Raw genomic sequence first — 57529 nt, forward strand, 5'->3', positions numbered from 1 at the left:
TATGCTCGTCTGCCGTAATCAAAATCTTCGCTACATTCCGCTGTTCGAACCGTCCGCGCAGCGACTGGATCAGCTTTTTGCCGACGCCTTGACGCTGGTAATCCGGATGAACCGCGATGCGGTAGTAGTACCCTCTGTTGTTGTCGATCGTACCGATAATCATTCCGATAATCTCATCTTCTTCCACGGCTACGAGCACAAGCTCGCTATCCCAGGACAGTTGACGGGCAAAGGCTTCCATGGTCAGCTCATAACACTCTTCCGATAGAACGGTCTCGAGGAGCTGGGTTACAGGCCGGTAATCCGACAGTTGGAAGGAACGAACGCGCATCATTCAACCTCTCAATCGATAACATAGTTTTGGATAAAGTTAATAATACGACAAAATGAATTCAAATCCTGCTGTTTTCTTTAAAATCTCTTAAAAAAAGTGCAAAATCAGCAGAAATATGTTGAAAACGCTTACTATTAAGCGCTTTCAATCAGCTAAAGTTCGGATTTTTTCAATTAGCTCTTTTTTTCTTTCTGTATCGAGAAAATACGGCGTCGAAGCTCGCGTCCACAATGAGACCAGCGCAGTTTTTGACGTCTGTTTCCACATTAACTTAGCAATTATTCACAAACGTTTTTGTTAATCGTGTCAGCGGTATGTTACCTATTGTTCCGCAGCACGAGAAGCGACTGCTCCATCGCCTTCTAATGTCACTTATGTGGAATGTCATAGATCAGGAATTCGCATTTTTTGTCACATTCGCGTAAAGTATAAACTTTTTCGATGTTACCTAATCGCGTGACCGGATCGTCCTTCGCTTTGTACAGCCTTGTTGTTAAACCAATATGAGAGCAAAGACATAAATATGCTTGCGCGAGCGATCGCGGTGGCGCTTGGCGATGCGCTTGGCGGTGGGCTTGGCCGTGGAATGCACATGCATGGCGAAGAACCCGGCGCTTGCAAGCGCCGGGTTCTTCGCAAAGCTATTCGTCAGGTTTTCCCCTCCGAGGGATGATGCTCGTTCCATTCTTTGGCCTGCGAGGTCGCGATCGCGATCGCGCGGCCTTCGTCGTAACCGTCGCGCAGCAGGGCGTTCGCGATTTCGACCGCCTTGTTCCGCACGCGCGGCTCAAAGTTTTTGAGCGATGGCGGGTAATCTCCTTTTCGCCAAGGCATGGCGCCCACCTCCTCTATCGTCCCCCGCTTACAGCGGGCGGTTCGACAGCGGAGTCGTCACGTCGCGGGTGTCGTAGAGATCCGCATTCTCCGAGTTGTAGCGTCTGAACGTGTCGTACGCGTCGTGGTCGCGCGTGGCGTCGGCGTCGACCAGCACCAGAATGCGGCCGTTATCGATGTAGTCGTCGTAACGCTTCGCCTCGTCTTCCGGAATGCCCAAGCCGATCAGACCACCGACCAAGCCGCCGGCGCTTGCGCCGACCGCCGCGCCCGTCAGCGTCGCCGCGATCGGGCCGGCCGCGAGAATCGGACCGATGCCTGGGATCGCAAGCGCCCCGAGCCCGGCGAGCAGACCCGCCGTACCGCCGAGGATACCGCCAGTCGCAGCTCCCGTCGCCAACCCTTCCGGCGCCTTTGTGCCCGTCTCGTCCGTCACGTCCTCTACGTCGTCCCGGTCCTTGGCGATGACCGAGATCTCATCGGACCTGTATCCTTTGCGCTTCAGCTCGTCAATAGCGTCTACCGCTGCTTCGTACGAATTAAATACACCGACAATTTTACGATTGTTGCTCATCCTAATGACCTCCTTGGCCTCTCCCGGCAAGCGGGACAAGCGTGGTTGATTTGTCTCTCCTTACCACTCGCCCCGCCGCTTGAATCGCCAGTCTACCGCGTTTTTTCGCCGCTTCCCTACGGTGTTTGCGGGCACCGCCAGGCGGGTAATAAGCAGCGGTTCGTCCATCTTCTTGCATAAAACGACACTTCCTGGAGACGCTACTCTAGGGCTTCCACCCACCCGACTTTCGAAACATAAACGTTGATTTATTATCGTAAATCAGGGATAATGGGAAATGAATCCATACATATTTCAAGGAGGTTGTTCATCCATGGCACATCAACTGCCTGCACTGCCTTATGCAAACGACGCGCTCGAGCCGCATATCGACGCGCTGACGATGGAGATCCACCACGACCGTCACCATAACGCGTACGTGACGAACCTGAATGCCGCGCTGGAGTCCGCTCCTGAGCTGCAATCCAAATCCGTCGAGGAGCTGATCGCAGACCTGAACAGCGTTCCTGAAGCGATCCGCACGGCTGTCCGCAACAACGGCGGCGGCCATGCGAACCACACCCTCTTCTGGGAAACAATCGGCCCGAACGCGGGCGGCGCGCCTACCGGCGCACTGGCAGCGGCGATCGACGCCGAACTGGGCGGCTTCGACACATTCAAAGCCGATTTCGCGAAAGCGGCTGCGACTCGTTTCGGCAGCGGCTGGGCGTTCCTGGCGGTTACCAAAGACGGCAAGCTCAAAGTATACAGCCTGCCAAACCAAGACAGCCCGATCATGGAAGGCGAAACGCCAATCCTCGGCCTGGACGTTTGGGAGCACGCGTACTACCTGAAATACCAAAACAAACGCCCTGACTACATCGGCGCGTTCTGGAACGTCGTCAACTGGACTGAAGTTGGCAAACGTTACGAAGCAGCGGCGAAATAATTCGCGTTCCGCGCGAAACGAAACACCCCCGAAGCGGCTTAAGGCCGCTTGCGGGGGTGTTTTTGCTGTGCAGATTCAGCGCTGTTCATAGATGCGACTGGATTGCCGTGCGGATTTGCTCCAACGACCGGTTGAGCGCAACGTTCTCGATCACATGCTCGCATTGCTTGCGATAAACGACTTCCTCCGTGTACTGGCCCAAGTATCGGTCCATGACGTCAACGGACATCCCCTTCGCCTCGAGCCGTTCCTTGACCGTGCGCTTATCCACGTAAATGAACAGTCGAACGACCTGATCGCCGTACAGCTTCTTCAGCAGCGAGGCCGCTTCGCTGTCCACGATGACGTACGCGTGGCGTCCTTCCTCGAGCGGCTGCAGCAGCTCCCTCGTCCGAATGCCGTAGCGCTCCCTGCCGATCACCGCCGTCTGAATGAATTCGCCGCGTCGCTCCATCGCTTCGAACGTCTCTTTGCCGGTAAAATGATAATCCCGATCCGGGGGCTCAAGCGCGCGGGGCGGACGTGTCGTATAAGAAAGCACATGGTCGATGCCCAGCTCGCTGCCGATTCGGTGCGCGATCGTCTTGCGCCCGGACCCGCTCGTGCCCGTAAAGACGAATATAAACGGTCCTGCCATAGGAAACGCCTCCTTCGCCATACCCATAATGAACGATTGCAGCATTGTGAAATCGCAGCGTCAAGGACGGGAATTGTGCCGATAAAAACCGCCGTACAACAATTGTATTCCACATCGTGCCGCCATTTTCCTGTTGATTGCCTTCTGCAGGCAAGATAGCAATATTTCCACACCTTCCAAGATTGCCCCAACCCGATCACAGGCATTCGGTGCCTGCATCGCTGCTTTCTTCTCCAGCGCCCAATAATTCGCACACGGGATAGGCTCCTGCCGCATATATTGCGTTAAAGGCATTTGCCTATTCGCATGTGCAAAAGGAGACCGAACTATGTGGTATGATCCGTATGCTTCCGGCTATGCGCCGGACGGCAGCGCCGGCGCGCCCTTGGCGCGCGCGGGCGGCGATTGCGGCTGCGGAGGGCCTCGCGCGCTCACGCAGCATCCCGTGCCTCCCGGTCCGGGACCCGGCCTGATCGGACCAGGTCATGGTCCGGGCCTGTTCCCGCCGCATCATGGACCCGGACCATTCCCGCCCCCTCCGGGGCCAGGGCCGGGACCTTGGCCGCCTGGACCGGGACCGTTCCCGCCGCCTCCGCCGCCGGGGCCTGGACCTTGGCCGCCTGGACCGGGACCATTCCCGCCGCCTCCGCCGCCGGGGCCTGGACCTTGGCCGCCTGGACCGGGACCATTCCCGCCGCCTCCGCCGCCGGGGCCTGGACCTTGGCCGCCTGGACCGGGACCATTCCCGCCCCCTCCGCCGCCAGGGCCTGGACCTTGGCCGCCTGGACCGGGGCCTTGGCCGCCTGGACCAGGGCCTTGGCCGATCCCATTTCCGCTGCCGATTCCTACGCCGCTGCCGCCGTTCCCGGGTAATTTCGTCACCGTCGTGTTGAACGGCGGCACCGCCTTCCCGTGGGTGACGAACTCGTACCGCGTGCCGCACTTCCCGGGCCAGACGGTCTATCAGGCGCTGGCCGCGACCGGCGCGGTTCGATTCGGGCCTTCCGGCAGGATCGTGGCCGTCGGCGGAGTATCGACGGGCGAAGGCGTGCTCGTGCAGCTGCTGCTGAACGGCCGGCGCATCCCGCAATCACTGCTCAGCTTCCCGGTTCAAGCAGGCGACGCGGTAGCCGTCCAGCTCTACCTGGGCGGACCGGGTTCTCTGCCGCGCGAGGACTACGCGCAGCCCGTCAGCAACGAAGTGTACACGAATCCGCTGCTGCCCGGCGCATATGGCGAATACAGGACGGACAACGAAGAGGCTAACGAAGGCTAACGATTAGCCGACTGCAACGGGAAGAGGCTGCGCGGAAGAACAATCCGCGCAGCCTCTTTTTGCCTATTCGTCTTGTTAACACCCCGGTCTATCTAGCCCACTGCGTCTCCTCTGGCGCAAGTCGGCGAAGCCACTTCCTAAACCACGCCGCTCGGCGGCCGTTAACTTCCTCCGCATAGTCGTCTCCGGCCAAGGAGAGCACGTAGCCTTCATTCGTCACATAGAAAATCGAATACCGGGACACGTGGTATTTGCCCGCAAGTCTCCCCGCGTCCTCCCCGGCCTTCGCGATTCCGGCGATAATGCGCATGCCCGGACGGAGGATGGGACCGGCGCCTTCGACCATAACGGATGTAATCAAATCAAGACGCTCCTCCTCCAAAGTCCGCCCCCGGAGATGCCTGAGCACCTTTACCGTATACACATTGTAGGCTTGAATCTGGAACACGTTCGTCTCGAGAACCGGCGGAAGCGCGATCACCTCGGCTTCTACAAAGGTCTGCGCCCTCTTGACTACGTCGTCCTTGAACGCCGGCTCCCGAATCTCAATCAGCTCGGGCATGTAAGCACTCGCCGGATATTCGGACCGGAGCGCTCGCATCTCCTCCGGCGACAGCCTCGCTTCAGGCCGATTGCCATACAAAATGAGGCCGAGCGCGATGACGAGACAGACCGCTGCAATCGCATATATCGCGCTCCGTTTACGCCGCATCGCCCATCCCCCTCTCGTAAAATCAGACAACTGCTATATCCCGGGCGGTATCCGGCGAATTTCGTCCACGAGACGACCAGCCCTTCTCCCGTTCATCGCGGCCGAGAAGTCATCGTCTCCCGTCGAGAGAACATAGCCGTCTCCCGTGACGTAATACGCCAGGTGCCACACGATCGGATATTGCCCGACGAACCGCTTGGCGTTGGATTCGAGAAGAACGGTTATGATGCGCATGCCCGGCTTCAGCGGAGGTGCCCACCCATAATCGATCGAGAACAGCTCCACTCGTTCCGGAAGCCGCGGCCCGCGGATATGCCAGTGCACAACGGCATCATAACGATAAGCGGAAGGGGTACGGCGCGCGCTTACGATTTCGACTTCCGCGAAGGTCCCCGTATCGAGCGCGACGGCTTCCCGGAAAGGCATTTTGCCGACCAACGCGAGGGGCGGATCGTTCGAGTAAAAAGGATATGTCGCGCGCAGCGCCTGGATCTCGCCGGACGTTAACCGCGCCTCCGGCCTTGCCGCCCACATAAGAAACGCCGCCGCAAGCACGACGCCTAGGCCGCGAATGAGACATTGCCTATCGTTCGCCATCGCGCCCCTCCCTACGTGCCTGCCGCTTGCAAAGCTCCTCGCAAAGCATCCAAACCACTTATAATTAACCTAGATTCTACCATTAAATTCTTGAGCATGTAAATGCTTTCTTTCCTTTCCGAAGCCTCCATCCCCGCGAAGGCGAAACGGCTGCGCCATCTTTGCGGAGATGCGCGTTTCATTCCGCGGAGGCTGTTGGATATATGGGAAACGCACACGTTCCTAAATGCCAAAAAAAGCCCCCAGCCAATGTGGCTCGGGAGCTTCTCTCGATAAAACCTGTAACGAACGGATGGATCGTGCCGCGACGACCGCGCTCCGGCGCCAACGCGCTTACTTCTGCCCGTAGTACGCGTTCTTGCCGTGTTTGCGCAGGTAGTGGCGGTCCAGCAAATGCTGGTCCATCGGCTGAATGTTCGGGTTGAGCGCGAACGTATGAACGCCCATCTTCGCCACTTCCTCCACGACGACGGCATTATGAACCGCGTTGTGCGGGTCCTTGCCCCATACGAACGGCGCGTGGCTGTTCACCAGAACGGCCGGCACCTCGACCGGATCAATGCCGCGCTCGCGGAACGTCTCGATAATGACATTGCCGGTCTCGAGCTCGTAGGCGCCTTTGATCTCCGCCTCGGTCATCGCCCGGGTGCACGGAATTTCGCCGTAGAAATAATCGCCGTGCGTCGTGCCGAGCGCCGGAATCGCGCGTCCCGCCTGCGCCCAGCTCGTCGCCCAAGGCGAGTGCGTGTGCACGATCCCGCCGATCGAGTCGAACGCGCGGTACAGCGCGACGTGCGTCGGCGTGTCCGAGGACGGCCGCAGGCTGCCCTCGACGACGTTGCCTTCCAAATCCACGACGACCATCTGCTCCGCGCGCAGCTCCTCGTAAGGCACGCCGCTCGGCTTAATGACGACAAGACCGCTCTCGCGGTCGATGCCGCTGACGTTGCCCCAAGTAAACGTGACCAGCCCATATTTCGGCAGCTCCATATTCGCTTCCCATACGGCTTGCTTCAAAGATTCCAACATTGCAATGCCTCCTTCAATTTCCGTTAACTTGATCGGACATGCTTCTCGTTGACTGCTGGTCTCATTATAACTTGTACGTACAAGTGTGTCATTACTTATTTTACCGGCTCGTCCTCCCGAGCGGCTGCCGTCGACTCGCGCATAATCAGCTTCGGCTCATACACGACGTCGCCCGATGCGCCGCGCCCGTGCTTGCCGCCGATCAGCCGCATGAGTACCGCCACCGCGTCCTCGCCCATGCGCGTCTTCGGATGCTCGATTGTCGTCAGCTTCACTTCCGTCGCGGTCGCCAGGGTCGCGTCGTCGAAGCCGACGATCGAGAGGTCGCCCGGCACGGAGAGCCCGCTGCGGCGCACGATGTCGAGCAGACGTACCGCCAGCTCGTCATTGTAGCAGACGATCGCCGTCGGCCGTTCGCCAGGCCCCAGAGCAAGCAGCGACTCGAGCGACTCGGCCGGCTTCGTCGACTTCTCTTCGGTCGTATAGCGGAGCAGGCTTCCCGACGTGAGCGGCAGTCCCCGCTCGCGCAGGCAGCGCATGAAGCCGCGCATCCGGTGGACGCCTTGGAAATCGTCGGTCTTGAAGAAGCCGGCAATCCGCTTGTGGCCCAGCTCCGCGAGATGTTCGGCCGCGCGGTAGCCGCCCAGTTCGTCGTCCACCTTCAGGCAAGGCGCATCGACGTCGCTGTAGCGCTCGTTGAGCATGACGTACGGGATGCCTCTAGCCTCCAGAGACAGAAAATAATCAAAGTTCGGGTTGCCCTCGGCGCTCTTGGTCGGCTCAATGATCAGCCCGCCAAGCGGTTCGCGCAGCATGGACTCCAGGCTTTCGCGTTCCTTGTCCTTCTCGTTGTCGGTGCTGGCGAGCAGCAGCCGGGCTCCCTGCGCGCGCAGCGCGGACTCCACGCCGCGCACGATTGTGGGAAAGATATAGTCCGAGATATGAGTCGTCATCAGGCCGATGGTCAAACCGAGCGGCTCGGCGGCCTTCCGGCTGCTCTCGGGCATGGAATCGGCGACGAACGTCCCTTTCCCCTGCACCCGGTACAGCCAGCCCTCCGCCTCGAGGTCGCCAAGCGATTGGCGCACCGTCTGCCGGCTCATCCCGGATTGGGCGGCGATCTCGTGCTCGGACGGCAGCTTGTCATGCGGGCGGAATTGTCCCGCGGCGATCCACGAAATTATTTGTTCCTTTAACTGCCTATACTTAGGGGGAAGCTGTTCCTTCACGTCGCACCTCACAGTTTGCGTAATCCAACTTGTATGATTGAAGTATACCATGCCGCCAACTTGTACGTACATAATTGTACAAGCCGAAACAATACTTGCAAAATTTTAGCAGAATTAATGCGATTGATCTACACAACATCGATCGCGGTTAAGCGGTTAAATGGATGCAGGCTTGCATTTCGAGTCGTTCCGTCGTTTGCCCCAAACAGACCAAGAGCCGCGGCAATGCCCCGGCTCTCTTTACTCATCTTTTTTGTAAGTTCGCCGCCAAAAAATTCAAACGCCCCCTTACGAGGCGGCCGATGACGGCTAAACCTTCAGCCTCTCCAGCAAATACGCGCGGACGTCGTCTGCCAGATCATCGCGCTTCAGCGCCAGATCGATCGTCGCCTGCACGAAGCCCAGCTTGTCGCCGACGTCGTAACGCGTACCGTCGAACCGATAAGCGGCGAGCGGATTCGCCAAGCCCAGCTGCTGCAGGCTGTCCGTCAGCTGAATTTCTCCGCCCTTGCCCGGCCGTGCCTTCTCGAGCAGGTCGAAGATCGCCGGTTCGAGCACATAGCGGCCCACGACGGCGAGGTTCGACGGCGCTTCGCCCGGCGCCGGCTTCTCGATGAGCGAGCGGATGAGCTCCGGCGCATGCGGGTGCAGCTCAGCAATCCCGTATTTATGTGTTTGATCCCACGGCACTTCCATCAACGCCACGACCGATGTCTCCCGCTCGCGGTGCAGATCGATCATCGCCTTCAGGCAAGGCGGGTCGGATTGAAGAATATCGTCGCCGAGCAGGACGGCGAACGGCTCGTTCTCCACGAAGCTGCGGGCGCTGAGGACGGCATGTCCGAGTCCAAGCGGCTCCCGCTGGCGGATGTAGCAGACGTCAGCCAGATGCGAGATGCCGCGCACAAGCTCCAGCAGCTCGGCTTTGCCGTGCGCTTCCAGCTCGGCCTCCAGCTCGTACGATTTGTCGAAATGGTCCTCGATCGCTCGCTTGTTCCGTCCCGACACGATCAATATGCGATCGATGCCCGAGGCGACGGCTTCCTCGACGATATATTGGATGGCCGGCTTGTCGATTAGCGGCAGCATCTCTTTGGGCTGCGCCTTTGTCGCCGGCAGGAACCGGGTGCCGAGTCCCCCGGCCGGTATGATCGCTTTGCGTACGCGTTTGCTCAACTTCTTGTCCCCCCCATAAATGCTCTTGCACTTAAGCTCCATTCTACTCTTCTCCGAACTGAACATCCATAGCCGCTCAACCCGCCGCGGGCCGGTAACCGCCCCATTGTCAAAGTTTCATAGCTTACCTGGGCAGGCCCCTGCATTTGACTTCGGTTCCCAGATCGTGACAAACTTGTGGGAGCGCCCATACAAGATCAAGATGAAACGGCCAACGCCGTCTTTGCGGCGGAGCGCGTTATTCCGCTGACCGATTTGAACCAACTTAACCTGCGAAGGAGTGTCTTGCTATGCTGTTTACCCGTAACTTGCGAACATCCCGCCGCGATGAAATGATCGACATTACGCGCGAGGTCGCCTCGATCGTCGCCAAGGAGAACGTCCGGGAGGGCATCGCGGTCGTCTATTGCCCGCATACGACGGGCGGCATCACGATCCAAGAGAACGCAGATCCCGATGTCAAACACGACGTGCTAATGCGGCTGGACGAGGTCTATCCGTGGGAGCACCCCAAATATCGCCATGCCGAAGGCAATACAGCCTCTCATCTGAAGGCGATCACGACCGGTTCTTCGCAGACGATTATCGTACAAGACGGCAAGCTGCTGCTCGGCAGATGGCAGGGTATCTATTTCTGCGAATTCGACGGGCCGAGAACGCGCGAATACGTCGTCAAGCTGATCAAAGGCTAATCTTCTCCGGCGAGCAGCCGCAGCCGCTCATAACGCCTCCTCTTCCACCCCATTCGCCGCGCGCGCAGAGGGCAGAAGAACGGGGCGTTTTTTTATTGACATTTTTGCTTATTTATAATAATTTTAATTTAGGATTTATTTTAGTTAACCTGAAATGTGAATTGATGGCATCGTTATGCAGCATGATTGGAGGAGATACCTGATGGAAAACGTCGTCATACTCGGCACCGGCCCTGCCGGCCTGGCCGCCGCCATATATCTTGCCCAAGCTGGCTACAAGCCCCTTATATTCGAAAGCGCGCCAGTCTCGTCCGATTCCGACAAGCCCGTGCCGGTTGGCAGTACGCACGCCAGAATGCGCGCGCAGGCCATCCGGATTGGCGTTCGGTTTCGCGCCGGACGCGCGGCGTTGATGCCAGGCACGCCCTTTCGGATCAAGCTGGAGTCGGGCACGCCCCTAGCTTCGCGGGCGATCATCATAGCCGACGGCGAATTGGTGCACGATATGGATATCCTTGGCGGATATCCGCAGGAGGAGCCCGGGCAAGCCGCATTCGCGGGCGGCGACGGCTTTTTCATCCAGGGACATCAGCTGTTCGTCGGCGGTAGCGGCGATGACGACAGCCAGGATGCATTATTCCTGACGCGCTTCGCCTCCGAAGCCCGTCTCGTGCAGCGCCGCATGCAACAACGCGCTTACGCCAATCCGAGCACGCGATGGGCGATCGACATGACGCCGATCGAGGTGATTCCGGGCGAGCTGGGGCTGCACGGATTAAAAGTCCGCATGACGGCCGACAGCATGCATTTGCCGTCCACGTTAAGCGGCTCTTCGCCCCAATCCGGGCCCCTAAGTGGCGGTATGCCGGTTGAGATTCGGTCCGCATTCATCGAGAGCGGTATCCTCTCGAAGGCGACGGGAACGCCGGCGTGCAAGCCTGGCATTTTCGTTTGTCGCGGCAACCTGTCTTCCGGCGACATCCATCCGCTCCAGGCCGCGGCGGCGGGCTGCCTGGCCGCCATCCGCTGCGAGCATTTCCTCGACATAAAGGCGGCCGCCGTCTAACGATTCAAGGCCGCGGCACCGGTGTAAATGAAAAGTAGTCCAACCTATCGATAAAAGGAGTGTTGACTTATGGCAACCGCAACGGCGACGAAAAGCGTACAAGAAATTCTCAATAAACAGGTAGCAAATTGGAGCGTACTCTATGTGAAGCTGCACAACTTCCACTGGTATGTGAAGGGCTCGCAGTTCTTCACGCTGCACGTGAAATTCCAGGAGTTCTACGAGGAAGCGGCGCTCCACGTCGACGAGCTGGCCGAACGTCTGCTGGCGATCGGAGGCAAACCAGAAGCGACGATGAAGCAATACCTCGATACCTCCAGCATCAAGGAAGCCAAAGGCACCGAGAGCGCGGAGCAAATGGTCGATACGCTGATCGACGACTTCGGCACCGTCATCGGCGAGCTGAAGGAAGGCATGGAGAAAGCCGAGAAAGCCGGCGACGAGACGACGGCCGACATGCTGCTCGCGATCCACAGCACGCTGGAGAAGCACGTATGGATGCTGAAGGCGTTCAACGGCCGCTAATCGGCCGGCGCGAAGTCTCCATCCGACGCAGCAGCTGATATCAGGCATGCCTATAGCCCATTCGCGATCCGAGCGGTACGCGAGTGGGCTTTTTGACGCGCTTGCTTGGGATGAGCCCAGGATGTGATCGTAAAAGAAACAGCCCGTTCACCCCCAATGAGGATGAACGGGCTTGCCGCTCTTGTTGCATATCCGCGAAAGCGCGGCGATTACACCGTCTGCGGCGCCTGCTGGCTGAGCGCGATCGCCTGCTCCAGGTCGGCCAGAATATCTCGGACCGATTCCGTGCCGATCGACAGTCGGATCAGCCCCGGCGTGACGCCCGCCGCCAGCTGTTCGTCCGGCTTCAGCTGCGCGTGCGTCGTGCTCGCCGGATGGATGATCAGCGACTTCGAATCGCCGACGTTCGCCAAATGCGAGAACAGCTGCGTCGCATGGATCAGCTTCTTGCCCGCCTCGATGCCGCCTTTGATCTCGAAGGCGAGAATCGCGCCTTGGCCGTTCGGCAAATACTTCTGCGCCAGCGCGTGCGACGGATGGCTCGCGAGACCCGGATAGCTGACCCATGCCACGTCGGCATGGTTCTCCAGATACTTGGCAACCTCGAGCGCGTTCTGGCTGTGGCGCTCCAACCGCAGATGCAGCGTCTCCAGTCCCTGCAGCAGCAGGAAGGAATTGAACGGAGACAACGCGGAGCCGAGGTCGCGCAGCAGCTGCACGCGGGCTTTGATAATATACGCGAGCGGCCCTACCGCTTCGGTGTACACGACGCCGTTGTAGCTCGGGTCGGGCTCGGTCAGGCCCGGGAATTTGCCGCTTGCCGCCCAATCGAACGTGCCGCCGTCCACGATGACCCCGCCGATCGACGTGCCGTGGCCGCCGATGAATTTCGTCGCCGAGTGGACGACGACGTCCGCCCCGTGCTTGATCGGCTGCAGCAAATACGGGCTCGGGAACGTGTTGTCGACGATCAGCGGAATGCCGTTCTCGTGGGCGATGGCCGCCACGGCCTCGATGTCGAGCACGTCGCCTTTCGGATTACCGATCGTCTCGCCGTAGAGCGCCTTCGTTTTGTCCGTGATGGCGCTGCGGAAGTTCTCCGGGTCGCTCGAATCGACGAACGTCACTTTGATGCCGAGCTTCTTGAGGGTATGCGCGAATAGATTGTACGTGCCGCCGTATAGGCTCGAGGACGAGACGATCTCGTCCCCGGCTTCGGCGATATTGAGAATCGCGAACGTGATCGCGGCTTGCCCCGACGCGAGGCCGAGCGCGCCGACGCCCCCCTCGAGCGCAGCGATGCGCTGCTCGAACACGTCCGTCGTCGGATTCATGATACGGGAGTAGATGTTGCCGAATTCCTTCAGCGCGAATAGATTAGCCGCATGGTCCGTGTCGCGGAAGCCATACGAGGTCGTTTGGTAGATGGGTACGGCCCGTGACAACGTCGTCGGATCGAAATCCTGCCCTGCGTGCACAGCCAACGTTTCCAATGTGTAGTTCGGTTTGTCGCTCATCGTGTTTTCCCCTTTTCGTCTTGAAATTAGGAACGCGATTATGCCGATTCTTGGATGTGACTTCCATATTGATATTCTTCGACCTGCTGCAAATCCCTGCTTCGAATGAAAATCAAATAATTCACATTAAATTACTTGGTTTTAGCGTAGTTTAGCACTTTTTTCCTACAACCGTCAATTCTTTTCCACCTCTAATGACAAGGATCGCTCAGGCGCAGGTTCGAACGAGGCACCCGCATGCTTAAAGGCATCGTTCGCACGCGGTCTCCCGCTGCGGCGCACACGGAAAGAGCCGCCTCCCGTTGCCGGGCAGGCGGCTCTTTCCATTCGCTATCCATCGCGTTCGTTTGCCGCATGAATCGTTCAGGCGGTGAATATTTCGTGCTATAAACCGTTGCTTGTTAGCCACGTTACCGTTGCTTTTTAGCCACGCTACCGTTGCTTATTAGCCACGGTTACCGTTGCTTTTTAGCCACGGTTACCGTTGCTTTTTAACCGCGATTTGCTCGGCCAGCTCGTTCAAATACGTCCAGCGGTCCATGAGCTCCTCCAGTTTCGCTTCGAGCTGCTGCTGCTCCGTCACCAGCTGCTGCAGCAGCATCGAATCGCTGCCCGATTCGTCCATCCGCTTGGCGACCGCGGCGAGCGCCTCTTCGGTCTGCGCGATCGTCTCGTCGATCGTCTCGAACTCCTTCTGCTCCTTGTACGACATCTTCGTCGGTCCGGCATTCTCCGCCGCGCGTGCCGAAGATGCAGGCGCCGCAACCGCCGGTCGGCTCGCCGCCTCGGCTTGCGCCTTGCGTCCCGTCTCCGCCGCCGCCTGCTCCGCGAACTCCGTGTAGTTGCCGACATGATGCGTCACGACGCCCTCGCCCTCGAAGGCCAGTATTCGGTCCACCGTCCGGTCCAGGAAGTACCGGTCATGGGAGACAACGAAGACGACGCCCGGGAAGTCGTCCAGGTAGTCCTCGAGCACGGTCAGCGTCTGGATGTCCAGATCGTTCGTCGGCTCGTCGAGCAGCAGCACGTTCGGGGCGTCCATCAGGACGCGCAGCAGCTGCACCCGGCGTTTCTCGCCGCCGGACAGCTTGCCGATCGGCGACCACTGCATCGTAGACGAGAACAGGAAGCGCTCCAGCATTTGGCCCGCCGATACCGACGAGCCGTCTCCCGTCGTGATCCGTTCCGCACCTTCCTTGATGTAATCGATCACCCGCATGGTATCGTCCATCTCCTCGCGCTCCTGCGAGAAAATGCCTAGCCGCACGGTCGGACCAAGCTCTACCGTACCCGCGTCCGGCGACAGCTGACCCGCTATCAGCTTCAGCAGCGTCGACTTGCCGAGCCCGTTGCGACCGACGATGCCGACGCGATCCTCCGGCACCGCGATATAGCTGAAGTTACGAATGACCGGACGCCCTTCAAACGCCTTGGTTAGTCCGTCGATCTCGACGATCTTCTTGCCAAGCCGCGCGGACGCCACCGACAATTCCAGCTTGCCCGACGCCTTCTCCGGCGCCGCGTCCTTCAACGCCTCGAACCGCTCGATACGCGCCTTCTGCTTGGTTGTCCGCGCTTTCGCCCCGCGCCGCATCCAGGCCAGCTCGTTGCGGAACAGGTTCTGCCGCTTCGCCTCCGATGCCGCGTCCCGCTCCTCCCGCTCCAGCTTCAGCTCGAGGAATCGGCTGTAGTTCGCCGTATAGAAATACGCTTTGCCCCGGTCCAATTCGAGCGTCCGGTTCGTCACCCGGTCTAGAAAATACCGGTCATGCGTAATCATAAGCAAAGCGCCTTTGCGCTTGGCTAACATTTGCTCCAGCCAAGCGACCGATTCATTGTCGATATGGTTGGTCGGCTCGTCCAGCAGCAGCACGTCCGCCGGCTGAATCAGCGCCGTCGCCATCGCGACGCGTTTGCGCTGGCCGCCCGACAACGTGCCTAGCTTGGCGTCGAAGCGATGAATGCCGAGCTTCGTCAGCGCCGTCTTCGCTTCGCTCTCGATCGTCCACGCGTCCAGCTCGTCCATCCGCTGGTTGGCGCGGACAAGCTTCTCCTGCAGCGCCGCGTCGCCGCTGTTCAGTTCGAGCGCCGCCAGCGCTTCGGCATAAGCGCGCACTGCCTTCATCGGTTCGGAATCGCCCGCGAGCACGTGCGCCAGCACCGTCGCTTCGGGATCGAAAGGAGGATCCTGCGCGAGCAGCTGCACGGTGACGCCGCCGGCGGTCATGATCGATCCGGCATCCGGCTGCTCCAGCCCCGCCACGACTTTCATAAAGGTGGACTTGCCCGTTCCGTTGACGCCGATAATGCCGATTTTGTCGCCGGCCTCGATACCGAACGAGACGTCTTCGAACAGCATTTTCTCGCCATAGCTTTTCGTTATATGATCAACCGTTAATACGTGCATGCTTCTACCGCCTATCTTCTCAATGTAGAGAGGTCCGTCGCTTCTCCTGCAAACCCTTCGCTTTAACTTTATACGAAGAGGCTTGCGGGGGCAACCGGGTCGAACGCCGTATGCCGGCGGAATTCAGGGTGAACTCGCGGCACTGCGGGAACGGGACTACAAGGATGCGCGCGCCCCTGATCGGGCGCCGCTCGAATCAAAAACAGCGCCGCAGGGTGCCTTCTCGCACACCTGCAGCGCTGCTGCCTCGTTCTTATTGGATTAGCATGAACCTGTCGGCCGATTAAGCCAGCACCGCTTCGCGCTCGGCGCGCGCGTACCGGACTTCCTCGGCGCGTACAGCGATCGCCGCCATCGTGCGGACCGCTTCGAGCGGATACTTCCCGGCCGCCGTCTCGCCGGAGAGCATGACCGCGTCCGTGCCGTCCCAGATCGCGTTGGCGACGTCGCCCGCTTCGGCGCGCGTCGGGCGCGGCTGCTGCTGCATCGACTCGAGCATTTGGGTCGCCGTCACGACGAATTTGCCAGCCTTGTTGCAAGCGGCGATCATTTGCTTCTGCGCGATCGGCACGTCTTGGATCGGAATCTCGACGCCGAGATCCCCGCGCGCGACCATGATGGAATCGGATGCCGCGATGATCGCGTCCAGCTCGTCGAGGCCTTCCTGGTTCTCGATTTTGGACATGACCTTAATGTGGGAAGCGCCCGCGTCGGCCAGCATCTTCTTCACTTCGAGCACATCCTCCGCGCGGCGCACGAACGACATCGCGATGATCTCCACGTTGTTCTCGATGCCGAATTGGATATGCTGCTTGTCGCGCTCCGTGACGCCCGGCAGCGACGTGCGAATGCCCGGCAGGTTGACGCCTTTGCGCGATTTAATGACGCCGCCGTTCAAGATCGTGCAGACGACGTCCGTCCCTTCGATGCGCTCGACGGCCAGCTCGATCAGACCGTCGTCGATCATGATGCGGGAGCCGACTTTAACGTCCTTGGACAAATCGTAGGATACCGAAATCCGGTCGATCGTGCCTGCAATCTGCTCCGTCGTCAGCGTCAGCGCAGCGCCGCTTTGCAGCAGGTACGATGGTTCCGCCAAATTGCCCGTGCGAATTTCCGGTCCTTTGATATCCAGCATGATTTCAATTGTGGTATTCTTCTTGCGAGCGGCTTCGCGTACGAGTACGATCCGGTTCTGGTGATCGTCCAGTTCGCCGTGCGCCAGGTTCATGCGGGCGATGTTCATGCCTGCGTCGATCATGTTCTCCAGCATCTCCGGGCTCAGACAAGCTGGTCCCATCGTACAAACGATCTGTGTTTTTTTCATTGCGTTTGTCCACTCCTGTCAAATACTATCGTTCTTTGTCTATCGTTAGTTCTATTGTATAGGAGCGGCTGTTCAAGATCGATGAACTATAGTACAGTAGTTATACTATAGTCCGATAATAATTGAGGCGACGCTATTGTTCAGTATTTTTCATATCGGCGAAGAGCGCGGCATCCTACGTCAGGACCGGCGCCGGCTGGGTAATGACAGTTATCTCTTCTTGTGGGTCCGGTTCGGGCGCGTGACGCTGGAGATCGCCGGCAAATCCTACGTCTGCGGCAAGAACGAGCTGCTGCTCGTGCCGCCCGGCCGGACGCTGTACGAGCTCAGCGGCGAAGGCGGCATCCGCGACGCGATCGCCGTCCGATTCAGCCCCGCCACTGCCGAGGTCTCCAGCCAATTGCCGCTGCTCGGGGCGATTACGCCGCTTGTGTGGACAACCCGCATGCCCGAGCTCATCGACGAGAAGCTGCTGCAGCTGACCGGGCACTGGAACGAGCGCGCCCCTTACTATTCCGTGCTATGCAGCGCCTTGCTGGCGGAAGTGCTCGTCCTGATCAACCGGGAAGTCGATTCCGGAGCGAAGATGCCGTCGACCCTCCAGCATGCCGAGCGGATGAAGCGGTATATCGACGAGCATTACCGGGAGAAAATCACGAAGCTGGAGCTTGGCCGCTGCGTCGGCGTCAGCCCGAACTACGCCGCCGCGCTGTTCCGCAGCGTGACGGGGCTGACGATCAGCGATTTCGTCCACCGCAAGCGGATGAAGATTGCGCAATATTTGCTCCGCCACTCGCAGCTGACCGTCCAGGAGATCTCGGAGCATCTCGGCTACAACGACCCGTCCTACTTCAACCGGACGTTCAAGCGTACGGTCGGACGGCTGCCGTCGGAGCTGATCGCGGAGCGGAGCCAGCGGGAGTAAGACGGTTAGATTGGCCCGGGGACGGGCGCAATTATAATGAAATCGACGAATGAAGTTCATACTGGCCTTAAGAAGGCCCGACAATACGGAGAGGATGATGACGATGAACGTCTCGATTTTGAAGGCGGAATTGAAATACACCGGGAAAGAGGACGGCTATCTGGGCTTCGTCCATTTTGCGGTCGAGGGCCACAAGTCGGACTATGAGCTGACGCTCAAAAGCAAAAACTGCGAGGACTGGATGTACAGCCTGAATTTCCTGAGCGGCCCGGGCAAAGAAGTCCAGATCCACAAGGTGGAAGAGCAGATCGAGGAGAACGACGAGTTGTTCGACACGCTGATCGACGCGGCGCTGGACGCGCTGGAGAAGGAGAAGAACGAGGGCGGCGGCGAGCAAGCTTAGCTTCGAACGCGAGCGGGGAGACCGGCAATCAGCCAATGCTCCCCGCTATTTTTATTTTCATGTGGCGCGATAGCTGTACTTCCGCGGTTCCTCTATATAGCTGCTTAGCGGGATGCAGTCGTCGGTATCGAGCGAAATCACGCATCCCTCTGCGGCATGGAGTCGCATGCTGCCGCTCCAAGGGGGGCTTCATTTGGCAGAATAGCCAATCCATAAAAGCCGCGGGTCACATTTCTGTAACCATTCTTTAAGGTTATCATAAGCCCGACTTCAGCTTCGTTTAAGGTTCGGCGCCTATACTTAATTCCAACGACCCCCCTTTATAATAGAGTAAGACTTGGACCCGCAGCGATGCGGGTCATTTTTTTGTCTTATCATGCTTATAAGTCATCGAAAAACCGGCTCGCGCTCGCGGCCGGTTCGCCCTCGTTCAATATAGCCATGTCTTCAGCAGCGCCGATAGCTCGCGAATGTCGCGAATCTCCGCGTGCGGCGCATGGTCCGTGTCCGGCGCGGCGCCGCGGCGGTTCAGCCAGACCGAACGCCAGCCTGCTTCCATCGCCCCTGCGATGTCGTTGCGCCAGGAGTCGCCAATATATAGACATACCTCCGGCGCATGCCCCGTCACGTCGCTCACGTGCTCGAAAATCCGCGGGTCCGGCTTCGCGATCCCTACGCCGTCCGAGATGAAAATCCGGTCGGCCGCCACGATCCGGTCCAGCCCGAGCGCGCGGATTTTGGCCATCTGATGCTCGACCGGCCCGTTCGTGACCATGCCCAGCCCCAGCCCGGCTTCGCGCACGAGCGCGATGGCCTCAAGCACGCCGTCCGACAGCTCGATCCGCCCCTGCTCCTCGATATAACGGGCCTGTACCGCCGCCGACTGTTCGCGCGTCACCGCAAGGTCGAACTCCGCGAACGCCAGCATGACGCGCTGCACGCGCATCTCCTCCAGCTCCATGTGCCCCTCCGCGTAAATCTCCCAGAGCCGGTCGCTGTGATAGCGCACCCGCCGGTACGCCGTCTCCAGCGGAAAGTCCGCCGGCAGCGCCAGCACCGCCAAGGCCGCCTTGCGGAACGGGGAGAGCGAATCGTACATCGTATCGTCCAAATCAAAAAAGACCGCTTCGAACCGGCCCATATTACGGCTTGCTTCCTTGTTCATATCAGCTGCTGCCTTCCTTCCGTCGCCACCTTTATCGGCACCATCGTACCATGAAGCGGCGCGGGTTGGTAGCCGGGAGCAATAGCCAGCAGAGAAGGAGCCGCTGCTGGCGGCGGCTGAAGTCCACACTTCGCCCGGCCGAAGCGCGCAAAAAACCATCCCAAGGCACGTCCGCCCCGAGATGGCTTCTCCATGTCCGACCGCTAATTTCGATTAATGACCACGAGCTTCAGCTCGGTCATGTCCTCGATCGCGTATTTGATCCCTTCGCGCCCGAGACCGCTCTCCTTCACGCCGCCGTACGGCATGTGGTCGACGCGGAACGTCGGGATGTCGTTGATCATAACGCCGCCGACGTGCAGCGCGTCCGCCGCGTCGAGCGCGGTGCGCAGGTCGTTCGTGTAGATGCCCGCCTGCAGGCCGTACGTCGAATCGTTGACGAGCCCGATCGCTTCGTCGATCGAGCCGACTCGGCCGACCACCACGATCGGTGCGAATACTTCCTTGCATGACACCTGCGCGTCCGGAGGCACGTTCAGCAGCACGGTCGGCAGCAGGATGCCGCCTTCGGCCGATCCGCCGCACGCTACCGTCGCCCCGCGCTCGACCGCTTCCCCGATCCAGCCGAGCGTGCGCGTCACTTCGCGTCCGGCGATAAGCGCCGAGACGTCGGTCGCCTGATCGAGCGGGTCGCCGACCTTCAGTTGGCCGACCGCCGCGACGAGCTTCTCGACGAAAGCCTCATACAACGCCTCCACGACGTAAATCCGCTGCAACGAAATACACACTTGCCCCTGATTCGAAAATGCCCCCACCGCGCAGCGCGCGACGACCGCATCCAAGTTAGCATCCTTGTCGACGATGACGGCGGCGTTGGAGCCCAGCTCCAGCGTCACCTTCTTCAGCCCTGCCATGGCGCGAATGGACGCGCCGACCGCGGCGCTGCCGGTGAAGCTGATCGCACCGACGCGCGGGTCGGTCGTCATCTTCTCGCCGAGCAGTTTGCCATCGCCGGTAATGACGTTCAGCGCGCCTGCCGGCAGCCCCGCTTCGGCGAACAGCTCCGCGATATAGAACGCGGACAGCGGCGTCTGCGGCGCGGGCTTGAGCACGACCGCGTTGCCGGAGGCGAACGCCGGACCGAGCTTATGCGCGACGAGGTTCATCGGGAAGTTGAACGGCGTGATCGCGCCGACGACGCCGATCGGCTCGCGCGTCGTATACGCCAGGCGACCTTCCCCGCCCGGCGCAGCGTCGAGCGGGATCGTCTCGCCGTGCAGCCGCTTCGCTTCCTCGGCCGCGAACTGATACGTCTGCACCGTGCGATCGACCTCGGCATACGCCGCCTTCAGCGGCTTCGCCGCTTCGAGCGCGATCAGCCTCGCCGCTTCCTCCTTACGCTCGCCGAGCAATTGGGCCACCCGGTACAAGATCGACGCGCGCTGGTGCGCGGGCATCCGGCGCATGGCCGGGCGCGCCGCGACGGCCGCTTCGATCGCCAAGTCCGCCTCCGCCAATCCCGCATTCGCGATCTCGGCGATCGCTTCGCCGGAATAAGGCGCATGTAAGGTCGTATAGTCGGCCGTCTCCACCTGAGCGCCGCCGATGAGCAACTGTTTCTTCATATAGTTAGGTTCCTCCTTGCTTCTCCCGTTCGATTACCTTCTGCCAACGACAGCGGCCAGCCGGTCCCGAAGCGCCGCAACAAGGCTGTCGGGACCATGGCTGGCCAGCATCGCTTATTATAGGGCTTTCGCGTACATCTCCGATAAGGCCTCGCTAATGATATCCAGCCCCTCGTCCAGCTGCTCGTCGGTGATGACGAGCGGCGTGAGGAAACGAACGACGTTGCCGTGCACGCCCGCGCTGAGCAGGATAATCCCCTTCTCGTAGCAGGCGCGAAGCAAGCTCGCGACGAACGCCTTCGCCGGCTCGCCGGTCGCGGGCTCGACGAACTCCACCGCGCACATCGCGCCGAGACCGCGCACGTCCCCGATGATCGGATACCGCGTCTGCAGCGCTTCGAAATGCCCGCGAATCCGCTCGCCGATTACCTCGGAGCGATCGCTCAATCCGTCCCGCTCCATCTGCTCGATGACCGCGAGCGCCGCGACGCAGCCAAGCGGGCTGCCGCCGTACGTGCCGCCCAGTTCGCCCGGGCTCGCCGCGTCGAGCAGCTCCGCGCGTCCGACGACGCCGCTGATCGGCAGCCCGGCCGCGAGCGACTTCGACACCGTGATCAGATCCGGCTCGATGCCGAAATGGCTGCTCGCGAACATCCGCCCCGTCCGCCCGAAGCCGGTCTGAATTTCGTCGGCGATAAACAAGATGTTATTGCGTTTGCACACGTCGTAGACGCCCTTAACGAAAAGCTTCGGCGGCACGATGAAGCCGCCTTCGCCCTGCACCGGCTCCATGATGACCGCCGCGAGCTCTTCCGGGGCCGCCTCGGTCAGGAGGAAATCCTCGAACTGCTTCACGCAGAAGCTCGCGTATTCCTCTTCCGTCATCGACGCCGGACGGTGATACGGATAGGGATACATCGCCTTGTAGGTCGCGGGCGCGAAAGGTCCCATTTTGAACTTGTACGGCTTCACCTTGCTCGTCAGGCTCATCCCGAGCAGCGTCCGGCCGTGGAAGCCGCGCGTGAAGGAGACGATGCCGGGCTTGCCGGTATACTTGCGCGCGATCTTCACCGCGTTCTCGACCGCCTCCGCCCCGCTGTTCAGCAGGAGCGCCTTCTTGGGGAAATCGCCCGGCGTAATCGCCGCCAGCTTCTCGGCCAGCGCGACGTACGATTCGTACATGCCGACGTGGAAGCTCGTGTGCAGGAACTTCTCCGCCTGCTCCTGAACCGCCTTCACGACCTCCGGCGGACAGTGTCCGGCGTTGATCGTGCCGATCGCGCCGACGAAATCGAGGAACGTATTGCCATCGACGTCGGCCAGCAGCGCGCCGCTCGCCCGCTCCACGAACAGCGGGAAGTTATTGCCGACGCCGAGCGAGACGGCCGCCGCGCGGCGCTCGAGCAGCGCCGCCGTGCGCGGTCCCGGCAGGGGACCTTGAATGGACGCGAATTTGCGTTCTGTCGCCATATTATCTCATACTCCTTACCCGCGGTACCAGCCGAGCGGCTCGACCTGTAGGTTCGTATTGATCTGCTTTACTTCCGTATAGGCTTCATAGCCGAAGGTGCCGAGCTCGCGGCCGATGCCGCTCTGCTTGTAGCCGCCCCATGGCGCTTCGTTATAAGTCGGGTGATACGTATTGATCCACGTGATGCCGGCGCGGAGCTTGCGGGCGACCCGCTGCGCCTTCGCGCCATTGTTCGTGAACACCGCCCCCGCCAGACCGTAGATGGAGTCGTTCGCCAAACGGATCGCTTCCGCCTCGTCCTTGAACGTCTGCACGACGAGCACCGGTCCGAAAATCTCTTCCCGCACGATGCGCATATCCGGCGTCGTATCCGCGAATATCGTCGGCTCCATGAAAAAGCCGCCCGCGTACTTGCCTTCCGTCAGCCGGTTGCCGCCGCACACGAGACGCGCGCCTTCCGCCTTGCCGATCTCCACGTAGTCCAGCACCTTGCGAAGATGCGCCTCGGAGACGAGCGGGCCCATCTCGGTGTCGTCGGCAAGTCCCTCGCCGACGACGATCGCCTTCGTCCGCTCCGTCAGCCGTTCCATGAACCGGTCGTAGATGCTCTCCTCGAGCAGCAGTCGCGAGCCCGCCGCGCAGATCTGGCCTTGCCCCGCGAAAATCGCGAACATCGCGTATTCGACCGCCGTCTCGAAATCCGCGTCGGCGAACACGATGTTCGGCGATTTGCCGCCGAGCTCGAGCGAAATTTTCTTCATGTTGCCCGCGGCGGCCCGCATGATGCTGCGGCCGGTCGCCGTCCCGCCGGTGAAGGCGATTTTGTCGACCTGATCGCTCTCCGCCAGTTCATGGCCGACCGTCGCGCCCGCGCCCAGCACGAGATTCGCCACGCCCGCCGGGAAGCCCGCGCGCTCGATGAGACCGAACAGCTTCACGGCCGTCGCCGGAGTGATCTCCGCCGGCTTGAAGACGACGGTGTTGCCGGCCGCCAGCGCCGGCGCCAGCTTCCACGCGGCCATGAGCAGCGGATAGTTCCACGGCACGATCTGGCCGCAGACGCCGATCGGCTCGCGCACGACGATCGCCTGCATCGGATCGGCAACCTCGTACGTCTGGCCGTGCGGCTTCGTCGCATGTCCCGCGTAGTAACGGAAGCAGGCCACCGCGTCGTTCACGTCGCCCTGCGCTTCGCGCAGCGGCTTGCCGCTGTCGAGCACCTCGAGCCGCGCGAATTCGTCCTTCTCCGCTTCCAGCAGCCGGGCCAGCTCGAAGAGGAGACGCGCCCTTTCCGCCGCCGGCGTCGTGCTCCACTCGCCCTCGTCGAAGGCGGATCGCGCCGCCGCGATCGCGCGTCGCGCGTCGTCCGCGTTCCCTTCGGCCGCCGCGGCGATGACCGCGCCGCTGGCCGGATTGACGATCTCCCGGGTTTCGCCCGACAAGGCGTCCACCCACTGGCCGTCGATATACATTTGCAGTTGTTCGCTCATAGTTGGCTCCTCCTGCTCCCATGGTTTGGTGATGACCGCCCTCTTCTCGCGAAGGAAGCGGCTAGTAAGGCACGGCGCGCAACACGCTCGCCCTTCCTCCGGGCCGGCTACTTGCCGCCCATCGGCTGCTGCTGCGTAATGCAGTGGATATTGCCGCCCCCGAGGGCGATTTCGCGCGTATTCACCTGCACGACCTCGCGGTCCGGGAACAGCGCCCGGATTTGCGCGAGCGCCTCGCCGTCGCGCGGATCGTCGAACGCCGGGATCACGACGCCGCCGTTGCAAATATAGAAATTCACGTACGTCGCGGCGAAGCACGTCCCCGTCGCCCGGCTGTAGCTGCGGCGAGCCCGATCGATCCGGCGCGCCTCCTCGTCCGAGATCGTGAGCGGCGACGGAATGTGGATGCGGTGAATGTCCAGCTTTCGCCCGCGCGCGTCAACCGCTTCGCTCAGCGTCTTGTACGCCGCCTGCAGCACCTCGTACTGCGGATCGGCGGGATCGTCGGTCCAGCTCATCGCCACGACGCCCGGGCGGATGAACGCGGCGACCTCGTCGATATGGCCGTCCGTCTCGTCGAACAGCATGCCGTCCTTGATCCAGATGATCTTCTCGATGTTCAGGTATTCCCGCAGCAGCTCTTCCACCTGTTCCCTCGTCATGTCGGGGTTGCGGTTCGGGTTGAGCAGGCATTGCTCGGTCGTCAGCAGCGTCCCTTCCCCGTCGACGTGAATGGCGCCGCCTTCGAGAATGAAATGCTGGGCGTCGTAACGGTCCTTGTATTCCAGCTCCAATACCTTCTGTTTCACGAGCATATCTTGATCCCACGGGAAGTATAGGCCGCCCTGCAGGCCGCCCCAGGCGTTGAAGCCCCAGTCGACGCCCCGCACGTCGCCGGCGTCGTTCTTCACGAACGTCGGGCCGACGTCGCGCATCCATGCGTCGTTGGAGGACATCTCCACGACGCGGATCGGATCGGGGAAAATGGCCCGCACATGCTCATACTGCGAGGAGCCGACGCCGACCGTCACGGGCTCGAACTTGGAGATGGCCAGTGCCACCTCCACGAACGCGTCCTGCGCCGGCTTGGCGCCGAGGCGCCATGTATCGGTTCTCGTCGGCCACAGCATCCAAGTGCCGCGATGGGATTCATATTCGGCCGGCATCCGGTAGCCGTCCTGTCTGGGTGTGCTGTTGATCGTTCTTGGCATGCGGCTTCACCTCGGAGAAAATTAAGCTTGCGTTTGCGCGAGCACCTTGCGGAACGTCGCGATGACGCGGTCGACTTCGTCCATGGCGATCGTGAGCGGCGGCTCGATCCGGATCGTCTTGGAATTGATGAGCGTGCCCGCCACGAGAATGCCCTCGTCGAACATCCCCTTCGACACCTCGTAGCCGACCTCGTCGCGATGAAACTCGATGCCGATCATAAGGCCGATGCCGCGAATTTCCATCACCTTGTCTTCCTGACCCACGGCCGCTTCGCGCAGGCCGTTCAGGAAGTAGCGGCCGACTTCGTCCGCGCGCGCCGGCAGATTCTCTTCCAACAGCACGTCGATCGTCGCGATCGCCGCCGCGCAGGCGAGCGGGTTGCCGCCGAACGTCGTCGTGTGCATGAACGGGTTCGGGAAGAAGCTCTTGAACACGCGCTCGTTGGCGACGACCGCGCCGGCCGGCATGACGCCGCCGCCGAACGCTTTGGCCAGACAGAGAATGTCCGGCGTCACGCCGTACACTTCCGAAGCGAACATGCGGCCCGTGCGGCCCATGCCCGTCTGCACTTCATCGAACACAAGCAGCGCCCCGTACTCATCGCACAGCTCGCGCACCTCGCGAAGATAGTTCGGCGGGGGAAGAATAATGCCGCCTTCTCCTTGCACCGGCTCGAGCAGCACGGCCGCGACGTCTTCGCCGACCATGGCGCACGTCTCGAACGTCTTGCGCATCATCTCGATGTCGCCGAACGGGATGTGGCGGAAGCCCGGGATGAGCGGCAGGAACGGCTTGCGGAACATGCCTTTGGCCGTGCCGGAGAGCGAACCCAAGCTCTTGCCGTGGAAGGCGCGCGTCGTGGAGATGATCGTCGTGCGCTCGCTGTACATTTTGACCAGCTTCAATGCCGCCTCGACGCTCTCCGTGCCGCTGTTCGTGAAGAACGAATATTTCAGGTCGCCCGGCGTAATGCGCTCGAGAATCTTGGCGAGCATGGCGCGCAGCGGATCGAGCAGGTCCTGGCTGTGCAGCGCCTGGCGCTTCAGCTGGTTCTCGACCGCGGCCACGACCTTCGGATGCCGGTGGCCGACGTTATAGATGCCGAAACCGCCGAGACAATCGATGTACTCCTTGCCGCTGACGTCCTTGAAGCAGGAGCCTTCGTCCGACCACTCGACCGCCGCGAATTGTCCGCCTTGCGTCACCGTCTTGCGGTATTCGAGGAAGCCCGGGTTCACGTTCTCGCGGAAGCCGTCGACGGTCTCCTTCGTAATCCACGCCGCCTCTTCCGGGGTCACTTCCTTCTTCGCGATCAAGCCCAGCACTTTCTTGATATACGATTTCGTCTCTTCCTCGCCGCCGCGCTGTTCCGTTACTTTCGTATGATCGATAGCCATATGATTGCCTCCTTGAGTTTGTTATCCGGGGGAAAATGGTAAAATGCCTTAGCTCCGCGAATCGCGCGTCATCAGCATGCCGTACGTCTCCGGCCGGCGGTCGCGCATGAACTGCAGCAGGTTGCGGGCAAAATCGATTTCGCCGAGCTCGACCTTCTGGATGAGGATGCCTTCCTCGTCGTCCAGCGATTGCACGATATCGCCCATCGGGCTGCTGACGAACGAGCCGCCGTAGAACGTCATGTCGTCCTCGCGGCCGACGCGGTTGACCGCGGCGATGAACACGCCGTTGTGGATGCCGTGCGCAGAGATCGCCTTCTCCCATGTCCGCCGCGTCGACAGCTCGGGATGATCCGGCTCGGAGCCGATGGCCGAAGGAAAGAACAGAATCTCCGCGCCTTGCAGCGCCAGAATGCGGGCCGTCTCCGGGAACCATTCGTCCCAGCAGATGCCGATGCCGATCGTGCCGAACGCCGTCTTGTAGACCGGGTAGCCGGTGTTGCCGGGGATAAAATAATACTTTTCGTGGTACTGCGGCCCGTCGGGAATATGGTTTTTGCGCGTCGTCCCGAGGCAGGCGCCGTCCGCGTCGTAGACGGCGGCGCTGTTGTAATAGAGGCCCCGGCCGGCCTTCTCGTAATACGGCACGATGAGCACGACGCCGAGCTTGCCGGCCAGCTCGCCCATCGTTCGCAGCACGTCGCTGTCCGGCGATTCCGCCAGCTCGTAGCCGCGCGGGGTGACGCGCTGCGCGACGTAAGGATTCGCGAACAGCTCCTGGAGACAGATGATTTGCGCGCCTTTGGCCGCAGCCTCCTCGATATGCGCGATCGTGCGCCGGACGTTGAGGGCGGCGTCGGGGTCGCAGGAAAGTTGGATGAGGGCGAGGGTCACATCGGATTGATGCATCGGCAGCAGCTCCTTTTATATAAATTGAATGAACGTCAGTCATTTTGGAATAAATGACGGCCTTAAAGGCCGTTCATGCGGACAAATGGCGTAATCAATGGCTGCTGCGACAACGGTTCCACCACGCCGGAAGCTCCGCACCTTGCCTTCCGACACCGCGGTTACTTGGGCGCCCTCGGCGTCAATCGGATGTCCGGCGCGTGCTGCGACGGTCCGCCATGGCGGCCATGTCCGCCGAGGTACGCCGCGGCCATTCCGGGGAACGGGCAGCTCCCGCTACTTCGCCGGCGCCATCGAACGCTTCAGGAACTGGAATACCTCGTGCTGGGATTCCTCGCGCGTAATGTCCTGGTCGCGGCCGATGAAGAACCGCTCCGCGGCGTTCTCGACCATGTTGACGATCATTTTGGCCGTCCAGCCGACGTTGAGCTCGCCGATGATTTCGCCATTGCCGATCGCCCGCTTCAGCTCGTCCTCGAACCATTCGTAATACGGCTTGTAGATCGTCTCCCAAATTTCCATCGAGTGATCGATCGCAAGGCCCGAATACACCAGCACGATGACGTCCTTGTACTCGTCGGTGATGTTGTAGATCTCGTCGATGAACGTCTGCAGGAACTCCATGAAGTTCGCGCGGTCCTTCGTCTTCTCCTTGCTCTTCTCGAGCGTGATCGAGATCAGGTTCTGGGCGATGGCCGGGATGAGCGCGTTCTTGGACCGGAAATACAGATAGAACGTCCCCTGCGCGACGCCGGCTTTCTTGACGATATCCGAGATGGACGTGCTGTACAGTCCCTTCTCCGAAATAATCTCGATCGCCGCCTGCAAAATGGCATTATACTTGTCGTTTACGGTAGTCGCTGACACGAATCGCCCTCCAATGACTGACTATCATTCATTTTTGCTTGTGAGTTTTATCATAGCGCAGCCTCGAAAACGGCGCAACCCTTATTTTCGCCCTACATGTCACCTTATGTGACACCCAATCCTAAAATTCCGCTTGAAAGATGAAAAATGAGCGTTGTATACTAGGTCGCATAAAGCCAATATGTGGTTAGGGAGTGATTTCATCCTTCTTCGCGGAAGGAATTATGACGGGTACCGCTTACAAAATCATATTAACGTCTGCGCTCGGCAGACAAGGAGGCATGGTATGCACGGAGAGACAACGACACTCAAACGCTCGCTTAGCATGTGGCAGCTCATTCTTCTGGGCCTCGGTTTCATGACCCCGATGGTTGTATTCGACACGTTCGGCATCGCGTCGGAAGAGACGGGCGGACACGTCCCGGCCTCGTACGTCATCGCGCTGGTCGCGCTGCTGTTCACGGCTGGGAGCTACGCCTTCATGATCAAAGCCTTCCCGAACGCCGGATCGGCCTACACGTATACCCAGAAGGCGTTCCACCCGAACCTGGGCTTCATGGTCGGCTGGCTCGCGCTGATGGATTACATGTTCCTCCCGATGGTCAACGCGCTCATCGCCCAAATCTACATGACATCTTGGTTCCCGAACGCGCCATCCTGGATTTTCGTCGTCATCTTCGTCGTGCTCGTCACCGCCATTAATCTGCTCTCCGTCAAGGGGACCGCCAATATGAACAGCTATCTCGTGCTGTTCCAGATCGGCATGGTGATCGTGTTCGTCGGCATCTCCGTCTGGGCCTTGCTGAGCGGCAAAGGCGTCGGTTCGCTGTGGTATCCGGACGCGTTCGTCTCCGGCGATATCGAAACCTCGACGCTCATCTCCGGCGCGACGCTGCTGTGCTTCTCGTACTTAGGCTTCGACGCCGTCGCGGGCTTCGCCGAAGAGACGAGCAACCCGACGCGGACGATACCGCGCGCCCTCTTCCTGACCGCGCTCGTCGGCGGATTCATGTTCATCGTCGCCTCCTATTTCGCGCAGGCGTTGTTTCCGAACGTATCGGATTTCAACGATCCCGAGGCATCCACGCCGGAAATGGCGGTTTATTTGGGCGGCGTCGTCTTCAAAGCGATTTTCCTGACCGCCGGATTCGCCGGCACGATCGCATCGGCGATCTCCTCGCAGGCGAGCGTATCCCGTCTGATGTACGCCATGGGCCGCGACCGGATGCTGCCGACCCGCTGGTTCCGTCATCTCTCTCCACGCACCCACACGCCGGTATTCAACACGCTGTTCGTGGGCGCCGTGTCGCTAACCGCCGTCTTCTTCAGTCTGGATACGGCCACGTCGTTCATCAATTTCGGTGCGTTAACCGCGTTCACGTTCGTGAATCTGTCGGTCATCGCCCATTATGTCGTCCGCCGCCGAATGATCCGCGGCGCCAAGGAAGTGCTCTCCTATCTGATCATTCCGATTATCGGAGCCGCGTCCATGATCGTCCTGTGGGTCAACCTGGATATGCACTCCATCTATCTCGGCATCAGCTGGGCCGTCGTCGGGTTCATTTGCCTGATTTACTCGACCAAAGGATTCCGCATCCTGCCGGCCGACTTGAATTTGTCCGGTTCGGCGAAAATCGACGAATCCATGTAAAGCCCATTGTCATGACATGGGCGAAAGGCGTAACTTCCTCGTTTCCGTCGGTTCGGCGCAGCCGTCCATAGCACAGACTATGAATGATAGTCATTCATTATGTCGGTCGGCACGGAACAAAGTGAATGAACGTCATTCATTTTATTGCGCACGAACATGGCGTTTCCCCTGTTTGTCTCCCCCGCTGGTTGTTCGCCATCCATGTGTGCGCGGCTGCCAGGCCGTCGCTTGCCGGCACACGCCAACAACCTCCCGTTTGCTACGAAACGGGAGGGTTTTGCATGCAAGCGCTAGCGATCGGCGGCCCACGGCAATAGGCGAAGTATTACGGACGGAACGAGGAGAACAGCTGCCTCGCGGCACGTCCGATTGCCGTTGACTTCGTTCGCGCCTACACCATTTTCGGCCGCCGCAGCTCGAACGGGACTTTACCTTCGATCGTCGTCTCGATTTCGATCTCCGCCATCCGCAGCGCGTCCATCGGCTTGAGCATCGTATGCAGCTCGAACGGGTCGGCGAATTTGCCGGCCAGCCATTGTTCGATGTGTTCCTCTTCGAGAATCGCCGGCATCGTCCGTTGATAAGGGGATACGAGACCGTTCGCCTGCGTCGTCATCAGCGTGCATGTGCGCAGCTCCTCGCCGGAGTTCGAGCGGAAGACGTCATACAGACCGGCAATGGCGAAAGACCCGCTGCGCATCGTCATTTTGGCGCGAACGGTCTCCTTGCCCTCGGTCTTGGTCACATAGAAGCCGGTGCACGGCACGATGCAGCGCTGCTTCTTGAGGATGCGGTCGAAGATCGGCTTCCACAGCATCGTGCGCGTCTCCATCAGCACGGAATCCTTGGCCCAATACGGCAGCAGCCCCCAGCGGAAATCATCCAGCAGGCGCCCTTGATACGGGTGGTCGAAGATGGCGGATACCGTCTCGGTCGGACTAATTTGCAGACGGTTCGCATTATAGGTGAGTACCTTTTCAATCTGGTATCGCTGCTCGAGTTCCGCTCGTTCGGCCGTTATGGCAATCGCTTCGCACATCCTTAGTACTCCTCGCTTTGATGGTTTTGGTTGATTTGGTTATTATTTACCAAACAATTCTCATTCATGTGCGAATATGCCTAAATAACGGTATACTAGTAAAGGTACTTACTTTACATACCCATATTTGAAGGGAGCGCTTAATAATGGCTGTATCGGAACAAAACATGGCGAAGTACGCCGAGCTGATCGTCAGAACCGGCGTGAACGTGCAGCAAGGGCAGGACGTATTCGTCACGACGACGATCGAGATGGCGCCGCTGGCGCGTCTCGTGGCTGCTTCGGCATATGAGGCTGGCGCGCGCAACGTGCACATCGACTGGACGGACGATACGCTCTCGCGCCTGAAATACGAGAAAGCGGCGGACGACGTGTTCACCGTATTCCCCGACTGGGAGAAAGACAAGCGGATGTCGTTCGTCGAGAGCGGCGCGGCGTTCATCGCCATCGTCTCCTCCAACCCGGACCTGCTGAAGGGCATCGACCCGCAGCGCATCGCGAACTTCCAGAAGGCGTCCGGTACGGCGCTCGCGGGCTACCGTCAAGCGGTGCAATCGGACAAAGTGCCTTGGACGGTCGTCGCGGCCGCCAACAAAGACTGGGCGGTCAAAGTGTTCCCGAACGCCGGCTCGCCGGACGAAGCGGTCGACCAGCTGTGGGACGCGATCTTCTCCTCCGTGCGTCTGCACGCCGAAGATCCGGTGGCGGCTTGGGCGGCGCATAACGACAACCTGCATCAGAAAGCGGATTACCTGAATGCGAAACGCTACAAGAAGCTCCATTACCGCGCGCCGGGCACCGATCTGACGGTCGAGCTGCCGGAGAAGCATCTGTGGCTTGGGGCGAGCAGCACCGATCCAAAGGGCAACGCGTTCATGGCGAACATGCCGACCGAGGAAGTGTTCACGGTGCCGTTCAAGGACGGCACGGAGGGCTACGTCTCCAGCACGAAGCCGCTCAGCTACGCGGGCAACATTATCGACGGCTTCAAGCTGACGTTCGAGAAAGGCCGCATCGTGAAGGTCGAAGCCCGTCAAGGCCAAGAGATTCTGCAGCAGCTCGTCGATACGGACGAAGGCTCGCATTATCTTGGCGAAGTCGCGCTCGTGCCGCACCAGTCGCCGATCTCGCAATCGAACATCCTGTTCTACAACACGCTGTTCGACGAGAATGCCTCGAACCACTTCGCCATCGGCAGCGGCTACGCGTTCAACCTCCAGGGCGGCAAGCAAATGAGCCGCGAGGAGCTGGCCGAGTACGGCGTCAACAACAGCATCACGCACGTCGATTTCATGGTCGGTTCGGCCGAGATGGACATCGACGGCATTACCGAAGACGGCACGGTCGAGCCGATCTTCCGCAGCGGCAACTGGGCGTTCTAATCGCCGCAGCACGAATAGCGCCCCTGCCGAGCCTGGTTGGCTTGGCAGGGGCGCTATTTCATTTGAAGGCCGCTTCAAGTACGCCTGCGTTCCTTTAGGATACGATTTATAAATGTCGTTTATTGTTAATCACGCTAGATATCCCCGTGCTTGACCTTCGCCATCGACGCCAACCGGCCGAACCGCTCGATCATCGCGGCATAACAAGCCTGATCGATCTCGAAGCCGCCGGATAGCTTGACCTCAATCCGGTCGGCATTGGCCCCGTATTTCCCCGTCGACAGGAAATAACGGATCGCCAGCTGTTCTTTGCGTATGCGCAGCGTCTCGACGCTCATCTCGAAATCCTCGGGAAACCTCGATGTCAATTCGATTCGAGCCGCGACGTTCCCCTCCTTCAGCCTGCGGACGAACGAGTCGAACTCCCGCAGCGTGAACCACACGTTGCTGCCCCGCCCCGTGAATTTGTGATCCTTGATCTCGATCGCGCAGGATATGCTCGGCAGCTCGCCGGGAACGTACTTCTCCAGCAGAAAAGATATGGTCGATTCGCCGTCGGCGGAGACAATGCGAAAATCATATCCTTGGTTTACATCCGACACTAACTCATCCCCCGCTTTCAGGTCCGTTTCTTCCAGCTTAAAACAATCCGGCCAAATAAGAAACAGCCTCCGCGCAAAAAACGCCGCCGGCGGCGTAAATTCCTCTATTTTCGCTAATCCCGCGCGCGATTCAACGCAAGGGCGAACGCAAAATGCCCCGCTCGGTGCGTCAGCGCGATCTCCCCGCCGTGCAGCGCGGCGATTTGCCTCGCAATAGACAAGCCCAGGCCGGACCCCTCCCGGTTGGCCGCGCCCGAACGGGCTTCGTCCGCCTTGTAGAACCGTTCGAACAGCTTCCGTTCCTGCTCCTCGGTAATCGGCTCGCCCTCGTTCTCGACGACGATGCGCATCCGCTTCGGCTCGGCCGTCAGCATGACGCGCACCTCGCCCGGCACAACCGAGAACTTGAGCGCGTTCATGAGCAGATTATCGATCGCCCGCACGATTTTCTCCGGATCGACGTCCGCGGGCACGCTCTCGGCCGGCAAGCTTGTCTGAAGGGTCAGCCCCCGCTCGATCGCGAGCGGCTCGTATTCGGTCAGCAGCTGGCCGAGCAGCGCCTTCATATCCACGCGCCGGATATCGAGCCGAATATCGCCCGAAGACAGCCGCGTGTAGTCGAACAGGTCATCGATCAGCTTCTTCAGCTGGAGCGTCTTGTTATACGTATTTTGCACGAACCGGTCATGCTCGGCCTCGTCCCGGTAGGACCGGCTCCGCAGCAGATCCAGGTAGCCGATAATGCTCGTCAGCGGCGTGCGCAGATCGTGCGAGACGCCTGTGATCAGCTCCATCTTCGCCCGCTCCGTCTGCCGCTCCTGGCGAAGCTGGCGCTCCAGCTGCTCCGCCATCGCATTGATATTGCCGGCGATTAACCCCAGCTCGTCCTTGCCGCGCGTGTTCAGCCGCACGGACAGATTGCCTTTGGCCAGCTCGCCCAAGCTTGCGTTGATGAGCTGGAACCGCCGCATTTTGCGATAGTTCAGCAGATAGAAGGTGATGACGAAGAACAGGACGAACAGCACCATGTTGCGGCCGCTCTGCGGGACGTAGAAGTAGCCGTCCTTCCCGTGCAGCCGGCCTTGGATGACGAGGACGACCTCTTCCCCCTGCCACGTGGTCGGCTCGATCTGCACGTACGGCATGCCTTCGTACGGATCATGCGCGTTGCCCGCCCGCTCGTACAGCTGTTCCATGTTCAGACGATCCTTGTTGTTCGCTTCCTCCGAGCGGAAGCGAACCGTGCCGTCCGCATCCGCGACGTACACCGCGTATTGGCCGCCGCCGGCTTCCTCCACCGCCGCCCGCATCGAGAATTCGTTCACGCGCCCGGGCACCTCGTCCCGCAGCCAGGCCAGGCGGTTATCCATCTCCTCGATGCTCGCTTCGTAGCTCGTGTAGGGAACTTTGTGCGCCGCGCGGAACAGCACGTCGATCTGCATGACGGCCAGCGTGCTCACCAGCAGGCTGAGGGCGAAGGTGACGACAAGGTGGATGCGCAGCGAGAACGGACGTTTATTCAATGCGGTACCCCACTCCCCAGACCGTCTTGATGTAGAGCGGCTCTCTCGGATTACGCTCGAGCTTCTCGCGGAGATTGCGGATATGCACCATGACCGTGTTGTCCGAGTAGCCCGTCTGCTCCTTCCACACGCTCTGATAGATGCGGTCCGCGCTGAATACATGCCCCCGATGGCTGGCGAGCAGCTGCAGAATGCCGAACTCGATCGGCGTCAGCGCCACCTCCCGGTCGCCGGAGGTTACGCGGTGGCGGTCGACATCCACGATCAGATCGCCGATGATCAGGCGCGTCTCCTCCTGCTTCCGTGCACGCAGCCGCTCCATCCGGCGCAGCTGCGCCTTCACCCTGGCCAACAGCTCGAGCGGGTTGAACGGCTTCGTGACGTAATCGTCGGCGCCCGTCGTCAGCCCCGTGATTTTATCCAAGTCCTCGCCCTTCGCGGACAGCATGATGACCGGCACGTCCCATTGCTCGCGAATGCGCAGGCACGTCTTAATTCCGTCCAGCACCGGCATCATCACGTCCAGAATGACGAGGTCCACGGCCTCCTGCCGCAGCAGCTCCAGCGCCTGCAGTCCATCCGCCGCCTCCAGCACCCGATAGCCCTCGTTGCGCAAATAAATATGAATGACGTCCCGGATCTCCGGATCGTCGTCCGTCACCAGCACGGTGAAGCTTGTTTGACTCATCGCCTTCTCGCCGCCTTCAATCATTAAGTCTGTCAACGATTCATGCCGTTATACGTATACGACGCCCCTGCCCGTATTCCCTGCCCTGTGCCCGCCGCCTATGCGGCGCCGCTAACCGGCCAGGCCGGATTTCTCCTTCCGGCGGCGGACGATGATCCGCGTGGCGACGTACAGCAGCAGCGTGCTCGCCAAGAAGAAAATTTTACTCGCCATCCCCGTTCCCTCCATGAGCTCGAAGGCTTCGTCGCCCCAATGAAACCCGAGCATGAAATAAATGAAAATCCACGCCACCGCACCCGTGTACGCAAACAGTGCCAGCTTCCGGAACGGTACGCCCGTCGCGCCCGCGACGAACGGCATCAGATAGCGCACGCCCGGCAGGAAGCAGCTGACGAGCAGCGCTTTGGCCCCGTACCGGTCGATCAGCGCATCCACTTTGGCCAGCGGTCGCCGGAAGCGCTCGTTCGCCCGCAGCTTCCGCATCAGCAGACGACCGAACAGCCGGCCGACGAAGAATGCGACGGTGTACGCCGCCATGAGGCCCGCAAGGCTATAGAGATAGATCCGCCCGGGATCAAGCGTCCCCTGCCCGGCCAGCGAGCCGCCCAGCAGCATCGTCGCTTCGTTCGGGATCGGAATGCCGATCGGCCCCAAGCCGAACGCCACGAAGAAGATGCCATATCCATATTGCGCGACCAGCTGCGCAAGCATATCCAACATGAAGGATCATTCCCCTTTATCGCATGATCATAACGATTCTTAACGCCTGTTATAAGCATACGACGCAAATCTGAGCAGGGAGTCGTTGAAATTCTGAAGGTTTCCTGAAGAAAGAGGAAGGAAGCGAAAACATCGCGTAACGGTGGCAGCGGAAGAGACTTGGCATTGCGAACGGTAACGAAAAAAGCCGCCCCGCCAAAGCGGAGCAGCTTTTGTAAATCCTATTTCTTCGCCACGTATTTGCGGATGTCGAACGCAACCGCCGCGACGATGATGAGACCTTTGATGATGAGCTGGTAGTACGGGCTGATGCCGATGAACGTCAGACCGTAGTTGATGACGCCGAAGATGACGACGCCGGCCATAACGCCTGGTACGGTACCGATACCGCCAGCGGTGGATACGCCGCCGACGACGCACGCCGCGATGGCGTCAAGCTCGTACATGTTGCCGTAGTTGTTCGTCGCGCCGCCGGTGCGAGCTGCTTCGAGCACGCCTGCCAGACCGTAGAGGGCGCCGGCGATCATGTAGATGTACATGATGTTGCGGGAGACGCGGATACCGGATACGTTCGCCGCTTGGATGTTGCCGCCGATCGCGTACATGTTCTTGCCCAGCTGCGTTTTGTTAAAGATGACCCAGACGATGACCGCGACGATGATCGCGATAATAACGATGTACGGAACCGAGTACGTGCCGTCCACGCCGATGTAGCCCGTGCCGAGCTTCGTGAAGTCTTCGCGCAGACCGCCGATCGGCTGCGAGGAGTTCGGCGGCAAGTCGAAGTACAGGGAGTTCAGACCGTATACGCCGACCATGGTGCCGAGCGTCGCGATGAACGGCGGAACGTTCAGCTTCGCGACGATGAAGCCGTTGAGCAAGCCGACGAGCAGACCGGCGATGATCGCCAGAATGATCGGGATGAACATGTTCAGGTGGCCGAGATCCGGGAAGAACCGGTTCGCGTAAGTCTCCATCTGCAGCATGGAAGCCGAGATGACCGCCGTCAGACCGACGATGCGGCCGGCGGACAAGTCGGTGCCGCCCGTGATCAGAATGAACGCCATGCCCAGCGCGATAATGGCGCGGGTCGACGATTGGAGCAGGATGTCGCGAAGCGTCGTGATCGCGATGAAGCTCGGATCATAGACGGCGATGCCGACGATCAGTAAGACCAGTACGATGTAGATCGCGTTCTGCGATGTGAAATTTTTGATTCTAGCTGCGTTCATGCGCAAAAATCCTCCTTCGATCAGCCGCGTTGGGCGGCAAGCCGCATAATATCTTCTTCGGTGGCAGTCGCCCCGTTGACGATGCCCGTCATACGTCCTTCACACATAACCATGACCCGGTCGGACATGCCGAGCAGCTCGGGCATCTCGGATGAAATCATAATGATGCTTTTCCCTTGCTTCGCCAGTTCGGTCATGAACATGTAAATTTCGTATTTGGCGCCGACGTCGATGCCCCGGGTCGGTTCGTCCAGCATGAGAATGTCCGGGTTGGTCAGGAGCCAACGCGCGAGCAATACCTTCTGCTGGTTACCCCCGGAGAGGTTCTTGATCGGCGTATCGATCGTAGGCGTCTTCGTGCGGAAGCGCGTCACGTTGTCCGCGGCGTCCTTGCGCATTTTGCGGTCGCTCAGCAGCCCGAATTTGTTGCGGTACTGCTTGAGACTCGCGATGGCCGTGTTTTCCTTGATCGACAGCACCGGGAAAATCCCCGTTACGCGGCGTTCCTCGGTGAGCAGCGCGATTTTGTGGTCGATCGCTTCCACCGGCGACTTGATCTTGACTTGTTTGCCGTTGATCGAGATCGTGCCCGACGCAACGCCGCGAAGGCCGAAGAGCGCTTCGATCAACTCGGTCCGCTGGGAGCCGACCAGACCGCCGACGCCGAGAATTTCGCCTTTGCGAAGCTCGAAGGAGACGTCCTTGAACGACTTGTCTTGCGTGCTCGTCAACTTGTCGACCTTCAGAATCGTCTCGCCCGGCACATTCGTGCGCTCCGGGAAACGCTCCTTCAGTTCGCGGCCGACCATTCGGGAGATGATGAGGTCCATCGTCATTTCCGAGGACGGCCACGTGCCGATCAGCTTGCCGTCGCGCATGATCGTGATGTCGTCGGAGATGCGCAGAATTTCTTCCATTTTGTGCGAAATATAAATGATCGAGACGCCCCGCGCGCGGAGCTTGTTGATGATCTTGAACAGCTGCTCGACCTCGTTGCCCGTGAGCGAGGAAGTCGGCTCGTCCATGACGATGACTTTGGCGCGGTACGACACGGCTTTGGCGATTTCAATGGACTGCACGTTCGAGACGGATAAAGAGCCGACTTTGACGTGCGGGTCAAGGTTCATTTCAAGTTCGGCGAGCACCGCTTTCGTTTCTTGCAGCATTTTACGCTCGTCGATGAAGCGGAACGGGCCGAAGCCTTTCATTGGATACCGGCCGAGCCAGAGGTTATCCATGACGTTCCGGTGCGGAACGGGGTGAAGCTCCTGGTGGATCATGGAGATGCCGCGCTCTAGCGCGTCTTTCGAATTCGTGATCGTGACGGGCTGGCCGTCGAAAATGATTTCGCCGTCGTCCGGCGTGTAGATGCCAAACAAACACTTCATCAGCGTCGATTTGCCCGCGCCATTCTCGCCCATCAGCGCGTGGACGGTGCCGGGACGCACCTTCAGCGTCACATTGTCGAGCGCTTTTACGCCCGGGAACGATTTGGAAATGTGATTCATCTCTAGGATGAACGGGGTATTCGCCACTTTGATACGCCTCCTGTGCCTTGAAACCTATATACACAAGGCGAAACGGCATCGCCATGTTCTAGCGGCGACGCGCGTTTCGTTCCGGTGAAATAGAGGATGATTTATAACCGTGAAACTTATAAATTCCTATATTTAGATGAAACGGCTGCGCCCTGAGGCGCAGCACGCTTCACCCGCGTTGAATCTGCGTAAAACCTGGATTATTGAGCGTCGGCAATGTTGTCTTTCGTGATTTTCTTGTATGCGATCCAGACATATTTGCCGTCTGTCAGGTCATAGCCCGTGTTTTCTTTCGTTGGCGTTTCGCCTTTTGCCAGAACGGCAGCCAGCTCAAGCGTTGCTTTACCTTGGTTCTTCGCGTCGTTCAGAACCGTACCGAGCAGCGTGCCGTCTTGCAGCGCTTGGATGGCAGGCGCCGTTGCGTCTACGCCGACAACCGGCATGAATTTGTCGCCCGTGAAGTAGCCAGCCGCTTTGAGCGCTTCGACCGCGCCGAGCGCCATGTCGTCGTTGTTCGCGAAGACCGCTTCGATTTTGTCGCCGTGGGAAGCGAGGAATGCCGCCATTTTTTCTTGGCCTTTAACGCGATCCCACATCGCTGTATCTTCAGCAAGCTTCTCAACCGGGATGCCTGCGTCTTCTACGGCTTTAACCGAGAATTTCGTGCGGAGCTCGGCGTCTTGGTGTCCTGGCTCGCCTTTGAGCATGACGTATTGGAGCTTGCCGTCGCCGTTTTTGTCGGCTTTCGGATTTGCTTTCCAGTAGTCGACGACCAGTTGGCCGGAGATCGTGCCGGACTCTTCCGCTTTCGCGCCGACGTAGTACACTTTATCCCACTTGTTCATGTCGTCCGCCATTGGCTCGCGGTTCAGGAACACGATTGGTACGTCTTTTGCTTTCGCTTTGTCGATCAGAACGCCTGCTGCCGTACGGTCAACCGCGTTGATCGCAAGCGCTTTGTAGCCTTTGTTGAGGAACAGGTCTACTTTATCGTTCTGGGTTGGTTGGGAGTTCTGGCTGTCAACGATGTCGACTTCCGCTTTGCCCGCTGCCGCGTCCTTGAGCGAGTTGCGAACGCCCGTCATGAACGTATCGTCGAATTTGTAAATCGCTACGCCAACTTTCGGAAGCTCGCCGTTGTCGCCGCCCGCGTTGGTGCCTGCGTTCGTTCCCGCGTTCGTGCCGGTGTTGCCTGTGTTCGTGCCTTCGTTGTTGTTTCCACCGCAACCTGCCAGCGCGCCTACCGCGAGTACGCTAGCGAGCAAAACGGCTGTCATTTTTGTCTTTTTCAAGAAAAACAACCTCCCTTAAAATCGTTCATGGTTCGTTGGTTCATGTGCCTGCGTTGGTAGTGTTTCTCTCGCCTGCTGAATTTATTATGCGCGATCGAAAGAAGAAAACGAATTCAATATTCTCCTGTTTTCTATCGAAATTCTCATCTGTTTTAACAAGGCGAAACGGCTGCGCCGTCCTTTAGGGGCGATTCGAGTTTCGTTCCAGAGATATACAAGATGCGTTATAAACGTGAAACTTATAAATGCTTGTATATAAAAAAAGACATGTCGAAACATGTCGGAATTGGTGAAATATTCAATGATTTATTTGACGAACGGGAATAGGATCTTCTGATTGTCCATCCAGAACATATTCTCCCGGTCGATGATCTTCGTATGGATATCGACGCGCGGCGGGATCGTCTCGCCCTCCAGCGCCTGCATCGCGTGCTTGACGCCGAGGTAGCCCATGCTGAACGGGTTCTGGACGATCGTCGCCTCAAGCACCCCGTCCTGCAGCATCTCCAGCTCCTCGTGCGCGCTCTCGAACGCCACGACCTTCACCCGGTCCTGTTCCCCGCGGCGGATCAGCTCCCGTCCCGCGCCGATCGCGGCGTCGGCGTTCAGCGCGACGATGCCGTCCACGAGCGTCGCGTCCATCAAGGAGCGCGTCACGCTCTCGCAAGCCTCGATGCCCGCCATGCAATAGCGGTTGTCCAGCACCGTGATGAAGGACTCTTGCTTGAACGTATCCAGAATGCCGCGAATGCGCTGCTCCATGTTCCGGTCGTCCTTCACCGAGCTCAGGATGACGACATGCCCCTGCTGACCCAGCTGCTCGATGATGCGCTCGCCCGCCTTCTTGCCCGCGTCGTAGTTGTCGATGCCGATGTAGGAACGGACCGCCCCCGCGTTAATGTCGGTGTCGATCGCGATGACGGGAATTCGCACGCCGGTGATGGCGCCCGCCATCTCGCCGTCGTCGGCGGCCGCGACGACGAGCGCCCGCGTCTTGTCCGCCAGCGCCTGGCGGACAAGCTTGATCTGGCCCGCGGAGTCGTCGCTGTCGGGCATCGCCGTCACGGCCAGGTTCGCGCCGAACTCCTTGGCCGCCGCTTCCGCGCCCATCCGCACCGTCTCCCAGAAGTCGCTCTCCTGCTCGCGCAGGACGAGGGTGATGGTCGGCTGATCGAGCGCTTCGCCTTGCAGATCGACCCGATTCTCGGCCTCGTTCGTCGGAAGAAGAGAATAGAGAATGCCCGCGATGGCGAAGGCCGCGATGATCGCCAGCAGCGCGTAGCCGAATTTCTCGTTCCGGGTCATCCGGCCTCCTCCTCTCGCGCGGCGCGGTCCGCGCCGTCCGTTGCTCTCGGAATCTCGATCGTCACCGTCGTCCCCTCTTCCAGCTCGCTCTCGTACGTCAGTCCGTACTCTTCGCCGTAATACAGCCTGATGCGCTCGCGCACGTTATGCACGCCGACGCCCGATCCCGAGCTTACCGGCTGCGCGACGCCGGCCTGCGATGGCTCCGGCGCGATCTCCCGGCCCGCGTTCAGCGCGGCCAGCTTGGCCGGCGGAATGCCAAGGCCGTTGTCGCGAATCGTGAAGCGGACTCGCTCCCCCGCCGCCGTCGCCCGTACCTCGATCTCGCCTTCGTCGACCATCCGCTCGATGCCGTGCACGATCGCGTTCTCGATGATCGGCTGCAGAATGAGCTTCAGCGTCCGGTCGTGCAGCACGTCGTCGTCGGCTTCGACGGTGAAGCGGAATTTATTTTTGAAGCGAATCTCCTGAATCGTCAGGTAGTTGCGGGCGTGCTCCATCTCCTCCTGCACGGTGATGATCGCCTGCCCTTTGCTCAGGCTGATGCGGAACAGCTTGGAGAGCGACGTGATGGTGCGCACGATCTCCTCGTTCTTGCTCATGCCGACCATGCGGACGACGGAGTTGAGCGTGTTGTACAGAAAATGCGGGTTGATCTGGGCCTGCAGGACTTCGAGCTCATACTTGCGCTTGGCCTCCTGCTCCCGCACGATCTGGTTCATCAGTCCTTTGATCGTCCCCATCATCATGTTGTACCGCTGGGACAATCGTTCTACCTCCAGCGCTCCCTTCACCTGCACGGGCGTCCCGAATTCGCCCCGTTCGACCGACTTCATCGCCTTCTCGAGCTGCTTGATCGGACGGGAGATGCGCGCGGACATGAACGCCGAGATGATGAGGACGAGCAGCAGCACGAGCGCCAGAATGCGAAGCGTGTAATCCCCGACTTCCTGCTTGCTCGTCATCACTTCGTCCATGTAGGAGACGCCGACGACCTTCCACCCGATGTTGTTGACCGTCTTGATCGTGATGAGGCGGTCCTCGCCGGTCGAGTCGTCCATGTAGGAGCCGTACGCGTACTTCAGCGCTTGCTCGACGTTCTCGTACTTGAGACCGATATAGATCAATTGCTGCTGCGGATGGTACACGATATTGCCCGCCGAGTCGTCGATGATGTAGACGTAGCCCTTCTGGCCCAGGCTGACGCGTTGGCTCAATTCGTCGATTTGCTTGAAATTGACGTCGACGAGCAGCACGGCGTTCTGGGTGACGCCGCCCCGCTTGATCGTAATGCCTTTGCTCATCGAGACGACCCACCGGTACGAGCCGTGATAAATATTCTGGATGTGCGGCAGCGAGAAGCTGAGGTGATTCGGCGTGTCGACCGCCGAGCGGAACCAGCTTTGCTCGCTCAACGTGATGGAGTCCCGCACCGTCTGTCTCGGGTTGCTCTCAATCAGCTCCCCGCTCTCGGTGAACAGCGCCAGCGATACGATGTCTTCGCGCGTGCGGAGAATTGCGTTCAGCTCGCTGGCCACCGTCTCCCCCGGGCGTCCTTGGGCGTTGGCGACGGTCTGGTCAATAACCCGGAATACTTCCGTGATGCTGCCGACGTAATCCTCGAGATTGTAGCTGACCTGCTCGACGATCTGCTGCGTGCTGAGGATGGCGCTCTGCTCTTCCGTCTGCGAGAACTTATCGTAAAGAAGAAGTCCGAACAACGCGATAATCGCGACGGAGAGGAGCGAGAACGAGACCGTCAAGATAAATTGAATGCTCCTGCGCATGGGCGGCCTCACTCCTCCTGGGAGCGGCCCCGGTATTCTTTCGGCGAGATGCCGACCTGCTTCTTGAAGCAGAAACTGAAGTAATTCGGGTCGGAGAAGCCGACCCGCTCCGCGATCTCGAACGCCTTCAGATCGGTCGTGCGCAGCAGCTCCTTCGCCGCCTCCATCCGGATGTTCATCAGGTAGGCGACGAACGTCAGCTTCGTCTCCTTCTTGAACACGCTGCTAAAGTAGCCCGCGCTAATGTGCAAATGGCCGCACACTTGGTTGACGGAAATGTTGCTGTCCGCATAGTGGGCCCGCGTGTAATCGATCGCCTGCTGCACGAGCTGCTTGTACGAATGCTGGCGGCTGCTGGAGATCGTCTGCGCAAGCTTCACGCATAGATTGCCGAACCACTCCCGGGTCGCTTCGATGCTGCCTTGCTTCTCGATCTCGGCGAAAATTTTGCCGCTGCCCCCGAACAGCCCGTCGAGGTCGGCATCCGCGTCCTTGGCCGCCTTCAGCACGGCGGTCAGCAGCTCGATGACGTATACCTGATAGTCCTTGTACGATGTCTCCGTCCGCGCAATCTCCTCGAACAAGTCGTGCACGACCTGACGCACTTCGTCGCCGGTTCCCAGCTTCAGCGAGCGGACGAGTTCCTGCTCCTTCAGCTCGTCGAAGCGGAGCCGGTTCACGAACCGCCGCTCCACGTCGCCGATATAGATAATCCGGTTGCTGCCCTCCAGCACCCGGTAATCGAGCGCCTGCAGCGCCCCCTCGTAGCCGCGCTTCAGCTCGGCCAGACCGGAGACCGGCTCGCCGACGCCGACCGTGACGGGCAGCTTCAAGAACCGCTCGATCTGCGCGATCGTGTCCTGCAGCACCGCGAGCGTCGCGCGCAGCAGCGCTTCATGGTCTGCCTCGGCCGAGATGGAGAGCAGCACGATATGATCCTGGTGGATGAACGCGCGGCCCAGTCCCTGCTTGTTCCACAGTTCCTCCGCGATATTCAGCACCGCGAACAGCTGCAGGTCGAGGTCGTCCGACGCCAGCAGCGAGCTCATTCCCCCGCCGCCCGGCTTGGCCGATGCCGACTCCTGGCCCGTCTGCAGGCTGATGACCGACACGAGATAGCCGGAGCCGTCCAGCTGAAGGCCGTAGGTGCGCGCCTTCTCCGCGATCTGGCTGCCCGGCAGCTTCCGCGAGAGCAGCGAGGCGAGGAACGTCTCCCGCAGCACGGGCAGACTCGTCCGGTAATGTTCGCGCAGCAGCTCCATGTCCTCGCGCCGCGCGATCTCCGCGTCGATGCGGGCCTTCACCTTAGCCAGCGTCGCCGCGATCTGCGCGCCGTCGAACGGCTTAAGCACGTATTCGTCGACCTCCAGCTTGATGGCGCGCTGGGCGTATTCGAACTCGTCGAAGCCCGAGAGCAGGACGATGCGCGTATTCGGATGCTCGCGCCGAATCCACTCCGACAGCGCGAGCCCGTCCATGAACGGCATGCTGATATCGGTCAGCACGACGTCCGGGGTTAGGCGCTCGACGAGCTCGGACGCTTCCCGGCCGTTCTCGGCGGTAGCCACGACCTCGAAGCCGTGCGCCGCCCAGTCGATCTCCTGGAGCAGCCCCTCCCGAACGTCAATTTCATCATCGACAAGCAGCAGCTTGTACAACATCTATGGTTCCTCCTTGTATCGTTGGCGGCTATATGACGACCATGTCGGAAACGAGCGAAGAACGGCGCGCGGCCATCCTCCCCTCATTCGGTCATGCCCCATTATACCGAATGGCGGGCCTGTTACAAACCGCTTTATTCCCGGCCGCATCCGGCAATCGCCGAATGCGGCCGCACGCAATAAAAGTCCGCGCCCCCGTTGCCGGGCGCGCGGACGTCCGCTTTGCCTATTTGACCAGCCACACTTGGATGAGCGAGAGCAGCTGGGACATATCGATCGGCTTGCTGATGTAATCGGAGGCGCCGGCGGCCAGGCATTGTTCGCGGTCCTGCTTCATCGCCTTCGCCGTCAGCGCGATGATCGGCAGCCTCGCGTATTGCGTCTGCGAGCGTATGGCTCGCATCGCTTCGTAACCGTCCATGACCGGCATCATGATGTCCATGAGCACGAGATCGACGGTTGTTCCCTGACGCAGCAGCTCGAGACACTCCTGCCCGTCGTGGGCGGCGACGACCGCGAAGCCGGTCTTCTCCAAGGCGCTCGTCAGCGCGAAGACATTGCGCACGTCATCGTCGACAATGAGCACCCTTCGCCCGGCGAACTGACCGCGCGCCGCTTCTGCCGGCTGCAAGGCGGCCGCCGCTTCGCGCACGCTCGGCTCCGACTTCGCCGATCTCGTATATCCGACCGCGCCTCCGACGTGCCGGACCACGATATCGGCGGGACCCGCTCCTTGAAGAGCGCCCTCCGTCAACGACGGCAGATAGAGCGTGAACGTCGAACCGCTTCCCTCCGCGCTGTTCAGCGCGATATAGCCGCGCAGCAGCTTCGACAGCTCCCTAGAGATGGATAGCCCGAGCCCGGTGCCGCCGTATTTGCGGTTGGTCGTGCCGTCCCCCTGGCGGAACGGATCGAATACCGCTTCGTGCATGTGGGGCGGGATGCCGATCCCCGTGTCGGCGACGGAGACGACGAGCGAGACCGGCCCCGGGACGCGTGCGGCCGCGGCCGCATCCAGCGTCGGGTCGAATGCACGCAGCGTCAACCGCACTTCGCCCCGCTCCGTGAATTTGATCGCATTGGATAATAAGTTCTTGATGATCTGATGGACCCGCAGTCCATCGCTATAAATAAAGTCCGGTATGGCCGGGTCCCGCTCGACGGCGAAGGCTAGCCCCTTCTTCTCCGCCAGCGGGCGGAAATGATGCTCCATGACGAACGGCAGCTCCGTCGTGTCCATTTTGTCGACGTGAATATCCAGCTTGCCGGCTTCCACCTTCGAGAGGTCGAGAACGTCGTTGATCAGCAGCAGCAGATCGCCGCCAGCCCCATGGATGACACGGGCGTACTCCTGCTCCTCCGGCAGCAGCGTGCCGTGCCCGTTCTCCGCAAGCATCTGAGACAGGATGAGGATGCTGTTGAGCGGCGTGCGGAGCTCGTGCGACATGTTGGCGAGGAACTCGGATTTGTACTGCGAGCTCTGCCTCAGTTCGGACGCGTAGTTCTCCAGCTCGCTCTGGATCTGCTCCAGCTCCCGCGATTTCTCCTCCGCGAACCGGGTGCGGTCCTCCAGCTGCTCGTTCGTGGCGCGAAGCTCCTCCTGCTGCGTTTGCAGCTCCTCCATCATCGTCTGCGATTCGCGCAGCAGCCGCTCGATGCGGTCGCGGCTCTCCACGCTGTTCATCGTCGCGCCGAACATGCCGATCACCCTCTCGAGCAGCGCCCGCTCCGTCTCCGTGAACGGCCGGAAGGCGGCCAGCTCCAGCACGGCGAGCGTCTCGCCCTCGAAGACGACCGGCGCGACCAGCACATGCTGCGGATCGGCTCCTCCAAGCGCGGAGGCGATCCGCAAGTAGGCCGGCGGCGTTCCCTTCAGCTCCAAGATTCGCTGCTCAAGCGCGCATTGGCCGACCAATCCTTCGCCGAGCCGGTAAGACGGCGGCGCGTCCGCTTCCCCGCTGGCCGCGTATGTGGCCAGCCGCTCGAGCAGCCTTCGCTTGGGATCGTCGCTCCGGAAGTACAGCACCCCGCAATCGGCGCCGATCTGGCGGGCCATCATGCCGAGGAAGGAGCGCCCAAGCCGCTCCATATCCGTGATCCCCTGATGGATGCTGACGATCTCGGACTGGACGGTCTGTACCCAGGCTTCCCGTTCCTTGCTCTCCAGCAGCCGGTTCGTCGCTTCGCCGAGGTCTCGAATCTCGTCGTTGGCATGCACGACGATCCGGCGCCCGCCCGCGCTGTTCGAGACGGCGATCTCCTCAATCGCCTCCTTCACGTCCCGGATCGTCCGCGTGATCGAGCCGGCCGTAAACATGCCCAGCGCCACCGCGACGCATACGGTCAAGCCGATGGCCATCAGCAGCACCCAGCGGAGCATGCGACTCCGCTCCTCCAGCTCGGCGATCCGCGCTTCGGACTGCTGCTGCTGGACGAGACGGAAATCCTCGATCTTTTTGCGCGCCTCGTCGGATATGGTTTTGCCCGCATCCCGCTGGAAAAAGCCGTTTACCTGCTCGTCGCGGCCTTGCTTCTTCAGCGCGACGATCGGACCGCCCGCCGTCTCGATCCAGTTCCGGATGGACGCTTCGATCGAATCCAGCCGCCGCTGCTGCGACGGATTGTCCTTCAACAAGTCGTACAGCTGGTAGAAATCCTTCTCCCAGCTCGAGTGGCCGTTATCGTAAGGCACCAGGTAACTCGGATTGCCGGTAATGACGAACCCGCGCTGTCCGGTCTCCATGTCCAGCATCGCCTTCTCGATCCGGCTCGTCAGCTCCTGAATCGAAAAATCGTGCTCGGTGATGAACGCGACCTCCTGCTGCTGTTTATTCAACCGATCGCCCAACACGACGATCGATGCAAGCAAACAGAGGATGATAGCCAAATACCCTGTTAAGATTTTCGCACGAATGCCGAAACGTACACGACTTTGCATCTCCGCTCCCTGCCCGTCTTTTTAGTGATAAACCATTCCTCCCCGCATTATAAACGATGGCGGTACGAGGTGCCATGGCCGAAGCGAGAATATTCCCGTGCCGGGACTAGAGCAAGTCGGATGTTCACCGATTTATTCTGTCAAAATGACGGGCCCGCGTTCCGTGATTGCGATCGTATGCTCGTACTGGGCCGACCACTTGCCGTCGAAACTGCGCGCCGTCCAGCCATCCGGATCCAATCGAATATACGGCGTGCCCAGCGTCAGGATCGGCTCGACGGTCAGCACCATGCCGGCGCGAAGCTTCTTGCCCGTGCCCGGCCTCGCGCGGTGCGCCACCTGCGGCTGCTCGTGCATCTGCCGGCCGATGCCGTGGCCGACGAAGCTCTCGACCACCGCCAGACCGGCCCGCTCCGCCGCCGTTCCCGCCGCGAAGCCGATGTCGCCGACCCGATTCCCCGGGATCGCCGCGGCAATGCCTGCCATGAGCGCCTGCTTCGTCGCGCGCATCAGGCGCGCGGCTTCGGCCGACGGAACGCCGACCGCGTACGTCCAGGCCGAATCGGCCATCCAGCCGTCCAGCTCCGCCACCATGTCGATCGTCACGATGTCGCCGCCGCGAAGCGGCTTGTTCGTCGGCGCCCCATGGCAGCAGACGTCGTTGACCGATGCGCACGTGGCGTACCGGTAGCCTTTGTAGCCTTTCTGCGCGGGCCTTGCTCCGCGCCGGACCATATAGTGCTCGGCGAAGGCGTCGATCTCCGCCGTCGTGACACCGGGCGCCAGCCGCTTGGCGATTTCCTTGTGACACGAGGCGACAATCGCGCCCGCCTTGCGAATTTGAGCGATCTCCGCCGCCGTCTTCAATACCGCCATCCGCTCGCCTCCTCTATCCGAGGGCTCCGCCCCTTGACCCGAGTTTTGTTGTTGCCTCCCCCTTCCCCCTCCGCCGAGGGGAACCATAGGGCTTCGCCCTCTGGACTCCCGCCTTCGTGCTGCCACGATTGTTCGCGGTCGGCGGCTGGACTTGAGCGGGGCACGCTCTTGTCCTCGCGGACAAAGCTTCATGCGTGGACATCCTCCCCCCCCTTCCCATGCTGAGGTCGGAGAGAGTTGATGTGGTGCTGGAACATGCCAACGAGAAAATATCCATATCTTTAATCAAAAAAAGCCTCGTCCCAGAAGCGCGGACAAGGCTTTGCCTGTGCGTATTTAACTTACCGAAGATTTCAGACGGCCCATCTCGTGGTCGACCAGCATGGTCAGCTCGTCCTCATAGCCTCCGGTGATGCGGTATTTGCGGATGTAATCGCGTACGAATTTGCGTGAGTCCTTCGGTTGGAAAATTCTCGTCAGTTCCTTAAGGCTTTCTTTGACTTCATTATGGCTTCGTTTCGCCATGAAATCCCCTCCTAGCATCGGATGGCGGTCCTAACAATCCAAGTACGAGAGCTATCTGACGGAGTTAAGTATGCGCCGCTTAGGTACCTCTGAAGAAAGAACATGCCGACTGATATAGGCGACCTCATGCTGTTAACAAAAGAACGACTATTCGTATTAGTCAGTTAATTATAACATTTATAATTAGCGATTGAAAAGCGAACACGGCCTATATTTTCCTCAAAACTCACATTTTGTCGTTTCCCGTCGTGCCGGCGGCCTCCTCTTCCGGAGGAACCGCTTGGGCTGCGCGGCTGGCGGCTTGCTTGCCGCCAACAGGCGACCATGCGCTGTTCTTATACATGCGCAAATACGCGACGACGCCGATAATGGCTACCAGAACGCCGAATGCGATGACCATCGTCGTGACCCATGGATGAACCATTATCCTGCTCCCCCTTTTGCCAGCCCGTTTTTCCAGTTATAGGCTAAGTATAGGCGAAAGGGAGAACGCTTTCAATGCGGTGGCCAAGCCGCTACAAAATTGTAACATTGTAACGATTACGTTACTTTTCGGAACGATGCCCCTCCCCAAGCGAGGCGCTGCCCGTCTTCGGCGTACACATGGCCTTCGAGCGTCAGCGTCCGGCCCGCCCGGTGGATCAGCTCCGCCTGGCAGGTCAACACGCCGCCGGACGCGCTTTGCAAATAGTGAATGTTCAGCTGCGCCGTGACGACCTTCTCGCCCGGACAAGCCAGCATCGCCGCCATCCCCATCGTGTTGTCCATGAACGTCGCGAGCACGCCCCCGTGCACGATGCCGTACAGGTTCAGGTGCTCCGGGCCGATCGCCAGGCATAACCCGGCCTTGCCCGACTCCGCTCGGATCAGACCGCAGCGGAGGCCGCCGCCGAAGTCGACGCCTTCCGGCGCAACCAGGCGAAAAACGCTGTCGGACCGCATCCCGTGCTTGCCGGGCTTCTCGCGCTCGCTCATCCGCAATCCTCCTCGCGTACTCGTCGTCTCGGGTCGTATTAGGCGGCAGAGGAATAACGTCATGCGGGTTAGCCGGACGGTTGTCCGCCTCCCCCGTTCTCGGGACGCGTCCCGTTCTTCGCCTCCTCTTCCTCGTGCAGCTTGCGGTGCAGCACTTTGCCGATCATCGACATCGGCAGCGAGCCGCGAAACTCGTATTGATGCGGAACCTTGAAGGCGGCCAGCCGCTCCCTGCACCAGAGGTTCAGCTCCTCGGCCGTTACGGACGCATCCTGAACCGTGACGACGAACGCCTTGACGCTCTCGCCGCGGTACGGATCGTTGACGCCGATGACCGCCGCCTCCCTGACCGCGGGATGCTCGTGCAGCACCTCTTCGATCTCGCGGGGGTAAATATTAAATCCCCCGGCGATGATGACATCCTTCCGCCTGCCGACGATGGCGAAATACCCCTCCTCGTCCATCACCGCCAGATCGCCCGTATGAAGCCATCCGTCCTTCAGCGCGGCTGCGGTCGCCTGCGGGTTGTTCCAATAGCCGAGCATCACCTGCGGCCCCCGGACGAGCAGCTCGCCGACGGCGCCGATCGGTTGGTCTTCGCCGGTGTCCGGATCGACGATCCTCGCTTCCGTATTCGGAAGGGGCAGCCCGATCGAGCCGGTTTTGCGTTTGCCCCATAGCGGATTGGCATGGGTGACCGGCGAAGACTCGGTCATGCCGTAGCCCTCGGTGAGTTTGCCACCGGTGATCGCTTCGAACCGCTGCTGTACATCCAGCGGGAGCGCCGCCGCGCCGCTGACGCACGCTTCAATCGACGATAAATCATATTTATGCAGCTTCGCCGCGTTCATGATTGCGATGTACATCGTCGGTGCCCCGGGGAAGATCGTCGCCCGATTCTTGTGAATCGCTTTCAACACTGCCGTCGGTTCGAATCGCGGCAGCAAAATAAGCAGCCCGCCGCGCAGAATCGCCTGATTCATTAATACCGTCAATCCGAACACGTGAAACAGGGGCAGCGCGGCGAGGAAGCGTTCCTTCCCGTCTCGCATCCTGTAGCACCAGGCTGACGTCTGCAGCGCGTTGGCGATCAGATTGCGGTGCGTGAGCATGACGCCTTTGGGCAAGCCGGTCGTCCCGCCCGTATACTGCAGGAGCGCGATGTCCGCGCCGGAATTCACCGCGAGCGGGACCGGCCCCGCGGCCGAGCCGGCCAGAAAACGGCCGTAAGCCTGCACGCCATGGATGCCGTACGGAATCGGCGCGCGCTTCGCCCTGCGCTGCGTCAGCGGGAAGAGGACGTTCTTCGGGAAAGGAAGCGCCTCCTGCATCGTGGCGACGATCACGTGCCGGAGCCCGGGAAGCGGACCCTGCGCGGGGTCAGCTCCGCGGGCAGCCGCTACCCTCGGATATAACAGATCGAGCGTCAGTATCGCCTTAGCCCCGCTGTCCCGCAATTGATGGACGAGCTCCCGTTCGACGTACAGCGGATTCGTCATGACGACGATCGCCCCCGCCATTAACGCGCCGAAATAACCCGCGACGGCCTGCGGACAGTTCGGCAGCATAATGGCCACCCGGTCGCCTTTGGCCACACCCGCCGCCTGCAGTCCTGCCGCGATCCGGCAGGCATCCGCGTGCAGCTTGGCGTACGTCGTCCGCTTGCCGAAGAAATCGAGCGCGTCATGATTCGGATACTTCTCCGCCGCGCGGATCAGCAGCTCGTAGATCGCCTCATCCGGAATGTCGACCTCATGAGGCACCTCCACCGGATAATGCCTGTACCATAGCCGCTCTTTCTCCCTCTCTTGCTCCATCGACGATTCCCCCCAGTTCAGGTTCGGCCGCTTGCCGGGCGCCGGGGCGCGGCCGGATGGATCGCGTTAACAGATGTAGCCGCCCGTACGAATGACCGCCGCCGCTATGCCGCGCTTTAAGCCGATCGTGTCGGTGAGCGGCGCCCGCATCAATTTGCGCAGAATGCCCAGCTGGCTCTGCAGCGCGTCGCCGCTCTCCAGCGCCGCCAGCACCCGCTTCGCCTCGGCGTCGATGCGGTCCATCCCTTCCTGCACGAACACGGCCGTCATCTCGGCGGCCAGCTGCGACCCCGACGCGCCCTCTGCGCTGAGCAGCCTTTTGCGCGCGCGCAGACAGGCGCTCTCCATCGCGTAAATCTGAATCATCATGTCCGCCAGCGCGCACATGACCTCCTGCTGCTGCTCCAGCCCGAGCCCGTACTTCTGGACCGCCAGCCCGCCCACCGCCAGAAACGCGATTTTCGCTTGACTGATTCGGTACGTCTCCTTCGCCAACGGCTCGCTAAATGCGGGAAGAGGCATCGGCTGATGCAGCTTGTGCTGGAGGGCGCGCGCCTTGCGGAGCAGCGGCAGCTCGCCGCGGAGCGCCTTCTTCATCAGCGCAGTCGGGATCAGCAGCCGGTTGATCTCGTTCGTCCCTTCCACGATCCGGTGAACCCGCGCGTCCCGGTACATTTGCTCCGCCGCGCTGCCCTGCATATACCCGTAGCCGCCGTGGATCTGCAGCGTCTCGTCGACGATCCGGTCGAGCGCTTCCGTGGCGAATATTTTGTTCGCCGAGCATTCGATCGCGTATTCTTCCAGCATGAAGGAGACAGCCTCCCAGCCCCCGTCCGCTTCGGCGGCGGAATCGGCGCGCATGCCCCGCAGCGCGTCTTCGAGCCGTCCGGCCGTCCGGTAGGCCATGCTTTCCGCCGCGTAAGCCGCGATGTTCATATCCGCGAGCTTGGCCCCGATGAGCGGAAATGCGGATAGCGTCCGGCCGAACTGCTTGCGCTTGCCCGCGTAACGGACCGCCGACGCCAACGCCTCCTTCGCGCCGCCGACGCAGTGCGCCGCCAATTTGAAGCGCCCGATATTAAGCACGTTGAAGGCGATTGCATGCCCATAGCCAATCTCGCCCAGCACATTCCCTGCCGGCACGGGCGTATCTTCGAAATGAAGGGGGCAGGTCGACGTTCCGTCGATGCCCATTTTGCGCTCTTCGGGACCGATCTCGAAGCCGTCCATCCCCCGCTCGACGAGGAAAGCCGTGATGTAATCGCCGTCCACCTTCGCGAAGACGACGAACACGTCGGCCGCCCCGGCATTGCTGACGAATTGCTTCGTCCCCCGCAGGATATAATGCCTCCCGTCGGGCGACAGCCTGGCCGTCGTCTTCAGCCGCAGCGCGTCCGAGCCCGCCCCCGGCTCGGTCAACGCGTACGCCGCGAGCCGCTTGCCGGCCGCGAGGTCCGGCAAATACCGCGCTTTCTGCTCCGCGGTGCCGAATAACACGATCGGCAGCGTGCCGATCCCGGCATGCGCGTTCATCGTCAGGCCGAACGAGCCCGCCGCCGCGAGCTTCTCTGCCAGCAGCGTCGAGCTCGACCAATCCAAGCCAAGTCCGCCAAAGGCCGCCGGCACGTCCGCGCCGAGCAGGCCGAGACCGCCGGCCGCCTGCAGGCTCGCCTTCGTGGCCGCCGCATCGAACCTCGCAGTGCCGGGGGCTCTGGCTGCTTCGGCGGCTGCGAAAGCGGCAGCCGTCTTGCCGTACGCGAGCTGCTCCTCCGTCAAGTCCTCCGGCGTCGCCGTCCGTTCCGGCGGCATATCGTCGACCACGAAGCGTCCGCCCCATCGGTTCGTCCCGTCGTTTGCCATACGGATGCTCCTTTCCGCGCTTATGCTCTCCCTGCGCTTATCCGTCCCAGACTGCCCGCTGCCTCCAACGCGCCGCGATTCGGGGAGAAGAACAGCCAGGACAAGCGGTAAGCGCTTACATAAATCGTTAAGTATTTATATCTATGACCGTCGCGCGGGCGTGATGCCAACCGCCTGCCGCATCACCAATCTGCCGGAGCGCGCTATTTCGTTCTCTTCCGCATCTTATGCATCGCCCGTAGCCGTTGTTTGGGATGAGGAGAAAATCGACCTGCTCGCCAGCCGCAGTCCTTCTCCCTCGACACGAACAAAAAAACGCAGCCCCAACGGGGCTGCGCCTGCGATTGTTCTTACAGCTCCTCGGAGCTGATCAGCTTCACGTCCGGATTAATCAACCATTTGCCATCGGCCGACTTCTCGATCGTGTAGATATAATGCGTGCTGTAATGGGCATCTTCGCCCTGCTCATGCTCGATGAACGAGACGTGCGCCACGCCCTCTTCGTAGACGAAGATGTTGATTCCCTCGTGCGAGAACGTATCGTCGTAATCCGCGAAGAACTCCTTGTAGTAATCGACGAAGCCGTCTTTCTCGGCCGCGTTCAAGCTGTACGTCGCCGCCAGCGCCTCGGCGTTCTCGTCGTTCAGCGCCTTCACGTTGGCCTCAAGCACGGCGAGGATCGCCGCCTTATCCGCGTCCGGCACGGCCGGCTTCTGCTTCACCGCTTCTTCCGCGCCCGGATAGATCGTGTCGTCCACGCTCAGTTCGTAGATCTTCCACGAGCCGTCCGCCTGCAGGTCGACCGTAATCGTCAGCAGATCGTTCTGCTCCAGATAGAAGCGCGTCTCGCCCGCTTCCTTGGTCGTCGTCGCTTCCACCGACAGTACGGCCGTCTTGCGGTCGAAAGCAAGCAGCTCGACGTCGTCGAATACGGTATTCGTGCGGACGTCGCCTTCTTTCGCCGCTTCCAGCTGCGCTTTCAAATCGGCCAACTGCGGCGAATCCGCGGCGAAGAGCGCCAAGTAACCCGCTTTGTCTTCGCTGCTCGACGCCGTCTCCAGCTTGTCGAGCAGTCCGGTCAGCGCCGCGTATTCTTTCTCCGTCGGCACCGGGAAGCTCAGCTCGACGACCCGCGTTTTATTATTCCAAGTCACGTCCAGTCCCGAAGCTTCGCCGATGAAGCGCAGCGGCACGAGGGTGCTGCCGTTAACCGCGATCGGCTTCACCGCGGCTTGAGGCGCCTTGCCGTTCACGAGCGTGTTCGTCGTGCCAATTTGCATTTGAATGGTCGCCGAATCGGATTCGCCTACGATTTTCTTCGTCTTCGCGTCATAGCCGACCTCGTAGCCGAGCGCTTCGAACAACGTGCGGAACTCGACATACACTGTGTTCGACTGCACGACCGGCGCGACCTTCATGGTCAGCTCTTCGCCGGCGAGGACGACCTTGATCGGCTTCGGCGCGACAGTCTGAGCGGCCATGCCCGGCTGGGCGAACGACAAGGTCAACGCGGCGCCTACCAATAGCGCGGAACTACGCTTCATCAGGGAAGATTTCAAGAGAACAGCTCCTAATAGTTAATATAGTCTATTGATCAATCGATGCTAGATTAACGGATCGAAGGCCCCATCGTCAATGGTGCTTTTTACCCTTTATCCGGGCCGTGGCGAACATGGCGATGATCGCGCCGTAAAGCGCGACTTCCATGTCGTGATGCGCATCCCACGGGTCGCCTTGCGAGCCGAGAAACAGCGCGCCGCGCTCCGGATCGAGTATGAACGTCACCCACATCTCGATCAGCTCGTAGAAGGCGCCCAGCGCCAAAATAACGCAAGGGACGATCGCGCAGGACCAGCCATGCCGAACGCCGGCGACGCGCCGCAGAAACTCGTAGACCGGATAAGCGATCAGCAGGCCGAACGCGAAATGCACGACCCGGTCGAAATGATTGCGCTCGAACCCGAACAGCGCGGCCAGCCAGCGGTCGAGCGGTGTCTCGTTGTACGAATAATGGGCGCCCACCGTATGCAGCGCGATGAAGGCGAGGATCAGTAGATACGAGGCATTGCTCCAGGCGAACCAGCGCCGCGACGCGATCAGTCCCGCCGCCGTCAGCAGTGTCAACAGATTTTCCAGCCACCAGTTGAATTTGCGGTAAGGATCATGACCCATCCAAAGCCAGAACAGGACGAACGCGATCAGCGCCGCCTGCAGCGTCCGATTGGCGCGGAAAGGCTGGACGCCCCACGCGCGCGCGGACGCATCATCGCCGCGTTGTGAAATTTCCGACATCTATACGACCCCCGATTGTCTCTATTCGTCTTCATTCGTCTTCATTCGTAAGCCCTCGATTGCCTCTAAGCCGTGATCGGCTCGTACACGCATGCCCGAACCAGCCCGCCTTCGAAATCGATCGTCTCGTACATCTCGAGCTGCTGAATGCGTCCGAGGCGCTCGTACTCGTGGGCCGCGACCCACTCCCGAAGGAGCGCGTACGTAAAATCCGCCGCAGCCGCCGGCCCCCGGTGCTCCGTCACCGCGTACGACTGCGCCGGAATCGCATGCACCGCCTCCGCTTCGGGCGCGTCGCCCTCCCGTTCGACCTGCGCGCACAGCCAGCCTTCCTCCTCGGTGCCCGACGCGCCCGCCGGCGTGAAGAGCCGAATCCAGCCGTCCGCCCCGATCCTGCCCGTAATGCGTTCGAGCCGCGCCGCGCCTTCGCCCTGCACCCAATCCAGGAAAGCCGCCCCGTCCCGATAAGCCGCCGGAATCCGAATGCCCGCCAGCAGCATCTCGCCGCGCGCCACCACCCGCACCTCCCGCTTCCGGACCGGCACGTAGATCTCGGTCATCCCCCGGGGCTGCAGATCATCCGTGAACACCTCGAACCGCGGCTGCTCGAAATCGAGATTGTACGCTTCCCGCCGGGCCTCGTCCTTAAAATGCTGCCAGAACGCCGGAATCTGCCGCTCTTCGAAACGGAAGACCAGATGCTCCGCCGAATGAAGCGTGAACGGGACCATCCCCGGCGGCAGCTCGCCGAACGCCGACACCCGCCTCGCCGCGATCAGCCCGTCGCTCAGCGTGACGAGGTACGTCTGCGTTCCGAGCGTGTGTGGAATTTCGCCGCCCCGCTCCTTCAGCTGCCCGAACAGCACCTGCTCGGTCTCGTGGGGCTGGATGCCCCGGAAGCCGACGAGCTGAATCTCCTCGGTCATGACGCCCCTCGCTTGCATGCGTACGTCCATCGTATCGCGAACCACCATCGCAATCCCTCCTTATGGTATAGAACGAGCGTCCCGCTTATGAAAATAATCATCCTTTCTTCTGTTTACCCCGTAAAAGCAGCCCAAAAGCGCCAAGTCGTGCGGTTCTCCTCTCCTCCGAACGCGTTTTGTCCTCTGCGCGCAGGCGCCGAGTCCAACCGCGATCAACGCCGGAAACAACCCTTGACTTTCGCAACAGGCGGGAGTATAACAAAACTAATCAATCGATAACCCACATTCCTAGACGGGAACACGCACGTCCGCCTTAGGCAATCCCCAGAGAATCGGCCCTGCGCTGAAAGCCGATGTTTGCCGCCGGACGCGGATGAACCTCATCCTCGCATCCTCCCCGAGAAGCCTGGCCGAACCGGCGAACCTGCGCACGCAAGGGACGCGAAGTAAGCTTGGACGGTATCCGCCGTTATACGGAGCGCGTATGGTGGTACGCGGCAGAGCGCATGGATCGCCCAGTCTTGGTGGCAGGCGGCGGTCCGATGAACAAGGGTGGTAACGCGAGCAGATCTCGTC

At 60.5% G+C, this 57529-nt stretch carries 51 protein-coding genes (1 of these 51 only partly in view); 9 read left to right on the plus strand and 42 right to left on the minus strand.

The window, feature by feature from the left end; translation table 11 throughout:
• The 4 genes from ACFSKT_RS16730 to ACFSKT_RS16745 form a co-directional block, all read right to left on the minus strand.
• A protein-coding gene (locus tag ACFSKT_RS16730; protein WP_377717225.1) for a GNAT family N-acetyltransferase crosses the window boundary here: on the minus strand, positions 1–331 show its 5' portion. 92 nt of this gene lie to the left of the window's left edge; 331 of the gene's 423 nt are visible here — the first part of the coding sequence; its start codon is at positions 329–331; its stop codon lies off the left edge, out of view.
• 496 nt (positions 332–827) lie between these two features.
• The gene (locus ACFSKT_RS16735) at positions 828–1019 is read right to left on the minus strand and encodes a hypothetical protein (protein ID WP_377717226.1); all 192 of its coding nucleotides are present in this window, start codon (positions 1017–1019) and stop codon (positions 828–830) included.
• Positions 983–1168, minus strand: coding sequence for a DUF2188 domain-containing protein (locus ACFSKT_RS16740; RefSeq protein WP_377717228.1), 186 nt, complete (start codon positions 1166–1168; stop codon positions 983–985). Before ACFSKT_RS16740 ends, ACFSKT_RS16735 begins: the two co-directional genes overlap by 37 nt.
• Positions 1169–1196: 28 nt before the next feature.
• Complete coding sequence (locus ACFSKT_RS16745; RefSeq protein WP_377717229.1) at positions 1197–1742, minus strand: YflT domain-containing protein; 546 nt, start codon at positions 1740–1742, stop codon at positions 1197–1199.
• A gap of 313 nt (positions 1743–2055) precedes the next feature.
• On the opposite strand from ACFSKT_RS16745, the gene ACFSKT_RS16750 reads away from it, so the two are divergent.
• Complete coding sequence (locus tag ACFSKT_RS16750; protein WP_377717231.1) at positions 2056–2670, plus strand: superoxide dismutase; 615 nt, start codon at positions 2056–2058, stop codon at positions 2668–2670.
• 85 nt (positions 2671–2755) lie between these two features.
• Here ACFSKT_RS16750 and ACFSKT_RS16755 read toward each other — a convergent pair whose 3' ends face one another.
• Positions 2756–3307, minus strand: a complete 552-nt coding sequence (locus ACFSKT_RS16755) for a guanylate kinase (protein WP_377717232.1) — start codon at positions 3305–3307, stop codon at positions 2756–2758.
• A gap of 328 nt (positions 3308–3635) precedes the next feature.
• Here ACFSKT_RS16755 and ACFSKT_RS16760 point away from each other — a divergent pair, with 328 nt between their 5' ends.
• Positions 3636–4583 carry a hypothetical protein gene (locus ACFSKT_RS16760; RefSeq protein WP_377776328.1) on the plus strand — a complete coding sequence of 316 codons (948 nt, stop codon included), beginning with the start codon at positions 3636–3638 and terminating at the stop codon, positions 4581–4583.
• Between the two features lie 88 nt (positions 4584–4671).
• Here the strand turns inward: ACFSKT_RS16760 and ACFSKT_RS16765 are convergent, their stop codons facing one another.
• The 5 genes from ACFSKT_RS16765 to galU all read right to left on the minus strand — a co-directional run bounded on the left by ACFSKT_RS16765 (position 4672) and on the right by galU (position 9326).
• On the minus strand, positions 4672–5295 hold the full coding sequence (locus ACFSKT_RS16765; protein WP_377717235.1) for a hypothetical protein: 624 nt from the start codon (positions 5293–5295) through the stop codon (positions 4672–4674).
• Positions 5296–5328: 33 nt separating this feature from the next.
• A complete protein-coding gene (locus ACFSKT_RS16770; protein WP_377717236.1) occupies positions 5329–5892 on the minus strand; it encodes a hypothetical protein in 564 nt (187 codons plus the stop codon).
• A 333-nt stretch (positions 5893–6225) separates the two neighbouring features.
• Positions 6226–6921 (minus strand): L-ribulose-5-phosphate 4-epimerase, encoded by a 696-nt coding sequence (gene araD / locus ACFSKT_RS16775; protein WP_377717237.1) that lies wholly within the window; start codon positions 6919–6921, stop codon positions 6226–6228.
• A 95-nt stretch (positions 6922–7016) separates the two neighbouring features.
• Positions 7017–8150 (minus strand): GntR family transcriptional regulator, encoded by a 1134-nt coding sequence (locus tag ACFSKT_RS16780; protein WP_377717238.1) that lies wholly within the window; start codon positions 8148–8150, stop codon positions 7017–7019.
• Between the two features lie 309 nt (positions 8151–8459).
• Entirely contained in the window at positions 8460–9326 is an 867-nt protein-coding gene (gene galU / locus ACFSKT_RS16785; RefSeq protein WP_377717239.1) for a UTP--glucose-1-phosphate uridylyltransferase GalU, read from the minus strand.
• A 290-nt stretch (positions 9327–9616) separates the two neighbouring features.
• On the opposite strand from galU, the gene ACFSKT_RS16790 reads away from it, so the two are divergent.
• From ACFSKT_RS16790 to ACFSKT_RS16800, 3 genes are all read left to right on the plus strand, one after another.
• Positions 9617–10018 carry a secondary thiamine-phosphate synthase enzyme YjbQ gene (locus ACFSKT_RS16790; protein ID WP_377717240.1) on the plus strand — a complete coding sequence of 134 codons (402 nt, stop codon included), beginning with the start codon at positions 9617–9619 and terminating at the stop codon, positions 10016–10018.
• A 202-nt stretch (positions 10019–10220) separates the two neighbouring features.
• A complete protein-coding gene (locus ACFSKT_RS16795; RefSeq protein ID WP_377717241.1) occupies positions 10221–11084 on the plus strand; it encodes an NAD(P)/FAD-dependent oxidoreductase in 864 nt (287 codons plus the stop codon).
• Between the two features lie 69 nt (positions 11085–11153).
• Complete coding sequence (locus tag ACFSKT_RS16800; RefSeq protein WP_377717243.1) at positions 11154–11609, plus strand: Dps family protein; 456 nt, start codon at positions 11154–11156, stop codon at positions 11607–11609.
• Positions 11610–11818: 209 nt separating this feature from the next.
• Here the strand turns inward: ACFSKT_RS16800 and ACFSKT_RS16805 are convergent, their stop codons facing one another.
• The 3 genes from ACFSKT_RS16805 to pyk form a co-directional block, all read right to left on the minus strand.
• A complete protein-coding gene (locus ACFSKT_RS16805) occupies positions 11819–13126 on the minus strand; it encodes a homocysteine synthase (RefSeq protein ID WP_377717244.1) in 1308 nt (435 codons plus the stop codon).
• 478 nt (positions 13127–13604) lie between these two features.
• Positions 13605–15533 (minus strand): ABC-F family ATP-binding cassette domain-containing protein, encoded by a 1929-nt coding sequence (locus ACFSKT_RS16810; protein ID WP_377717246.1) that lies wholly within the window; start codon positions 15531–15533, stop codon positions 13605–13607.
• 283 nt (positions 15534–15816) lie between these two features.
• Entirely contained in the window at positions 15817–16860 is a 1044-nt protein-coding gene (pyk, locus tag ACFSKT_RS16815) for a pyruvate kinase (protein WP_377717247.1), read from the minus strand.
• A 136-nt stretch (positions 16861–16996) separates the two neighbouring features.
• On the opposite strand from pyk, the gene ACFSKT_RS16820 reads away from it, so the two are divergent.
• Complete coding sequence (locus tag ACFSKT_RS16820) at positions 16997–17785, plus strand: helix-turn-helix transcriptional regulator (RefSeq protein WP_377717248.1); 789 nt, start codon at positions 16997–16999, stop codon at positions 17783–17785.
• A gap of 103 nt (positions 17786–17888) precedes the next feature.
• A complete protein-coding gene (locus tag ACFSKT_RS16825) occupies positions 17889–18188 on the plus strand; it encodes a hypothetical protein (RefSeq protein ID WP_377717250.1) in 300 nt (99 codons plus the stop codon).
• Between the two features lie 430 nt (positions 18189–18618).
• Here the strand turns inward: ACFSKT_RS16825 and ACFSKT_RS16830 are convergent, their stop codons facing one another.
• The 8 genes from ACFSKT_RS16830 to ACFSKT_RS16865 form a co-directional block, all read right to left on the minus strand.
• Positions 18619–19353 carry an HAD family hydrolase gene (locus ACFSKT_RS16830; protein ID WP_377717251.1) on the minus strand — a complete coding sequence of 245 codons (735 nt, stop codon included), beginning with the start codon at positions 19351–19353 and terminating at the stop codon, positions 18619–18621.
• Positions 19354–19556: 203 nt separating this feature from the next.
• A complete protein-coding gene (locus ACFSKT_RS16835; protein WP_377717252.1) occupies positions 19557–20978 on the minus strand; it encodes an aldehyde dehydrogenase family protein in 1422 nt (473 codons plus the stop codon).
• 117 nt (positions 20979–21095) lie between these two features.
• On the minus strand, positions 21096–22448 hold the full coding sequence (gabT, locus tag ACFSKT_RS16840; protein WP_377717253.1) for a 4-aminobutyrate--2-oxoglutarate transaminase: 1353 nt from the start codon (positions 22446–22448) through the stop codon (positions 21096–21098).
• Positions 22449–22463: 15 nt separating this feature from the next.
• Positions 22464–23939 (minus strand): aldehyde dehydrogenase family protein, encoded by a 1476-nt coding sequence (locus tag ACFSKT_RS16845; RefSeq protein WP_377717254.1) that lies wholly within the window; start codon positions 23937–23939, stop codon positions 22464–22466.
• A gap of 107 nt (positions 23940–24046) precedes the next feature.
• A complete protein-coding gene (aguA, locus tag ACFSKT_RS16850; protein WP_377717256.1) occupies positions 24047–25150 on the minus strand; it encodes an agmatine deiminase in 1104 nt (367 codons plus the stop codon).
• Positions 25151–25171: 21 nt separating this feature from the next.
• Positions 25172–26548, minus strand: coding sequence for a putrescine aminotransferase (locus ACFSKT_RS16855; RefSeq protein ID WP_377717257.1), 1377 nt, complete (start codon positions 26546–26548; stop codon positions 25172–25174).
• A 48-nt stretch (positions 26549–26596) separates the two neighbouring features.
• Positions 26597–27457, minus strand: a complete 861-nt coding sequence (locus ACFSKT_RS16860; protein ID WP_377717258.1) for a carbon-nitrogen hydrolase — start codon at positions 27455–27457, stop codon at positions 26597–26599.
• 276 nt (positions 27458–27733) lie between these two features.
• Positions 27734–28324: a TetR/AcrR family transcriptional regulator gene (locus ACFSKT_RS16865; protein WP_377717259.1), complete on the minus strand. Its 591-nt coding sequence runs from the start codon at positions 28322–28324 to the stop codon at positions 27734–27736.
• Between the two features lie 286 nt (positions 28325–28610).
• On the opposite strand from ACFSKT_RS16865, the gene ACFSKT_RS16870 reads away from it, so the two are divergent.
• A complete protein-coding gene (locus ACFSKT_RS16870; protein WP_377717260.1) occupies positions 28611–29975 on the plus strand; it encodes an APC family permease in 1365 nt (454 codons plus the stop codon).
• A gap of 391 nt (positions 29976–30366) precedes the next feature.
• Here the strand turns inward: ACFSKT_RS16870 and ACFSKT_RS16875 are convergent, their stop codons facing one another.
• Positions 30367–31014, minus strand: a complete 648-nt coding sequence (locus ACFSKT_RS16875; RefSeq protein ID WP_377717262.1) for an SOS response-associated peptidase — start codon at positions 31012–31014, stop codon at positions 30367–30369.
• Positions 31015–31160: 146 nt separating this feature from the next.
• Here ACFSKT_RS16875 and ACFSKT_RS16880 point away from each other — a divergent pair, with 146 nt between their 5' ends.
• The gene (locus tag ACFSKT_RS16880; RefSeq protein WP_377717264.1) at positions 31161–32396 is read left to right on the plus strand and encodes an aminopeptidase; all 1236 of its coding nucleotides are present in this window, start codon (positions 31161–31163) and stop codon (positions 32394–32396) included.
• Positions 32397–32530: 134 nt separating this feature from the next.
• Here the strand turns inward: ACFSKT_RS16880 and ACFSKT_RS16885 are convergent, their stop codons facing one another.
• The 20 genes from ACFSKT_RS16885 to ACFSKT_RS16980 all read right to left on the minus strand — a co-directional run bounded on the left by ACFSKT_RS16885 (position 32531) and on the right by ACFSKT_RS16980 (position 57001).
• Complete coding sequence (locus ACFSKT_RS16885) at positions 32531–32998, minus strand: hypothetical protein (protein ID WP_377717265.1); 468 nt, start codon at positions 32996–32998, stop codon at positions 32531–32533.
• A 113-nt stretch (positions 32999–33111) separates the two neighbouring features.
• Entirely contained in the window at positions 33112–34521 is a 1410-nt protein-coding gene (locus ACFSKT_RS16890; RefSeq protein WP_377717267.1) for a sensor histidine kinase, read from the minus strand.
• Entirely contained in the window at positions 34514–35209 is a 696-nt protein-coding gene (locus tag ACFSKT_RS16895; protein WP_377717268.1) for a response regulator, read from the minus strand. The genes ACFSKT_RS16890 and ACFSKT_RS16895 overlap by 8 nt, the downstream gene beginning before the upstream one ends.
• A 111-nt stretch (positions 35210–35320) precedes the next feature.
• Positions 35321–35929 carry a DedA family protein gene (locus ACFSKT_RS16900; RefSeq protein WP_377717269.1) on the minus strand — a complete coding sequence of 203 codons (609 nt, stop codon included), beginning with the start codon at positions 35927–35929 and terminating at the stop codon, positions 35321–35323.
• 221 nt (positions 35930–36150) lie between these two features.
• A complete protein-coding gene (mglC, locus tag ACFSKT_RS16905) occupies positions 36151–37161 on the minus strand; it encodes a galactose/methyl galactoside ABC transporter permease MglC (protein WP_377717271.1) in 1011 nt (336 codons plus the stop codon).
• Between the two features lie 20 nt (positions 37162–37181).
• The gene (locus ACFSKT_RS16910) at positions 37182–38669 is read right to left on the minus strand and encodes a sugar ABC transporter ATP-binding protein (protein WP_377717356.1); all 1488 of its coding nucleotides are present in this window, start codon (positions 38667–38669) and stop codon (positions 37182–37184) included.
• Positions 38670–38899: 230 nt separating this feature from the next.
• The gene (locus tag ACFSKT_RS16915; protein WP_377717357.1) at positions 38900–39976 is read right to left on the minus strand and encodes a galactose ABC transporter substrate-binding protein; all 1077 of its coding nucleotides are present in this window, start codon (positions 39974–39976) and stop codon (positions 38900–38902) included.
• 321 nt (positions 39977–40297) lie between these two features.
• Positions 40298–41296 carry a substrate-binding domain-containing protein gene (locus ACFSKT_RS16920; RefSeq protein WP_377717272.1) on the minus strand — a complete coding sequence of 333 codons (999 nt, stop codon included), beginning with the start codon at positions 41294–41296 and terminating at the stop codon, positions 40298–40300.
• Positions 41293–43083 carry a histidine kinase gene (locus ACFSKT_RS16925; protein ID WP_377717274.1) on the minus strand — a complete coding sequence of 597 codons (1791 nt, stop codon included), beginning with the start codon at positions 43081–43083 and terminating at the stop codon, positions 41293–41295. The genes ACFSKT_RS16920 and ACFSKT_RS16925 overlap by 4 nt, the downstream gene beginning before the upstream one ends.
• An 8-nt stretch (positions 43084–43091) precedes the next feature.
• Positions 43092–44741 (minus strand): response regulator, encoded by a 1650-nt coding sequence (locus ACFSKT_RS16930; RefSeq protein ID WP_377717359.1) that lies wholly within the window; start codon positions 44739–44741, stop codon positions 43092–43094.
• A 229-nt stretch (positions 44742–44970) separates the two neighbouring features.
• On the minus strand, positions 44971–47682 hold the full coding sequence (locus ACFSKT_RS16935; protein ID WP_377717276.1) for a CHASE3 domain-containing protein: 2712 nt from the start codon (positions 47680–47682) through the stop codon (positions 44971–44973).
• A 132-nt stretch (positions 47683–47814) separates the two neighbouring features.
• Positions 47815–48558, minus strand: a complete 744-nt coding sequence (gene map, locus ACFSKT_RS16940; RefSeq protein WP_377717277.1) for a type I methionyl aminopeptidase — start codon at positions 48556–48558, stop codon at positions 47815–47817.
• 336 nt (positions 48559–48894) lie between these two features.
• Positions 48895–49083 carry a hypothetical protein gene (locus ACFSKT_RS16945; RefSeq protein ID WP_148932235.1) on the minus strand — a complete coding sequence of 63 codons (189 nt, stop codon included), beginning with the start codon at positions 49081–49083 and terminating at the stop codon, positions 48895–48897.
• 226 nt (positions 49084–49309) lie between these two features.
• The gene (locus ACFSKT_RS16950) at positions 49310–49507 is read right to left on the minus strand and encodes a hypothetical protein (RefSeq protein ID WP_377717278.1); all 198 of its coding nucleotides are present in this window, start codon (positions 49505–49507) and stop codon (positions 49310–49312) included.
• Between the two features lie 116 nt (positions 49508–49623).
• Positions 49624–50058 carry a PaaI family thioesterase gene (locus ACFSKT_RS16955; protein WP_377717279.1) on the minus strand — a complete coding sequence of 145 codons (435 nt, stop codon included), beginning with the start codon at positions 50056–50058 and terminating at the stop codon, positions 49624–49626.
• A gap of 68 nt (positions 50059–50126) precedes the next feature.
• Entirely contained in the window at positions 50127–51875 is a 1749-nt protein-coding gene (locus tag ACFSKT_RS16960; RefSeq protein WP_377717280.1) for a long-chain-fatty-acid--CoA ligase, read from the minus strand.
• Positions 51876–51941: 66 nt separating this feature from the next.
• Positions 51942–53735 (minus strand): acyl-CoA dehydrogenase family protein, encoded by a 1794-nt coding sequence (locus ACFSKT_RS16965; protein WP_377717282.1) that lies wholly within the window; start codon positions 53733–53735, stop codon positions 51942–51944.
• 350 nt (positions 53736–54085) lie between these two features.
• Positions 54086–55294 carry a stalk domain-containing protein gene (locus ACFSKT_RS16970; protein WP_377717283.1) on the minus strand — a complete coding sequence of 403 codons (1209 nt, stop codon included), beginning with the start codon at positions 55292–55294 and terminating at the stop codon, positions 54086–54088.
• 73 nt (positions 55295–55367) lie between these two features.
• Positions 55368–56027, minus strand: coding sequence for a DUF2238 domain-containing protein (locus tag ACFSKT_RS16975; RefSeq protein WP_377717284.1), 660 nt, complete (start codon positions 56025–56027; stop codon positions 55368–55370).
• 65 nt (positions 56028–56092) lie between these two features.
• Complete coding sequence (locus ACFSKT_RS16980) at positions 56093–57001, minus strand: GyrI-like domain-containing protein (RefSeq protein ID WP_377717285.1); 909 nt, start codon at positions 56999–57001, stop codon at positions 56093–56095.
• Positions 57002–57529 lie beyond the last annotated feature (528 nt).

Source organism: Paenibacillus xanthanilyticus, from assembly GCF_042682185.1.
In the GTDB taxonomy this organism is placed as follows: Bacteria; Bacillota; Bacilli; order Paenibacillales; family Paenibacillaceae; genus Paenibacillus_Z; species Paenibacillus_Z xanthanilyticus.

Excerpts from the sequence above, each read along its gene's own strand:
- ACFSKT_RS16735 (WP_377717226.1), bottom strand. The coding sequence starts at position 1,019 with ATGGAACGAGCATCATCCCTCGGAGGGGAAAACCTGACGAATAGCTTT.
- ACFSKT_RS16740 (WP_377717228.1), bottom strand. The coding sequence starts at position 1,168 with ATGCCTTGGCGAAAAGGAGATTACCCGCCATCGCTCAAAAACTTTGAG.
- ACFSKT_RS16745 (WP_377717229.1), bottom strand. The coding sequence starts at position 1,742 with ATGAGCAACAATCGTAAAATTGTCGGTGTATTTAATTCGTACGAAGCA.
- ACFSKT_RS16750 (WP_377717231.1), top strand. The coding sequence starts at position 2,056 with ATGGCACATCAACTGCCTGCACTGCCTTATGCAAACGACGCGCTCGAG.
- ACFSKT_RS16755 (WP_377717232.1), bottom strand. The coding sequence starts at position 3,307 with ATGGCAGGACCGTTTATATTCGTCTTTACGGGCACGAGCGGGTCCGGG.
- ACFSKT_RS16760 (WP_377776328.1), top strand. The coding sequence starts at position 3,636 with ATGTGGTATGATCCGTATGCTTCCGGCTATGCGCCGGACGGCAGCGCC.
- ACFSKT_RS16765 (WP_377717235.1), bottom strand. The coding sequence starts at position 5,295 with ATGCGGCGTAAACGGAGCGCGATATATGCGATTGCAGCGGTCTGTCTC.
- ACFSKT_RS16770 (WP_377717236.1), bottom strand. The coding sequence starts at position 5,892 with ATGGCGAACGATAGGCAATGTCTCATTCGCGGCCTAGGCGTCGTGCTT.
- araD (WP_377717237.1), bottom strand. The coding sequence starts at position 6,921 with ATGTTGGAATCTTTGAAGCAAGCCGTATGGGAAGCGAATATGGAGCTG.
- ACFSKT_RS16790 (WP_377717240.1), top strand. The coding sequence starts at position 9,617 with ATGCTGTTTACCCGTAACTTGCGAACATCCCGCCGCGATGAAATGATC.
- ACFSKT_RS16795 (WP_377717241.1), top strand. The coding sequence starts at position 10,221 with ATGGAAAACGTCGTCATACTCGGCACCGGCCCTGCCGGCCTGGCCGCC.
- ACFSKT_RS16800 (WP_377717243.1), top strand. The coding sequence starts at position 11,154 with ATGGCAACCGCAACGGCGACGAAAAGCGTACAAGAAATTCTCAATAAA.
- ACFSKT_RS16805 (WP_377717244.1), bottom strand. The coding sequence starts at position 13,126 with ATGAGCGACAAACCGAACTACACATTGGAAACGTTGGCTGTGCACGCA.
- ACFSKT_RS16810 (WP_377717246.1), bottom strand. The coding sequence starts at position 15,533 with ATGCACGTATTAACGGTTGATCATATAACGAAAAGCTATGGCGAGAAA.
- pyk (WP_377717247.1), bottom strand. The coding sequence starts at position 16,860 with ATGAAAAAAACACAGATCGTTTGTACGATGGGACCAGCTTGTCTGAGC.
- ACFSKT_RS16825 (WP_377717250.1), top strand. The coding sequence starts at position 17,889 with ATGAACGTCTCGATTTTGAAGGCGGAATTGAAATACACCGGGAAAGAG.
- ACFSKT_RS16830 (WP_377717251.1), bottom strand. The coding sequence starts at position 19,353 with ATGAACAAGGAAGCAAGCCGTAATATGGGCCGGTTCGAAGCGGTCTTT.
- ACFSKT_RS16835 (WP_377717252.1), bottom strand. The coding sequence starts at position 20,978 with ATGAAGAAACAGTTGCTCATCGGCGGCGCTCAGGTGGAGACGGCCGAC.
- gabT (WP_377717253.1), bottom strand. The coding sequence starts at position 22,448 with ATGGCGACAGAACGCAAATTCGCGTCCATTCAAGGTCCCCTGCCGGGA.
- ACFSKT_RS16845 (WP_377717254.1), bottom strand. The coding sequence starts at position 23,939 with ATGAGCGAACAACTGCAAATGTATATCGACGGCCAGTGGGTGGACGCC.
- aguA (WP_377717256.1), bottom strand. The coding sequence starts at position 25,150 with ATGCCAAGAACGATCAACAGCACACCCAGACAGGACGGCTACCGGATG.
- ACFSKT_RS16855 (WP_377717257.1), bottom strand. The coding sequence starts at position 26,548 with ATGGCTATCGATCATACGAAAGTAACGGAACAGCGCGGCGGCGAGGAA.
- ACFSKT_RS16860 (WP_377717258.1), bottom strand. The coding sequence starts at position 27,457 with ATGCATCAATCCGATGTGACCCTCGCCCTCATCCAACTTTCCTGCGAC.
- ACFSKT_RS16870 (WP_377717260.1), top strand. The coding sequence starts at position 28,611 with ATGCACGGAGAGACAACGACACTCAAACGCTCGCTTAGCATGTGGCAG.
- ACFSKT_RS16875 (WP_377717262.1), bottom strand. The coding sequence starts at position 31,014 with ATGTGCGAAGCGATTGCCATAACGGCCGAACGAGCGGAACTCGAGCAG.
- ACFSKT_RS16880 (WP_377717264.1), top strand. The coding sequence starts at position 31,161 with ATGGCTGTATCGGAACAAAACATGGCGAAGTACGCCGAGCTGATCGTC.
- ACFSKT_RS16895 (WP_377717268.1), bottom strand. The coding sequence starts at position 35,209 with ATGAGTCAAACAAGCTTCACCGTGCTGGTGACGGACGACGATCCGGAG.
- ACFSKT_RS16900 (WP_377717269.1), bottom strand. The coding sequence starts at position 35,929 with ATGTTGGATATGCTTGCGCAGCTGGTCGCGCAATATGGATATGGCATC.
- mglC (WP_377717271.1), bottom strand. The coding sequence starts at position 37,161 with ATGAACGCAGCTAGAATCAAAAATTTCACATCGCAGAACGCGATCTAC.
- ACFSKT_RS16910 (WP_377717356.1), bottom strand. The coding sequence starts at position 38,669 with ATGAATCACATTTCCAAATCGTTCCCGGGCGTAAAAGCGCTCGACAAT.
- ACFSKT_RS16915 (WP_377717357.1), bottom strand. The coding sequence starts at position 39,976 with ATGACAGCCGTTTTGCTCGCTAGCGTACTCGCGGTAGGCGCGCTGGCA.
- ACFSKT_RS16920 (WP_377717272.1), bottom strand. The coding sequence starts at position 41,296 with ATGACCCGGAACGAGAAATTCGGCTACGCGCTGCTGGCGATCATCGCG.
- ACFSKT_RS16925 (WP_377717274.1), bottom strand. The coding sequence starts at position 43,083 with ATGCGCAGGAGCATTCAATTTATCTTGACGGTCTCGTTCTCGCTCCTC.
- ACFSKT_RS16935 (WP_377717276.1), bottom strand. The coding sequence starts at position 47,682 with ATGCAAAGTCGTGTACGTTTCGGCATTCGTGCGAAAATCTTAACAGGG.
- map (WP_377717277.1), bottom strand. The coding sequence starts at position 48,558 with ATGGCGGTATTGAAGACGGCGGCGGAGATCGCTCAAATTCGCAAGGCG.
- ACFSKT_RS16945 (WP_148932235.1), bottom strand. The coding sequence starts at position 49,083 with ATGGCGAAACGAAGCCATAATGAAGTCAAAGAAAGCCTTAAGGAACTG.
- ACFSKT_RS16950 (WP_377717278.1), bottom strand. The coding sequence starts at position 49,507 with ATGGTTCATCCATGGGTCACGACGATGGTCATCGCATTCGGCGTTCTG.
- ACFSKT_RS16955 (WP_377717279.1), bottom strand. The coding sequence starts at position 50,058 with ATGAGCGAGCGCGAGAAGCCCGGCAAGCACGGGATGCGGTCCGACAGC.
- ACFSKT_RS16960 (WP_377717280.1), bottom strand. The coding sequence starts at position 51,875 with ATGGAGCAAGAGAGGGAGAAAGAGCGGCTATGGTACAGGCATTATCCG.
- ACFSKT_RS16965 (WP_377717282.1), bottom strand. The coding sequence starts at position 53,735 with ATGGCAAACGACGGGACGAACCGATGGGGCGGACGCTTCGTGGTCGAC.
- ACFSKT_RS16975 (WP_377717284.1), bottom strand. The coding sequence starts at position 56,027 with ATGTCGGAAATTTCACAACGCGGCGATGATGCGTCCGCGCGCGCGTGG.
- ACFSKT_RS16980 (WP_377717285.1), bottom strand. The coding sequence starts at position 57,001 with ATGGTGGTTCGCGATACGATGGACGTACGCATGCAAGCGAGGGGCGTC.